Source organism: Escherichia sp. R1, from assembly GCF_003000935.1.
GTDB classification, from domain to species: Bacteria; Pseudomonadota; Gammaproteobacteria; order Enterobacterales; family Enterobacteriaceae; genus Escherichia; species Escherichia coli.
In genome coordinates, this window is the sequence record NZ_PSRU01000007.1 from 115,344 (window position 1) to 173,014 (window position 57,671).

Here is a 57,671-nt window from a genome sequence, read left to right on the forward strand (position 1 = left end):
TCGCGCCCTGGGTATCATCATTGGTACCGTGGTGTCCGCGGTGATTTACACCTTTGTCTGGCCTGAAAGCGAAGCGCGCACGCTGCCGCAAAAACTGGCTGGCGCGCTGGGTATGTTGAGTAAAGTAATGCGGATCCCACGCCAGCAGGAAGTCACGGCTCTGCGCACTTATCTGCAAATTCGCATAGGTCTGCATGCGGCGTTTAATGCCTGTGAAGAGATGTGCCAACGCGTGGTGCTGGAGCGTCAACTGGACAGCGAAGAACGCGCATTACTGATTGAACGTTCGCAAACGGTTATTCGTCAGGGCCGCGATATTCTTCACGCCTGGGATGCCACCTGGAACTCGGCGCAGGCGCTGGATAACGCACTACAGCCGGACAGAGCAGGTCAGTTTGCCGACGCCCTGGAGAAATACGCCGCCGGTCTGGCAACCGCACTCAGCCGTTCTCCTCAAATAACGCTTGAAGAAACACCCGCCTCGCAGGCCATCCTGCCGACCTTATTAAAACAGGAGCAACACGTCTGCCAGCTTTTCGCCCGCTTGCCAGACTGGACAGCCCCGGCATTAACGCCCGCCACGGAACAGGCACAAGGAGCCACGCAATGATCAATCGTCAACTTTCACGTCTGCTGTTGTGCAGCATTCTCGGCAGCACGACGCTGATTTCCGGCTGTGCCCTGGTACGTAAGGATTCTGCGCCTCATCAACAGCTCAAACCGGAACAAATCAAACTGGCCGATGATATTCATCTTGCCAGCTCCGGCTGGCCGCAGGCGCAGTGGTGGAAACAACTCAATGACCCGCAGCTGGATGCGCTGATCCAACGGACGCTAAGTGGTTCACACACCCTCGCCGAAGCGAAACTGCGGGAAGAAAAAGCGCAGTCCCAGGCCGATTTGTTAGATGCCGGTTCACAATTACAGGTCGCAGCGTTAGGGATGCTCAACCGCCAACGCGTCTCGGCGAACGGCTTTTTAAGCCCTTATGCGATGGATGCGTCAGCACTGGGTATGGACGGGCCGTACTATACGGAAGCCACAGTCGGTTTGTTTGCCGGACTGGATCTCGATTTGTGGGGTGTGCATCGCTCAGCGGTTGCTGCCGCCATTGGCGCGCATAATGCCGCGCTGGCAGAAACCGCAGCAGTAGAGCTATCGCTGACCACGGGCGTAGCGCAGCTTTATTACAGTATGCAGGCCAGCTATCAGATGCTCGATCTGTTAGAACAAACTCGCGATGTGATTGATTACGCGGTGAAAGCGCACCAGAGTAAAGTGGCGCACGGTCTGGAAGCGCAAGTGCCTTTCCACGGCGCGCGGGCACAGATTCTGGCGGTCGATAAACAAATTGCTGCCGTCAAAGGGCAAATCACTGAAACGCGAGAATCTCTGCGTGCATTGATTGGCGCGGGAGCCAGCGATATGCCGGAGATCAAACCGGTGGCATTACCACGAGTACAGACCGGCATTCCGGCAACGCTCTCTTATGAGTTGCTCGCCAGACGCCCGGATCTGCAAGCCATGCGCTGGTATGTTCAGGCGTCATTAGATCAGGTGGATTCCGCGCGGGCGCTGTTCTACCCGAGCTTTGATATCAAAGCGTTTTTCGGTCTGGACTCCATCCACCTGGATACCTTATTCAAAAAAACCAGTCGCCAGTTCAACTTCATCCCGGGTCTGAAATTGCCGCTGTTTGACGGTGGACGGTTGAATGCCAATCTCGAAGGCACTCGCGCCGCCAGCAACATGATGATTGAACGTTACAACCAGTCAGTACTGAACGCGGTGCGTGACGTTGCCGTCAACGGCACACGTCTGCAAACGCTCAACGACGAGCGAGAGATGCAGGCTGAACGCGTAGAAGCAACGCGCTTCACCCAGCGCGCAGCCGAGGCCGCCTATCAGCGCGGCTTAACCAGCCGCTTACAGGCCACCGAAGCCCGGTTGCCAGTGCTTGCCGAGGAGATGTCATTACTGATGCTGGACAGCCGCCGGGTGATCCAAAGCATTCAGTTGATGAAATCGCTGGGCGGCGGGTATCAGACGGCTCCCGTCGTCGAGAAAAAATAAAATGTCTACCGCGTGATGGCTGTCACGCGGTATTTCGTTTCGTCACGTCAAAACTGACGACAGCCTGTTTTTCGTCAGAGTTTTGAATAAATAGTGCCCGTAATATCAGGGAATGACCCCAAATAAAATGTGGCATAAAAGATGCATACTGTAGTCGAGAGCGCGTATGCGTGATTTGATTAACTGGAGCGAGACCGATGAAAAAAGTCGTCACGGTTTGCCCCTATTGCGCATCAGGTTGCAAAATCAACCTGGTCGTCGATAACGGCAAAATCGTCCGGGCGGAGGCAGCGCAGGGGAAAACCAACCAGGGTACCCTGTGTCTGAAGGGTTATTATGGCTGGGACTTCATTAACGATACCCAGATCCTGACCCCGCGCCTGAAAACCCCCATGATCCGTCGCCAGCGTGGCGGCAAACTCGAACCTGTTTCCTGGGATGAGGCACTGAATTACGTTGCCGAGCGCCTGAGCGCCATCAAAGAGAAGTACGGTCCGGATGCCATCCAGACGACCGGCTCCTCGCGCGGTACGGGTAACGAAACCAACTATGTAATGCAAAAATTTGCGCGCGCCGTTATTGGTACCAATAACGTTGACTGCTGCGCTCGTGTCTGACACGGCCCATCGGTTGCAGGTCTGCACCAATCGGTCGGTAATGGCGCAATGAGCAATGCTATTAACGAAATTGATAATACCGATTTAGTGTTCGTTTTCGGGTATAACCCGGCGGATTCCCACCCAATCGTGGCGAATCACGTAATTAACGCTAAACGTAACGGGGCGAAAATTATCGTCTGCGATCCGCGCAAAATTGAAACCGCGCGCATTGCTGACATGCACATTGCATTGAAAAACGGCTCGAACATCGCGCTGTTGAATGCGATGGGCCATGTCATTATTGAAGAAAATCTGTACGACAAAGCGTTCGTCGCTTCCCGTACAGAAGGCTTTGAAGAGTATCGTAAAATCGTTGAAGGCTACACGCCGGAGTCGGTTGAAGATATCACCGGCGTCAGCGCCAGTGAGATTCGTCAGGCGGCGCGGATGTATGCCCAGGCAGAAAGCGCCGCCATCCTGTGGGGCATGGGGGTAACCCAGTTCTATCAGGGCGTGGAAACCGTGCGTTCTCTGACCAGCCTCGCGATGCTGACCGGTAACCTCGGTAAGCCACATGCGGGTGTAAACCCGGTTCGTGGTCAGAACAACGTGCAGGGTGCCTGCGATATGGGCGCGCTGCCGGATACGTATCCGGGCTATCAGTACGTGAAAGATCCGGCTAACCGCGAGAAATTCGCCAAAGCCTGGGGCGTGGAAAGCCTGCCTGCTCATACCGGCTATCGCATCAGCGAGCTGCCGCACCGCGTGGCGCATGGTGAAGTGAGAGCGGCGTACATTATGGGCGAAGATCCGCTGCAAACTGACGCGGAACTGTCGGCAGTACGTAAAGCCTTTGAAGATCTGGAACTGGTTATCGTTCAGGACATCTTTATGACCAAAACCGCGTCGGCGGCGGATGTCATTTTACCGTCAACGTCGTGGGGCGAGCATGAAGGCGTGTTTACTGCGGCTGACCGTGGCTTCCAGCGTTTCTTCAAGGCGGTTGAGCCGAAGTGGGATCTGAAAACGGACTGGCAAATCATCAGTGAAATTGCCACTCGTATGGGTTATCCGATGCACTACAACAACACCCAGGAGATCTGGGACGAGTTGCGTCATCTGTGCCCGGATTTCTACGGTGCGACTTACGAGAAAATGGGCGAACTGGGCTTCATTCAGTGGCCTTGCCGCGATACTTCAGATGCCGATCAAGGAACTTCTTATCTGTTTAAAGAGAAGTTTGATACCCCGAACGGTCTGGCGCAGTTCTTCACCTGCGACTGGGTAGCGCCAATCGACAAACTCACCGACGAGTACCCGATGGTACTGTCAACGGTGCGTGAAGTTGGTCACTACTCTTGCCGTTCGATGACCGGTAACTGTGCGGCACTGGCGGCGCTGGCTGATGAACCTGGCTACGCACAAATCAATACCGAAGACGCCAAACGTCTGGGTATTGAAGATGAGGCATTGGTTTGGGTGCACTCGCGTAAAGGCAAAATTATCACCCGTGCGCAGGTCAGCGATCGTCCGAACAAAGGGGCGATTTACATGACCTACCAGTGGTGGATTGGTGCCTGTAACGAGCTGGTGACCGAAAACTTAAGCCCGATTACGAAAACGCCGGAATACAAATACTGCGCCGTGCGCGTCGAGCCGATCGCCGATCAGCGCGCCGCCGAGCAGTACGTGATTGACGAGTACAACAAGTTGAAAACTCGCCTGCGCGAAGCGGCACTGGCGTAATACCGCGTAAACTCACGTTAAAAGCGGCGATATTACCCAACGCCTTTGTATCAATCCGGAAACGACTCTCTGTTTCCGGATTTTTTTATACATACCTGCGCAGTCAAACCAGCCCATCCTGGTTATTAGCGACGTCTTCTCGGTTGTTCTTCTATTCCAGTCACGATTGCAAATGAGAATTATCTTTACTCAATTCTCATCGCGGCCTAACGTAATAATACTTTACATTTGATAAACAAAATTTCGGTAAGGTGAGAAATCATCGACCGTTTAACTCGTTCTATTAACGGGATATTCTGGCGCGATTAATGCAGCGAAACCCCGTCTGATAGCATATTAATAACCTCAAAGTAATTTCAGGGATTGGGAAGCATATGATTAAAAAACTATTACCTTTACTGGTTTTAAGCACAATTTCCGCCACAACCGTTGCCGCTACACCGCCTAATACGTTGGTTGTAGCCCAGGGGCTGGATGATATTGTGAGTCTGGACCCGGCAGAAGCTAATGAACTCTCAAGTATTCAGACTGTACCAAGTCTGTATCAACGCGTAGTACAACCGGACCGTAATGATCCGACGAAAATCACTCCGATTCTGGCGGAAAGTTGGCAGGCTGACCCCGCAGCCAAAACGCTAACCATAAAACTGAAAAGCGATGCGAAATTTGCCTCTGGTAATCCGGTACGCCCGGAAGATGTGATTTACTCTTATGTCCGGGCTGTCACACTGAATAAATCCGGTGCGTTTATTCTCAATGTGCTGGGATGGCAGCCGGAAAATATCGCCAGCCAGTTAAAGAAAATCGATGACCATACCGTCCAGGTACAATGGAGTGCCGACGTCAGCCCGGCGCTGGCACTGAATATTCTCTCCACACCAATCGCCTCAATTGTTGACGAGAAGCTGGTTGCGCCAAACGCCAAAAATAACGACTTTGGTAATGAATGGCTGAAGATGCATTCCGCTGGCAGCGGCGCGTTTAAAATGCGTACTTACCAACCGCATCAGGCCATCGTGATGGAAGCCAACGCCAGCTCACCAACCGGCGCCCCGAAACTGAAAAGCGTCATCATCAAAAATGTTCCCGATCCGGCAACACGTCGCCTGCTGATCCAACAAGGTGATGCGGATATGGCTCGTGACCTGGGAGCCGATCAAATCGATGCATTACAGGGTAAACCTGGCGTAAAAGTGATGAGCATTGCCTCCGCCGAACAGAACTACCTGGCCTTCAATACCGGAAACAAGGATAACCCGCTGATGAGTAATCCTGCGTTCTGGGAGGCCGCTCGCTGGTTGGTCGATTACGACGGCATCACCAAAAATCTCTTAAAAGGACAATATTTTACCCATCAAAGTTTCCTGCCCGTGGGCTTTCCTGGAGCACTGGAAGAAACACCGTTTACCTTTAATCCAGCCAAAGCAAAAGAGATCCTCGCTAAAGCCGGAATCAAAGACCCGCACTTCACGCTTGATGTCGAAAATAAACCGCCATTTATTACCATCGCGCAGTCAATTCAGGCCAGCTTTGCTCAGGGCGGTGTAAAAGTTGATTTGCTGCCAGCCGCAGGGAGTCAGGTCTACTCTCGCGTTCGCGCCCACCAGCATCAGGGGGCCATTCGTATGTGGTTGCCTGATTATTTTGACGCACATTCCAACGCCAGCTCTTTCGCCTATAACGATGGCAAATCCAGCACCGTTGCCGGGTTAAACGGCTGGAAAATCCCGGAACTGAACAAAGAAACGCTGGCGGCCATCGCTGAACCTGATAGCACTAAACGTCTTGATTTGTATAAGAAAATGCAACAAGAACTACAACGTAGTTCCCCGTATGTCTTTATTGATCAAGGCAAAACGCAAATTGTCATGCGTGATAATGTGCAGGGGTATCAACAAGGGTTGAATGCCGATATGGTCTGGTTTGATCAGGTAACCAAATAACCCTGTATGCAACTCGCGTCCAGCCATGTTACCGGGCGCGGTACCAGGGCTGGCCTGTATTGCAGGCCAGCCGCTGATTTATCACTGTATGGAAAGATCATGTCTGTCGTTTTTTCCACTCGCGCGAGATGGCGAGGCAAGCGCCCTCTGCTCGCGCTGTTGCAAGGGCTGTTTACCGTTGCTCTGACGCTACTCGGCCTGCTGCTGATTACCTTTGCGCTTTCGGCTCTCTCACCGGTCGATCGCGTACTACAAATCGTTGGCGATCACGCCAGCCAGTCCACCTATGATCAGGTACGCCACCAGTTAGGATTGGATCAGCCGTTAGCCGTCCAGTTCTGGCATTACCTGATGAATCTGGCACACGGCGATCTGGGCATCGCCAGCTCCACCGGGCAACCAGTACTCCAGGACTTGCTATCAGCATTCCCGGCGACCATTGAACTGGCAACGTTGGCGCTTATTGTCGGTGCTGTTGTCGGCGTCATTGCGGGTGTACTTTGCGCCCGTTATGTCGGTTCTCCGCTGGATTTCACCGTGCGAACATTAACTCTACTGGGAAATTCCGTCCCTGTTTTTTGGCTTGGTCTGCTGATGCTGGCGCTGTTCTACGCCAGACTGCAATGGAGTGCCGGGCCGGGCAGGCTGGATGATATTTATCAATTCACCATAGAACCCCGTAGCGGATTTGCGCTGATTGATACGTGGCTTTCTGGCGATCGCGAGGCATTTACCAATGCAATCAACCATTTGATACTTCCGGTTTTATTACTGGCGTACTTCTCGCTCGCCAGTATTACGCGCCTGACTCGTTCCGCCTGTCTTGGCGAAATGAATAAAGAATATATTCTGCTGGCGCGCGCCAAAGGAGCCAGCGAGATGACAATTTTGCTACGTCATGTTTTACCCAACATTCGCGGCACCTTGCTCACTGTTATCGCCCTCGCCTATACATCAATGCTGGAAGGCGCGGTACTGACAGAAACCGTCTTTTCATGGCCAGGTATTGGGCGCTACCTCACTACAGCGCTCTTCGCGGGTGATACCACAGCAATCATGGGAGGAACGCTGCTGATTGGCGTCTGCTTTGTGTTGATAAATAACTTAACCGACCTGCTGGTCCGGCTGACCGATCCGAGGTTACGCTGATGCCGATGTTTCTCTTTTTACGCCGTTTACGCCATTCACCCGCCGCGTTTTGCGGGTTGATAATTATCCTGTTATTGATGCTAATTGCGCTCTTCGCGCCGTGGCTGGCACCTCACGATCCTAACTGGCAGGATGCGGCGGCGCGGTTACAAGCACCGAGTCGTCAGCACTGGCTCGGCACTGACAGTTACGGGCGAGACCTACTTTCACGTTTAATCTACGGCAGCCGTCCGGCACTGGGGCTGGTGGCATTGGTGACAATCATTACACTCCCGGTCGGTCTGCTGATTGGCATTTTAGCCGGGTACTACGGCGGCTGGCTGGAACGCGTGCTGATGCGTTTTACTGACGTAGTAATGTCAATGCCGCGTTTAATTCTGGCTTTTGCTTTTGTTGCCATGCTGGGGCCGGGGCTGGTTAACGGCGCACTGGCGCTGGCATTAACCACCTGGCCTGCTTATGCGCGTCAGGCACGGAGTGAGATCCAACGTCTGCGACACAGTGATTATCTTGCCGCCGCAGAAATGATGGGCATCCGCGGCAGGCGTCTGCTGGCTGGTCATATTTTGCCATTGTGCCTGCCATCTGCCATTGTCCGTCTGGCGCTGGATTTAGCGGGTATCATTCTGGCGGCTGCTGGCCTGGGTTTTCTTGGGCTTGGTGCTCGCCCGCCAATGGCGGAATGGGGAGCCATGACCGCCGACGGTATGCAGGTCATTTTTGATCAATGGTGGATTGCCGCCGCTCCCGGCGCAATTATCTTAATTGCCAGTCTGGCCTTTAATCTGCTGGGTGATGGCTTGCGCGATGTTCTGGAGCCTCAACATGACTGACTCACGTCTTAGTATCAACAATCTCTGCGTCGATTATCCGGAGTCCCGGGTCGTCAACAATGTCAGTTTTACATTAGGCAATGAACGTCTGGCGCTGGTCGGTGAGTCGGGTTCAGGTAAGTCCATGACCGCCCGCGCCCTGATGGGGCTGGTGCGTAAACCGGGTGTAGTAACCGCGGACACACTTAACATTCTGGGGCGTGATGCACTCACCCTTAACGCGCGTGGATGGCAACAGTTGCGCGGTAACGATATCGCGATGGTATTGCAAGATCCGCGTTACGCGCTTAATCCAGTAAAGACAGTAAAAGCGCAACTGGAAGAGGCGCTTACGCTCCATCAACGTCTGAACCGCCGCGAGAAAGAAGAGAAAATAAACACCGCAATTCAGGCTGTCGGCCTCAATACGCGAGTACTGCAAAGCTATCCTCGTGAACTTTCTGGCGGCATGGGGCAGCGAGTGATGATTGCAATTGCGCTCATCAACGATCCCCGGGTATTGATTGCCGATGAGCCAACATCAGCACTGGATGTGCGCCTGCGTAATCAGATTCTGGAACTGCTGGTTACCCAGTGTGAACAACGTCAGATGGCAATGTTGCTGATCAGTCACGACCTGCCATTAGTTGCCCAATTTTGCCATCGGGTGCTGGTGATGTATCAGGGAAATAAGGTGGATGAAATGCACGCTGCTGCGCTACCTACAGCAACGCATCCTTACACGCGCACACTGTGGACTTGCCGCCCAAATGCACAAACTTACGGGCAGATGCTGCCGACGCTGGACAGGACGGCAATGACGCCGGAGAAATACCATGACGATTGTTGAAATTAATCACTTACAGGTGACTTTTGCTGAGAAAACCGCAGTTTCTGCCGCCAGTTTTTCGGTTAATGCCGGAGAGACATTTAGTTTAATTGGCGAATCAGGCTGCGGAAAATCCACGATTTTGCGCGTAATTGCTGGATTACAGCGCGACTGGCACGGTCAGGTGTCACTGTTTGGGCACACCATCAAACCAGGAATGCGTTTTCAGGGCGATCTCCGCCGCAATGTGCAAATGGTGTTTCAGGATCCCTATGCCTCGTTGCATCCCAATCATACTCTGTGGCGAACGCTGGCTGAACCACTCAAAATTCGTGGCGAAAGAGAAATAGAAAAACGCGTCCAGACTGCACTGGAACAGGTTGGCTTGCCTTTCGACGCCGCTCGTCGCTACCCACACCAGCTTTCCGGTGGTCAACGGCAACGTGTGGTTATTGCTCGCGCCCTGTTGTTACGACCACAACTTCTTCTGCTGGATGAACCCACCTCGGCGTTGGATATGTCGGTACAAGCGGAAATCCTTAATTTGTTGAATCAACTTAAGCTGGAACACCAAATGACATATCTGCTGGTCAGTCACGATGCCGATGTCATCGCGCATATGTCTGATCGAGCGGCATTGATGTCCGAGGGAAAAATTCAGCGATTTTTTGATCGCGACGCCATGGAAAAGGGGGAACATCGGATGGATTAAAAAACCTGACATTGCATTAATTCATTCTGCTTTCAGGTCTTTTTACAGTTGTTTTTTTGTCCACCCGAACACTTTATACTGTCTCTCCCCTACCAAACTTCATTATCAAAATGAAAAAAATTATCACTTTGATGTTGTTTTTGACATTCTTTGCCCACGCGAACGACTCCGAGCCTGGCAGCCAGTATTTAAAGGCAGCAGAGGCCGGAGACCGACGCGCACAATATTTTCTTGCCGACAGCTGGTTTAGCTCCGGCGATTTGAGCAAAGCCGAATATTGGGCACAGAAAGCCGCCGACAGCGGTGATGCCGATGCCTGCGCGCTGTTGGCGCAGATCAAAATCACCAATCCGGTCAGTCTGGACTATCCACAAGCAAAAGTGCTTGCCGAGAAAGCAGCGCAAGCGGGCAGTAAAGAAGGTGAAGTAACGCTGGCGCATATTCTGGTAAATACGCAAGCGGGTAAACCGGATTATCCAAAGGCGATTTCGCTGTTAGAAAACGCCTCGGAAGATCTGGAGAACGACTCTGCCGTCGATGCCCAAATGCTGCTTGGTTTGATTTACGCCAACGGCGTGGGCATTAAGGCCGACGATGACAAAGCAACCTGGTATTTCAAACGTAGCTCCGCGATTTCCCGAACCGGTTATTCCGAATACTGGGCGGGAATGATGTTCTTAAACGGTGAAGAGGGTTTTATCGAGAAGAACAAACAAAAGGCGCTGCACTGGTTGAACCTGAGCTGTATGGAAGGGTTTGATACCGGGTGTGAAGAGTTTGAAAAATTAACCAACGGTTAAGGTAGGCGCAGCAAACGTCGCATCAGGCGTTGATGTCGGATGCGGCGTAAACGCCTTATCCGACCTACAAAATCACGCTACATCAGGCTATTGCGCTGTCTGACGTAGGCCTGATAAGACGCGTTAAGCGTCGCATCAGGCGTTGATGTCGGATGTGGCGTAAACGCCTTATCCGACCTACAAAAACCACGCTACATCAGGCTATTGCGCTGTCTGACGTAGGCCTGATAAGACACGTCAGCATCGCATCAGACATTGATGTCGGATGCGGCGTAAACGCCTTATCCGACCTACAAAATCACGCTACATCAGGCTATTGCGCTGTCTGACGTAGGCCTGATAAGACGCGGCAAGCGTCGCATCAGGCGTTGATGTCGGATGCGGCGTAAACGCCTTATCCGACCTACAAAATCACGCTACATCAGGCTATTACGCTGTCTGGCGTAGGCCTGATAAGACGCGGCAAGCGTCGCATCAGGCGTTGATGTCGGATGCGGCGTAAACGCCTTATCCGACCTACAAAAACCACGCTACATCAGGCTATTGCGCTGTCTGGCGTAGGCCTGATAAGACGCGGCAAGCGTCGCATCAGGCGTTGATGTCGGATGCGGCGTAAACGCCTTATCCGACCTACAAAAATCACGCTACATCAGGCTATTACTCAGTCAGGCATCCACACATTGCCGGGTGGATATCCCCCCGGCAATCTTCAATTACTGATCCGCAGTTTTATCAAATTTGCCCAGTACTTCACGCTCATAAGCCAGCGCTTTCTTACGGTCAAATTTGTGTTCCCATTTGGCAATCACCAGCACCGCCAGCGCATTACCCACCACGTTCAGCGCAGTACGCGCCATGTCGAGGATACGGTCAACACCGGCAATAAACGCCAGACCTTCCAGCGGGATCCCTACGCTGCCCAGCGTTGCCAGCAACACCACAAACGACACGCCCGGCACGCCAGCAATCCCTTTCGAGGTCACCATCAGCGTCAGCACCAGAATGATTTCCTGCCAGATGGAGAGGTCAATGCCATACAGCTGAGCGATGAAAATAGCGGCAATACTTTGATACAGCGTCGAACCATCAAGGTTAAAAGAGTAACCGGTCGGCACCACGAAACTGGTGATCGACGCCGGTGCTCCGTAGGCTTCCATCTTCTCAATAATTCGCGGCAGCACGCTTTCAGAGCTGGCAGTGGAGTACGCCAGAATCAGCTCATCTTTCAGAATACGAATCAGGATCCAGACGCTTAACCCGCACAGGCGCGCCACAATTCCCAGTACGACCAGCGCGAAGAACAGAATGGCAAAATGCACCAGCAGCACCAGTTTCGCCAGTGGCCACAGAGAAGAGAAACCAAAGTTAGCCACCGTCACCGCAATCAGCGCAAACACACCCACCGGCGCATAACGCATCACCATGTGAGTCACTTTAAACATGGTTTCAGAGATGGAGCGGAAAACGGTCACCAGCGGTTCACGATGCGTCGCGGGCAGGGATGAAAGCCCCAGACCAAACAGCACCGAGAAGAAGATGATCGGCAGCATTTCGCCTTTCGCCATCGACGCCACGATGTTCGTCGGCACCAGCGACAAAATCGTGCCCATAATGCCGTGGGAACTGCTTTGTACCGCTTCCGTAGTGCTCTGATATTTCGAGATATCGACGGTCGCCAGCTGCGACATATCCACCCCGGCACCGGGCTGGAAGACGTTCGCCAGAGTGATCCCCAAAATGATGGCGACGGTGGTGATCACCTCGAAGTAGATAATGGTTTTCGCACCAATACGCCCGAGCTGTTTGGCATCACCAACACCCGCGATACCCACTACCAGTGTGGAGATCACAATCGGCACAACAATCATTTTGATCAGATGGATGAAGATATCACCCGCCGGAGAGAGCAAATTGACAACCAGCCAGTCGCGGCTGTCGCTATGGTAGTGCAGGTAGCTTCCCAGGAGAATGCCCAGCACCATAGCAAACAGAATCTGCCAGGCCAGGCTGAATTTTATATTTTTCATCAGAATAACTTCCTCAATGGAGCGCCGTTCCCCGTTCAGAAACGCGAGAACGTGACATACTGCCAGGGCATGAATTGTGTTGCGTTGGTTTGTAGATTTTTTTAACGCTTATGATCAGTATCATTTGCGCGGTATGTTGCGCAACCCTTTAACAACAGAGCTTTTCGCTGCATTAATGCATAATAACGCGAGTTTATGGCAGGATTAATGAATAACCATTTGTTATAGAAGGATTTTTATTTGTTTAATCTGCAATAATACTGATTGGTGATTATTTTTGATTATATGTTCATTCGATTATTTTTTATGCAGCTCAATAACATAATCTTCATCACCAGATGATTAATCTGATCTCCGCTGCAACAATTTCGCCATATTAATCGACTCGACCAGCTGTGTCCGGTTGATCCGGGGTGAGTTGAGATCCATCACTTTTTGCCATAGTTCGATGGCTTGCGCGTAATTCGCCTGCATAAACGCATCGGAAGCCAGCAGCATCAGAGCGGTGATTTCGTTAGAGTCCAGCGCGAGGGCTTTGTCGATCATTGCGCGAGTCTGGACGGTCATATGTTGGCTGGCCTGGTAATAAAGCACCGTCGCCAGCGCCGCATACAGTTCAGCGTTCTCACCACGTAGTTGCAACGCCTGACGGTACGCCAGCAGCGAATTGCTGTAATCGTTTTGCCACAGATAATACTCGCCCAGTAACGCCCACTGTTTGCTGTTTTGTGGATTAGCACGGATTTTATCCTGCAATGCCTGAAGCTGCGCTTCCGGGGTTTGCTGGCTGGCAAACTGATGCAGCGGATCGCGCTGACGCTGATACTCCGCACGTACCGCCTGCCATTTTGGACTTAACAGATAACTGCCGACACAGAGAAATACCATCAAAATCGTGAGTGTTGTCAGCATTTTCACCGGTATTTGGGGCTGTTTCATCGCTTCGCCCTCACTCGCCAGAGGATCAGTGCCATCAGCAGTAACAACACTACTGGCAGCGCCCACAACACCAGCGTCTGACCCGTTAACGGTGGGTTATAGCGAACAAAATCTCCGTAGCGTTCGGTCATCCAGCCAATGATTTCGACTTCACTTTTCCCCTCTTCCACCATGGTGTAAACCTGATGGCGCATACTGACTGCCACCGGCGCATTGGATTCCAGTAAGTTCTGATTCTGGCACTGCGGACAACGTAACTGGCTGGCAATATTTAACGCCTGTTGCTGTTGTTGCGGATTGGCGAATTGCCAGGTGTCTACAACCTGAGCGCGCGCAAAACAGGTAAATAACAGCAGTAGCGTGAGAAGCCCTTTATTCATCGCGCTTCCTTCCCCGCCATCCGCTTAACAATGCGCCCGAAATCATCAACAATCCTCCCCCCCAGATCCAGCGCACACCGCTTTGTACATACAAACGAAAAGCGTAACGATCCGCTCCGGTTTTCTCGCCCATGACCGCATACCAGTCATGGATGCCATTCCAGCGAATTGACGGTTCCATCATTTGCTGACGACGTGCTTCGTAAAAACGCCGCTCCGGCGTTAATTCACCAATGCGTTGCTGATGGTCAAACAGTGCCACTATCGCTTTTTCGCTGGTGTAATTGCCTTTGGCTTGCAGATCGAGGCGCTCAAAACGGAAGGTGTATCCTGCCAGCGTCACCTGCTGACCCGGCTGTAAATTCAGGCTGATCTCCTGACGGCTGACGCTGGAAACCACAATCCCCGCGGCAAATAACAGCACGCCCGCATGCGCCAGCAGCGCCGGAAGCTGAGCACGTTTGCCAGAGACAAACGTCGCCAGCACAATCACCACCAGCATCAACAGAGCAAACGGTAACGTCGCGCGGTTAAAATACGGCGCGCCAACGGAGAGGCGTCCCCAGCCCAGCAGGCCGTAAATCATCGGATAAAGCGTTCCCACCAGCACGATCAGTAGCACTGCGCAAAACAGCAACAGCGTAGCGAGGATTAACATTTCCCGCGATAACCCCGAAAAACGCACCGCCGGGCCACCGTCCCGCGCTCGCCAGCCATACAGAGCCAGAGACGCAAGGCTAATCAGTGCAAACAGGCTGAACAACGGCACGGCGCGGACGTTATCCAGCGCGAACGCATGAACCGAAACCAGAATGCCAGAACGGACAATTAAGGTGCCCAGCAGCGACAGCATCAGAGTTACTATCGCCAGCAACAGCGACCAGTGGCGGAAAATCCCCCGCTGGCGTGTCAAAGACAAACTGTGTAGCAACGCAGTAGATGAAAGCCAGGGTAATAACGACGCGTTTTCAACCGGATCCCAAAACCACCAACCGCCCCAGCCCAGTTCGCAATAAGCCCACCAGGAACCGAGAATGATCCCTGCGGTTAATGCGCTCCAGCCAGGTAGTGCCCAACGCCAGCAAATTCGGGCGCAGGTACCATCAAACTCGCCGCGCAGTAAACTCGCCAGCGCCACGCTCGCCGCCACCATCAAACCGCCGTAGCCGAGATAAAGCAGCGGTGGATGAAAGATAAGACCGGGATGTTGCAGCATTGGGTTGAGATCGCGCCCTTCTATTGCGGGCGGAAATATCCTCACAAAAGGATCGGACCATCCGACAACAAACAGCAGCAGTGCGGCAAGTATCAGCGATAAAACCGTTAACGTGAGCGGAAATAGCGGATCGGTTTGCTGTCGATAATGCCAGGCAAACAGCACGCTCCAGGCGGAAAGCAGCAGCACCCAAAGCAGCAGCGAACCTTCATGACCGCCCCACACCGCCGCCAGTTTGAGTTCCCACGACAGCAGGCTATAGCTATGTTGGGCGACATAAATGACCGAGAAATCGCTGATGAGAAAACAATACGTCAGTACGCCAAAGGCGAGCAGCAGGAGCGCGAACTGCGCCAGAATGCCGATGCAAGTGAGTCGCATCATGGCAGGCCAGCGCAACCGCACTCCCGCGAAGGCCGTCAACGGGGTCAACACGTTGACCCCGAGACTTAACAACAACGCCAGAAAACCGACTTCAGGAAGGAATACGTCCAGAAACCACCTCTTTTCTGGCTTACGCCACCGTCAACTGCCCGGCGTAGAGAATGAAAAAGCGCAGCATCAACACGCCGACCAGGCTGGCCCCACATGCCGCCAGCACGGCAGGAATGCCGGAACTGCGATTGACCCACGGTTTGAGCAACATTGGCACAATCAGCCCCAGCCCGGCGACACCAAGCCAGAACCACCACGTCCAGAAACCGCCGCCCAATGCCGCCACCAGCGCACGCACTTTACCGTCATCGCCCAGCGCCAGACCGACAAAAAACGCCACCAGCAGGAAGATTTCACCCCATACCACGGGGATTTCCATACGGTGTACAAAGTGCGCTTCCGTGGAATGCGGGTTACTGCGTTGGCGTATCGCCATGGCGATCAGCGCCACCGCCGCACCAGACGAGATGCCGGAGAAGAGGAACAGCACCGGCAGGATCGGGTTATTGAGGAACGGATACGATTTCAGCGCCGACAGCAGAAAGCCGGTATAAGCCCCCAACAACACCGCCAGCACCAGCATCAATGTTTCCAGTCCGCGATGAACGGGCGTCAGCAGGCTCAGAACCTTTTGCACGATCCCCAGCTTCGGCAACCAGCGTTGTTGCAGGGCAAGCAAATCATGTTCAAAGATTTTCGCCAGCCACAGCACCAGCACCACCATGTAAAGCTGAAACAGCATCACCCCCATCGACATCACCGAGGTAAAACTGTAGTGGAACATCAGCTTCCAGAAGGTCCACGGTCTTGTCAGGTGGAAGACGAGGATCAACAGACCGAGGATCACCGCGCCAGGCCCGACAATCAGCGTGGTGCGCAACAACGTACTGTCTGCACCGCCCGCCTGCGGGTAGACACGACGTAACAGCACGGCCAGCGTCACCAGACCGGCAGAAATACCAATCAAAAACAGGTAGATGGCAATCGGCCAGTCCCACACCAGCGATTCAAAATGAAATGCGGAAGTCTGCGTCATTGGCTCACCTCCCCGTATTTAAACGGTACGCGGTACAGCTTCGGTTTGGTTCCCAGCGCCAGCTTGTAGCGGTAAGTGGGCTTCTGGCGCAGCAGTTGCGAAATCTCACTGCTGGGATCGTCCAGATTGCCAAACGTCAGCGCCTTCGTCGGGCAAGCCTCAACGCACGCGGGCAGCTTACCGGCCTGCAAATGGGTCTTACGGCAGAAATCGCATTTGTCCGCCGTCTTCGTGACCGGATGGATAAAGCGCACGCGGTACGGACAGGCGGCGATGCAGTACTGACAACCGACGCAGAGATCCGGATTAACATCGACAATCCCACTGGCAGCGTCGCGAAAAGACGCACCGGTCGGGCAAACGTCAACGCACGGCGCATGATCGCAGTGCTGGCAAGACTTACGGAAGAAGCGATATTTCACATCAGGAAATTCGCCCTGCGGCTCGCTACGAATAATCGTCAGGCGCGAGACGCCTTCCGGCACCTTGTTCACTTCCCGACAAGCATCCATACAGGCGGTACAGCCGATGCATAACGACTCGTCATGCACCATGCCGTAACGCACCCCATTGATATTCAACGTTTTCGCCACCACGCGTCCTGCGGTGCCGCTGACGGCTGCCAGCACGCCGACGCCGGTGAGAAACTGGCGACGAGACCAGGTCATGGCTGCTCCTTAAGCAACGGAACAGACGCCGGGTTAAAGTTCGGATTGGTGCGCTGATCGCTGTGGCAATCGACGCAAATCTTAATCCGTCCTTTGTCACTTAACGTCTGCATCGTATCTTGCTGTGGATGCAGGGAATGGCAGCTGGCGCACGCCACTTTGGTTACGTGGACATCGTGCGGCCAGAACGCTTTTTGCAACTGTTCCGGCAGATGGCAGGACATACAGACGCTGTTCTGCTCTCCAACCTTGTACATCGGCTCGTTAAAGCGCATCACATCCTTCACCCCTTCGCGGTGTTGCGGTGATGGCTGACCGTGGCAGTTGGTGCAGGTGACCGGCAGTTTGTTATTCGGGTTGATAACAGAAGCATGTTTGCCATGCATACCTTCGGTATCTGGCTTATGACAGTCCAGACAGGCGGCATCCGGGTTACGCTGCTGGGTAACTTCGTAGCGATCATCAGATGCCTGCGCCGCAGGGGTAGCGGTAATTCCGTTCAGGCTCCACAACAGGCCCGACGCCAGCACCCCGGCAGTTAATAACGAACGTAATACGCTCATATTCACTCCATTGTGTTTTCCGCCCCTTGCGAGGCGGAACGGGGTTATTGGCTTAACAGACCGTTTTTACGTGCCTGCTCTTCCCACTGCGGGATCACCGTTTTGATGAAGTCCTGCTTCTCGGCCTTGATTTGCTCCATGTTCAGGCCAATGGCCTGCTGGGCTTTCTCTTTGGTCGAGATATCCGGGATCTGGATTTCATGGGTTATGCCTTTGGTCGCCAGCAGGCGCGCCAGTTTGGTGCGTGCATCCGCCGCTTTATCCATCGCCGTACCGAGCATCCTCAGACCTTCTTCCGGTGCGTGCATATGAATGCCGTGGGAAGCGATCGCCAAATCCCAACGCCACTGGGCATGACGGATATCGTCCTGAATCGGCTTCATTTCGGCTTCCGTTGCGCCTGCATCCAGCGCCGCTTTCGCTTCGAAGTGAGCGTGAACCAGTTGATCTTCAACCTTGATTTTCAGGTCGTTAATCGACTGCTTACGTTCCGCGACCACTTTTTGCAAGGCAGCTTTGTCCTGGGTATGGCAGTTCGCACAAGTCTGGGCGAAGTTATCAAACGGATTACCAATTTTATGGTCGGTGTAGAGTTTGCCTTCGGCGTTCTGCACTTTTGGCATATGGCAATCGATACAGGTCACGTTGTTTTTGCCGTGAATGCCCGCTGTCCAGGTTTCATATTCCGGGTGCTGCGCTTTCAGCATTGGCGTTTTCGACAGGGAGTTAGTCCAGTCAGAGAAGGCAATTTTGTCGTAATACTGCTCCATATTTTCGACTTTCATGCCGTCATCCCACGGGAATTTAACCGCTTTGTTTTTGCCGTCGAAGTAATACTCCACATGGCACTGACCGCAAACCATCGATTGCTGGTCGAAACGTCCGGCTTTCTCGAAAGGTTTACCAATGGCTTCCATCGCGCGAGCCGCATACGGACGGGAAAGGGTTAACTCCGGTTTGCCTTTGGCGAACTCTGGTGAGGCGGTGTTATGGCAATCGGCACAACCTAAGTTGTTGACGATTTCCGGGCCGCCGCGCGCCCATTTTCCGTGGAAGTAGCCATCTTCGCCGTCTTTCTGGATCAGACGCGCCACATCCGGGCTTTTACAACTCCAGCACGCCATCGGTAGCGGACCATCTTCAGCGTTTTTCGGCGCACCGGTACGCAGGGTTTCACGCACATCGGTCACAGCAAAGGCATGTCCACGCGGCTTGTTGTAATCGCGCGAGAAGGGATACCCTGCCCACAGGATCACCAGCCGTGGATCTTCCGCCAGGGCGTCAACACGCTCTGACTGTTCCGAGGTAGCTTTCCAGGAGAGATATTGATCGGGATGCTGCGGGGCAAAGGTTTCATTCTTCGCTTCCACAGTTACAGGTGTTGCGGGAGCAGCCGTTTGTTCAGCGTGAACAGAAGTGAAAAAGAAAAAAGGAATCAATAAGCTGAAGATACGGCGTGCGTTTATTTTTATCCTTGTCATAGGGCTTCATCCGAATTGCGCCATTGTTGCAATGGCGGTTTTTATTGTTTTTCACGACAGTAACCGCACCTACACTGTCATGACATTGCTCGTCCCTATGTGTAACAAATAACCACACTATGAATGTTGTCTTTAATCAATTGTAAGTGCATGTAAAATACCACTTTAGAGTTAGTCAGTATCTTCCTCTTTTTCAACAGCATGCATAACTGCATGTTCCTCAAAGAATTAATCAACTTTTGTTGCTGACCTTCAAAAATTACCCTGCCGTTTATTTGCACAATTCTACTTTTGCGTGATCTGTCGCCCAAATACTAAACAAAACTGCCAATACCCCTACATTTAACGCTTATGCCACATATTATTAACATCTTACAAGGAGAACAAAAGCATGAGTCAAATTCACAAACACACCATTCCTGCCAACATCGCAGACCGTTGCCTGATAAACCCTCAGCAGTACGAGGCGATGTATCAACAATCTATTAACGCACCAGATACCTTCTGGGGCGAACAGGGAAAAATTCTCGACTGGATCACACCGTACCAGAAGGTGAAAAACACCTCCTTTGCCCCCGGTAATGTGTCCATTAAATGGTACGAGGACGGCACGCTGAATCTGGCGGCAAACTGCCTTGACCGCCATCTGCAAGAAAACGGCGATCGTACCGCCATCATCTGGGAAGGCGACGACGCCAGCCAGAGCAAACATATTAGCTATAAAGAGCTGCACCGCGACGTCTGCCGCTTCGCCAATACCCTGCTCGAACTGGGCATTAAAAAAGGTGACGTAGTTGCGATTTATATGCCGATGGTACCGGAAGCCGCGGTCGCGATGCTGGCCTGTGCCCGCATTGGCGCGGTACATTCGGTGATTTTCGGCGGCTTCTCGCCGGAAGCCGTTGCCGGACGCATTATCGACTCCAGTTCACGACTGGTGATCACTTCCGACGAAGGTGTGCGTGCCGGACGTAGTATTCCGCTGAAGAAAAACGTTGATGACGCGCTGAAAAACCCGAACGTCACCAGCGTAGAGCATGTGGTGGTACTGAAGCGTACTGGCGGAAAAATTGACTGGCAGGAAGGGCGCGACCTGTGGTGGCACGACCTGGTTGAGCAAGCCAGCGCTCAGCACCAGGCGGAAGAGATGAACGCCGAAGATCCGCTGTTTATTCTCTATACCTCCGGTTCTACCGGTAAGCCAAAAGGCGTGCTGCACACTACCGGCGGTTATCTGGTGTACGCGGCGCTGACCTTTAAATATGTCTTTGATTATCATCCGGGCGACATCTACTGGTGCACCGCCGATGTGGGCTGGGTTACCGGACACAGTTATTTGCTGTATGGCCCGCTGGCCTGCGGCGCGACCACGCTGATGTTTGAAGGCGTACCGAACTGGCCGACGCCTGCCCGTATGGCGCAGGTGGTGGACAAGCATCAGGTCAATATTCTCTATACCGCGCCCACGGCGATTCGCGCGCTGATGGCGGAAGGCGATAAAGCGATCGAAGGCACCGACCGTTCGTCGCTGCGCATTCTCGGTTCCGTGGGCGAGCCAATTAACCCGGAAGCGTGGGAGTGGTACTGGAAAAAAATCGGCAACGAGAAATGCCCGGTGGTCGACACCTGGTGGCAGACAGAAACTGGCGGTTTCATGATCACCCCGCTGCCTGGCGCTACCGAGCTAAAAGCCGGTTCGGCAACACGTCCGTTCTTCGGCGTGCAACCGGCGCTGGTCGATAACGAAGGTCACCCGCTGGAAGGGGCCACCGAAGGCAGCCTGGTGATTACTGACTCCTGGCCGGGTCAGGCGCGTACGCTGTTTGGCGATCACGAACGTTTTGAGCAGACCTATTTCTCCACCTTCAAAAATATGTATTTCAGCGGCGACGGCGCGCGTCGCGATGAAGATGGCTATTACTGGATCACCGGGCGCGTGGACGACGTGCTGAACGTCTCCGGTCACCGCCTGGGGACGGCAGAGATTGAGTCGGCGCTGGTGGCGCATCCGAAAATTGCCGAAGCCGCTGTGGTCGGTATTCCGCACAATATTAAAGGTCAGGCGATCTACGCCTACGTCACGCTTAATCACGGGGAGGAACCGTCACCAGAACTGTACGCAGAAGTCCGCAACTGGGTGCGTAAAGAGATTGGCCCGCTGGCGACGCCAGACGTGCTGCACTGGACCGACTCCCTGCCTAAAACCCGCTCCGGCAAAATTATGCGCCGTATTCTGCGCAAAATTGCGGCGGGCGATACCAGCAACCTGGGCGATACCTCGACGCTTGCCGATCCTGGCGTAGTCGAGAAGCTGCTTGAAGAGAAGCAGGCCATCGCGATGCCATCGTAACCCACAATTGCCGGATGCGAGTCGGTAACGGTTTGTAGGCCTGATAAGACGCGACAGCGGCGCATCAGGCGCTGGTTGCCGGATGCGGCGTGAACGCCTTATCCGGCCTACATTCGGCAACGGCTGTAGGCCTGATAAGACGCGACAGCGTCGCATCAGGCATTGATTGCCGGATGCGGCGTATAACGCCTTATCCGGCCTACATTCGGCAACGGCTGTAGGCCTAATAAGACGCGACAGCGTCGCATCAGGCATTGATTGCCGGATGCGGCGTGAATGCCTTATCCGGCCTACATTCGGCAAGGGTTACCCAAGCGTTAACCTTCTCCCATAAGGGAGCGGGAATTAAAACAATCCCTACATTACCTCTGGAGAATCTGTGATGAATGGTACGATTTATCAGCGGATAGAAGACAATGCGCATTTCAGGGAGTTAGTCGAAAAACGGCAACGGTTTGCCACCATCCTGTCGATTATTATGCTGGCAGTTTATATCGGCTTTATTTTACTGATCGCCTTCGCGCCCGGCTGGCTGGGCACCCCGCTGAATCCGAACACCAGCGTCACACGCGGTATTCCAGTCGGTGTCGGGGTAATTGTGATCTCCTTTGTCCTCACTGGTATCTACATCTGGCGGGCGAACGGCGAATTCGACCGTCTTAATAACGAAGTCCTGCATGAGGTACAAGCATCATGAAAAGAGTTCTGACGGCGCTTGCCGCCACACTCCCTTTCGCAGCTAACGCCGCGGATGCTATTAGCGGGGCCGTAGAGCGTCAGCCAACGAACTGGCAGGCTATTATTATGTTCCTGATTTTCGTTGTGTTTACGCTCGGCATTACCTACTGGGCGTCAAAACGCGTACGTTCGCGTAATGACTACTACACCGCAGGCGGCAATATCACCGGTTTTCAGAACGGGCTGGCGATTGCCGGGGACTATATGTCCGCCGCCTCATTCTTGGGGATCTCCGCGCTGGTGTTTACCTCCGGCTATGACGGCTTAATTTATTCGCTGGGCTTCCTGGTGGGCTGGCCGATCATTCTGTTCCTGATTGCCGAACGTCTGCGTAACCTCGGTCGCTACACCTTTGCCGATGTGGCCTCTTACCGTCTGAAACAAGGGCCGATTCGTATTCTTTCGGCCTGTGGTTCTCTGGTGGTGGTGGCGCTTTACCTTATCGCCCAGATGGTGGGCGCAGGTAAACTGATCGAGCTGCTGTTTGGCCTTAACTATCACATTGCGGTAGTGCTGGTCGGCGTGCTGATGATGATGTACGTCCTGTTCGGCGGCATGCTGGCGACCACCTGGGTACAAATTATTAAAGCCGTGCTGTTGCTGTTCGGTGCCAGCTTTATGGCCTTTATGGTGATGAAACACGTCGGCTTTAGCTTCAACAATCTGTTCAGCGAAGCGATGGCGGTACACCCGAAAGGTGTCGACATCATGAAGCCGGGCGGGCTGGTGAAAGATCCTATCTCCGCGCTCTCTTTGGGGCTAGGACTGATGTTTGGTACGGCGGGCTTGCCGCATATTCTGATGCGCTTCTTTACGGTCAGCGATGCCCGCGAAGCACGTAAGAGCGTGTTCTACGCCACCGGATTTATGGGCTACTTCTACATCCTGACCTTTATTATCGGCTTTGGCGCGATCATGCTGGTCGGTGCGAATCCGGAATATAAAGACGCGGCGGGCCATCTGATTGGTGGTAACAACATGGCAGCAGTTCACCTGGCCAATGCGGTGGGCGGCAACCTGTTCCTCGGCTTTATTTCAGCGGTTGCTTTCGCCACCATTCTTGCGGTGGTTGCGGGTCTGACGCTGGCGGGCGCATCGGCGGTGTCTCACGACCTGTACGCTAACGTCTTCAAAAAAGGTGCGACCGAACGTGAAGAGCTGCGGGTATCGAAAATCACCGTACTGATCCTCGGTGTGATTGCCATTATCCTCGGCGTGCTGTTTGAGAATCAGAACATCGCCTTTATGGTGGGGCTGGCGTTTGCCATCGCGGCGAGCTGTAACTTCCCGATCATTCTGCTTTCCATGTACTGGTCGAAACTGACTACCCGTGGCGCAATGCTGGGCGGCTGGTTAGGACTGATTACTGCGGTGGTGCTGATGATCCTCGGCCCGACTATTTGGGTACAGATCCTCGGTCACGAAAAAGCCATCTTCCCGTATGAATACCCGGCGCTGTTCTCTATCAGCGTGGCATTCCTCGGTATCTGGTTCTTCTCAGCAACGGATAATTCAGCGGAAGGTGCGCGCGAGCGTGAACTGTTCCGTGCGCAGTTTATCCGCTCCCAGACTGGCTTTGGCGTTGAGCAAGGCCGCGCGCATTAATCTCTCCCCTTCCCCGGTCGCTTGATCGGGGAATTTCTTCAGAACATCATCCTGGCCACCAGCGGCGAAACCAATACCATCAATACACCTGAAAGCATCATGACCAGGCTTGCAACTACGCCTTCTTGTTGACCCAGTTCATACGACCGCGCAGTCCCGGCACCATGAGATGCCGCGCCGAATCCAGCACCTTTCGCCATCCCTTCGCGAATAGAGAGACGTAAAAACAACATGTCGCCAATCGCCATGCCAAACACACCGGTGACCACCACAAACAGCGCCACCAGATCAGGCTGTCCGCCGAGCGACTGGCTCGCTGCCAAAGCAAATGGCGTAGTGACCGAACGCACCGCCAGGCTACGCTGGATCTCATCTGGCAGGGTAAACAATCGCGCCAGCCACACTGAGCTGGTCACTGCCACCACCGTTGCCGTCAGTACGCCTGCCGTCAACGACATCCAGTGACGCTTAATGATCGCCCGATTGTCATACACTGGTACCGCAAAGGCGATGGTGGCCGGACCTAATAGCCATAGTAACCAGTGCGCTTCGCCAATATAGTTTTGCCAGGAAATATTGCCAAAAACCAGCAGCATAACCAGTAGCGTAGGCGTCAGCACCAGAGGCATCAATGGCAATTTACGAAAGCGGCGATAAAGGCGTTTGTTAAGAAAATAGATAACTAGCGTAATTGCCAGACAGAGCATACTTAGCTGAAAATTAGCCACGGTTTAACCTGCGCATTTCATAGCGATAGACTTTTTCCACTACCCAGGCAGTCGTGCCCAGCACCATCACCGTACTCAGCGCGATCACAGCAAAAATACGCCAGCCATCCACCAGTAATAGTTGTGCATAGTTCACCACAGCCACCACGGCAGGGACAAAAAACAGCAACATTTCGGCCAATAGCCAACGCGCCCCGGCTCGAACCCATTGCAGAGGAAGAATGCGACAAACAATCAGCGCCAGCATCAGGATCATCCCCACCAGGTTGGCAGGCAGCGGCAAATGCAGCCAGGAGACGAGATACTGCGCAAAAATAAATAAACCTGCATACAGCACAACCTGAAAAAATACCTGGATAGATTGCACTACGGCAGGGGTAATGCGGCGAAGCGCCACGGGCATGAGAGGATATCCTGAAAATAAAACAGAATGGTAAGTATAGAGAGCGCTCGCCCCTGACTGAAATGAATTAAAATCATTGCAGGTATAGTCAAAGGGAATAGTTATGGATATCAGAACGCTGCGTTATTTTGTCGAAGTCGTGCGCCAGCAAAGCTTCACCCGCGCAGCGGAGAAGTTGTTTGTCACCCAACCAACTATCAGCAAGATGCTGAAGAATCTCGAAGATGAGCTGAACTGTATATTGTTGATCCGCGATGGTCGTCGGCTGCTTCTCACTGATACTGGTCGCGTCGTATTTGAGCGCGGGCTGGCTTTACTGGCTGAGTTTCGGCAACTGGAAGCTGAGCTTAGCGATATCAATCAGCTTAAAACCGGCGTTTTGCGGCTGGGAATCCCGCCGATGGTTGGGATGTTGATGGCCGGGCCGATTGGCCTTTTTCGCCAGCGTTACCCCGGCGTAGAATTGAAAATTTCGGAGTTTGGTGGTCTGACGGTACAACAAGCGGTGATGAACGGTGAACTGGATATGGCACTGACAGCCCTGCCAGTAGAAGAAAGCGGCCTGACAACGTTATCGCTGTTTAGTCATCCACTATGTGTACTGACGCCACATTCAGGTAAATGGCTTGAATGTGATGCCGTCTCACCGGAGACATTGGCGGAACATCCTCTACTTATCTATAACGAAGATTTTGCCTTAAGTAAGCAATTGATGAAGTTATTCGATGAACATGGCGTTAAGCCGAGAATTGCAGTTCGCAGCGGGCAATGGGATTTTCTCGCCGCGATGGTTCAGGCCGGTGTCGGAATAGCCATATTGCCGGAACCCATTTGCCAGCGATTAGATAAAAACACCTTAAAATGGCTACCGCTGGAAAGCGAACTAAGCTGGAAATTAGGAATGATTTGGCGTGAGGGCGTTTACCTTTCCCACTCTGCCCACGCGTGGCTGAGCTGTTGTGAAGGATACTGGTTAACGCCAGAGTAAGTCGGGTTGGCGGGCTCGCCCGCCAACCATGCAGATTACTGATTTTCCTCAATCAGCAACGCTTCAAGCAAATCGAGATCGTGCAGTAATTTTTGCAGCGTTTCGTTACTGATCTCCCGCGTGGCGCGCAGGTGGTACAGTTCAGCACGTTCAGAACGCAATGCCGCCAGACGGAAGCGACGCTCCAGGTTCTCTTCCAGGATTGAACTTTCTACATCATTACGTCCATCGGCGCGACGACGCAGGTTACCAATGACGCGAGAACTAACCTCTGTGAGCAGCTGGTTATCGATATTCTCTTCGGTATCCGCCGCCAAACGCTCCTCCATTTTCTGGATCGCCACAATCGCCACTTCTGCCGTTGCCGCTCGTGCAATACGTTCCTCTTTCAATTGTTGCGAATGGTCCGCGACTTCTATGTGTTGTAGCAGAATAGGCAACATCACCACGCCGACAAACAACGAGAAGAGAATGACGCCAGCCGCCAGGAACACCAGCTCATAGCGCGCCGGGAAGACGTTACCATCCGGCAAGAGCAGCGGGATAGAGAGCACACCAGCCAGAGTGATCGCCCCACGCACCCCGGCGAAAGACGCGATCAGGATTTCTCGTGTGGTCCACGAACCAAACTCCATCGGCTTCTTCTTCAGGAAGCGGTTGCTGAACTTTTTCATCGTCCACAGCCAGCCGAAACGGACCAGCATCAGCGCCGCATAAATCAGAATGATATCGGTAAACAGCATCCAGATTTCGACGTTAGGGTCGATTTCTGCCGCCATCAGCGACGTCTCCAGAATACCCGGCAGCTGCAGACCTAACAGCAGGAATACCATGCCGTTAAAGACAAATTCCAGCATCGCCCAGGTACTGTTTGCGCGCAGGCGCATTGCCAGCGGCGCACGGCGCATCACACCGGAGCGGGTGATGGTCATCCCGGCGGCAACCGCAGCGAGGATGCCGGAAACGCCAATATGTTCGGCAATCAGATAAGAAGCGAATGGCAGCAGGAACAGCAGGACGATCTGCGTCGCGGGTTCATCACCGCCCCAGCGGCTGAGGAATCGCAGCGAGCGACCGTACAGCCAGCTCACCACAAAACCGGCGAGAATACCGCCAATGGCTACTTTCATAAATTCGACCGTCGCACCGCCGACGGTGAAGATCATCGTCCCCATCGCCACTGCTACGGCAAACTTCAACGACACCAGGCCGGAGGCGTCATTCATCAACGCTTCGCCCTGCAAAATGCCCATGATTTTTTTCGGGATGCGCCCTTCGCCAACAATCCCCGAGAGCGCCACAGCATCGGTCGGAGAAAGCACCGCCGCCAGCGCAAAGGCGGGGATCAGCGGAATGCCCGGCACCACCCAGTAAATAAGAAAGCCAATGCCGACCACGGTGACCACCACCAGCGCCAGCGCGAGACCGAAAATCTCTCGTCCATGTTCGAGAAATTCACGGGTCGGCGTTTTCCAGCCATCAGCGAACAGCAACGGCGGGATAAACAAGACTAAAAAGAGTTCAGGATCAAACTCCACATGCAAACCAAACGTCGGCCACGCCAGTAGCGCACCGATGGCGATTTGCATAAGCGGAAGCGGGATCTGAAAGGGCATGACACGAGTGACCACCCCGGACAGCGAGACCACGAGGGTCATTATCAGTATGGTGAAGAAGATTTCCATGCGTTCCCTGTTTGCGATGTTTTTTATGATCTGAGAAAGGCGTTATGCCTGAATTCTCATTTTTTCAGAATATCGCAAAAGCTCACACAATGTGCGGAGAAAATAAAAACGGGCAGCCATTGCCACCCGTTTTCAGAATCCTATGTAAGATTAGATAGCCCAGCCACCCGCATAGAAGGTCACCAGCGCCACGGCAATAACGACCGTACCGATGTTCAACTTGCGCCATTCGCCGGAAACCAGACGACCAATCACCAGAGTCGCGAAGCCAATCATGATGCCTGTTACGATGTTACAGGTCAGCACGATGAATACCGCCGTAACCAGACCCGCCATCGCATCAACAAAATCAGCAAAGTCGATTTTCGCCACGTTGCTCAGCATCAGCAGGCCAACGTACATCAGCGCCGGAGCCGTTGCGTACCCCGGAACGAGGTAAGAGAGCGGAGAGAGGAACAGAATCAGCAGGAACAGCACGCCAACGGTGATAGCCGTCAAACCGGTTTTACCGCCCGCCGCCGTACCCGCCGCAGACTCGATGTATACCGCTGCCGGAGCTGCACCCACGAGGCCAGAAAAAACGCTGCTCATGGAGTCGGTGGTCAGTGCTTTCCCGCCGTCGATGATCTGCCCATCTTTATCCAGCAGGTTCGCCTGACCGGCGACGGCACGGATAGTTCCGGTGGCATCAAATACTGCCGTCATCACCAGTGCCAGAACACTTGGCAGGACTACAGGATTCAGCGCACCCATAATGTCCAGGCTGCCTATCAGTGAATTGCCGTTTTCATCGCTCAATGAAGGCATGGCGAAAACGCCGGAGAAATGGACGTTAGGATCGAAGATCAAACCGACAATTGAGATACCGATAATGGTCAGCAGAATGCCACCAGGGACTTTCAGTTTTTCCAGGCCGATAATCACTGCCAGCCCCACCAACGACATCATCACCGGAAAGGTCGTGAAATCCCCCAGCGCGACGGGCAGACCATCAAGTGGGTTTTTAATCACCAGACCGACACCATTAGCAGCAATCAGCAGCAGGAACAGACCGATACCAATCCCCGTGCCGTGCGCCACACCGTGCGGCAAGTTGCGCAAAATCCAGCTACGGATACCCGTGGCAGAAATTACCGTAAACAGCACACCCATCAGGAACACGGCACCCAGCGCGACAGGTACGCTAATATGTTGCCCCAGCACCAGACTGAATGCGGTAAACGCCGTCAGAGAGATGGCGCAACCAATCGCCAACGGCAGATTAGCCCACAGACCCATCACGATAGAACCGAGTCCGGCAACCAGACAGGTTGCAACGAAAACTGCCGCAGGCGGGAAGCCCGCTTTACCCAACATGCCTGGAACGACGATAACCGAGTAGACCATCGCCAGAAACGTTGTTAACCCGGCAACCACTTCCTGACGGACAGTGCTTCCACGTTGTGAAATTTTAAACCAGGCGTCGAGTGAACCGCCGGTACGCGCTGATGGCGTAGACATAAGAAAACATCCCCTGAGAGTTTAATTTTCGTCAAGATGCGTGGCGGACAATCCCCTGCCAGCGAAACGTTATCTTCCTGCTCCAGGTTTGCGACAATTTGCTGCGTCGCAAAAAAAGCAAACGTTTAGCTCCGCGCATACAAAACGGGTGGTAAAAAAGCAAACGATTATCCGGCGATCATAGCGGCTTTTTCAACCGAAGTTTGCTGCTTTTTTCTCTTTTATTGTCTTGACGATGAAAAACCAGGCAATTGATGCGCAAACGTTATCGTCGATGCGCAAGATTGCAGCGTTATCGAGCCGTATACCGTTCAGGATTGCGATAAAAAATCGTCTGAGATGACAAAAATATTGCGGCTAAAAAGTGTACTTTTACACTGGCGAAGAAACGCCGGTAACATACAATTAAAGCATCAACACCAACCGGAACCTCCACCACGTGCTCGAATGAGGTGTGTTGACGTCGGGGGAAACCCTCCTGTGTACCAGCGGGATAGAGAGAAAGACAAAGACCGGAAAACAAACTAAAGCGCCCTTGTGGCGCTTTAGTTTTGTTCATCTTCCAGTAAGCGTGCGCCGGTACCTTCTTCTCCTAATCGGTCGCCCGGGTTACGCAACGGGCAATCACTGCGCGAAAGGCAGCCACAACCAATACATCCATCCAGTTCGTCACGCAGCGCCACTAAGGTATGAATGCGCCGATCCAACTCTTCTCGCCATTGGGACGAAAGCTGTTTCCACTCTTTCGCACTTAACGTATGCCCTTCTGGCAACACGCCAAACGCTTCACGAATGGTTGCGAGCGGAATGCCAATACGCTGAGCAATTTTGATAATTGCGACATATCGCAACACATCACGTTTATATCGCCGCTGATTGCCGCTATTACGGATACTGGTAATCAACCCTTTGCTTTCATAGAAATGCAGCGCCGATACCGCCACACCGCTGCGTTTCGCCACTTCGCCGGGGGTTAGCAGCGCTTTAATGCGGGGTAATTTCTTTTCCATAAATCGCTTTACCTCAAGTTAACTTGAGGAATTATACTCCCCAACAGATGAATTAACGAACTGAACACTGAAAAGAGGCAGATTTATGTCCCATCAGAAAATTATTCAGGATCTTATCGCATGGATTGACGAGCATATTGACCAGCCGCTTAACATTGATGTCGTCGCAAAAAAATCTGGCTATTCAAAGTGGTACTTGCAACGGATGTTCCGCACGGTGACGCATCAGACGCTTGGCGATTACATTCGCCAGCGCCGTCTGTTACTGGCCGCCGTTGAGTTGCGCACCACCGAGCGTCCGATTTTTGATATCGCAATGGACCTGGGTTATGTCTCTCAGCAGACCTTCTCCCGCGTTTTCCGTCGGCAGTTTGATCGCACTCCCAGCGATTATCGCCACCGCCTGTAGTTTTATTGCCCGCGCGTTAACTCCCGCGCGGGTAATTACCCCATCCATTGCATAAACACCTGCGGCGGCATCGCCTTCGCAAAAAACCATCCCTGGCAATAGCGCACGCCGCGTTTGCGCAGCCAGTTAACCTGCGCCTCAGTTTCGACACCTTCAGCGATCGTTTTTAACCCCAGGCTGTGCGCCAGCTCGATGATGTGTTCCGCAATCAAATGACTGGTTTTGTGGGTGGTCAGCGTCTCAACAAACGATTTATCGATTTTCAAAATATCGACATTCAATGATTTAAGGTTATGCAAGTTAGAGTAGCCAATACCAAAATCATCAATTGCCACTTCGTAACCGGCCTTGCGGAAAGCCAGAATAATCGGCGTCATTTTGTCGACATCAAGAAATGCATGTTCAGTCACTTCAAATTTAATTTGCTGCGGGCGCACCGCATGTTGCTCTGTTTTCTGATTGGTTCGCGCTATCAACCGTGAGGTATGAAAATCGGAGGCTGACAGGTTAATAGAAACATAGCGATCGGTATGTGTTGCCAGATACGCGCCCAAATCACGGAAGACATTATCAATAACATAATCAGTTACCTGTCCGATCATCCCCTCCTTTTCTGCCAGCGGAATAAACTCTGCCGGATTCATTACTTGCCCCTGCTCACCAGGCCAACGTAACAACGCTTCAGCGCCGATACATTTTTCTGTTTTGATATCGATTATTGGCTGGTAATAAAGGCAAAGTTGATTTTTTTCGAGGGCGCGTTGCAATTTGCGTTTGGGAGACAAATAGTTTTGTCGAATACGTAGCCAGAGTAATAGCAGAACAAGACTCCCCAAAATACCGGCGGGCAACGCAAAAATAAGATAATTATAAAAATGAGTTATAAGACGTTGATATGAAGTCGCAACAATGGCTGCAATTGGGCGTTTTGTCGAATAAACTGTCGCATATAAATAGCCATTTCGTTGTACGGTTAAATCATTCAAATGAATCAGCGGAGAAAACGTTGCTGCCGAGGCCTCGTTGCTTAACGAGAAAAAGGTTTTCGTCACCGTATCATACACTCCCCATTGCAATGTCGGATCATCAGACATCACTTCACTCCAGAAGAGAGGGTTGATAACCGCCACATAATTTCCCCGCTGCATGTAGGTCATTTTATAGCCAGAGAAAAAAGGCGTATCACGGTAATAATAGATAGAAACGTTAGGTTCGCGCTTATAATCGGCCGGTGCAATCGTATAGCCATTTACAGACGCTATCAGCGATGAGCATAAAAAATGGTTATCACGAGCATAAATCAATTCATTAATATAAAGATAGCCACGAATAATATTCAACATTCGCTTTTGATGGGCTGGAGTGCAAACTTGCCCCTGATAGCGTTCAGCTGCATCGCTCACTAAATCTGCCTGACGAATGACCAGCTCAGATTTATCCAACGCCAGCTGAGCAAAAGTTCGGAGCTGATTATTCACTTCTGATTTTGCCCAAAAGAAGGCAATCCATAGCGACAGAATGATGGGAAAGAGAACTAAAAAGATAATGCCCGGAAACGCCAGTAATTGGTGTCGTGCACGATGACTCATTGCTATCAATTCCCTGCCTGTTTATACCCGGTTATTGCAAGGTGAAACCCTGGCTACCGACGTCTTTAGATAAATCTTACGGTATAAATAGCACTTTTGCCTGATATAAAATTGAGACCTTTTTAATCGTCACCAGGATGACGATAATTCATTGATCTTAAAAATTAATCACCTTCAGGAATGCATAGGCGGCGGGAAGATATACCCTTAATGCCGCTGAAAAAACACATAATCTGTACGGCAATAAAAGTCACGGCCTAATCTGGCTAACAAACAACCAATTGTGATATAGTTCACAAAATTCATGAAACAAACAGAGTGTTTCATTTTTGTGTTCTGCAAGCCCCGCGATAGCCAGAGTGTATCACGCCTCCCGTGAACAACGCCGCGCTGTCCAGGGCATCAGCTCTTTTCCGAGGAATTGTTTGATGGCTACCCTCACCACTGGCGTGGTTCTTCTTCGCTGGCAACTTCTTAGTGCCGTAATGATGTTTCTGGCTAGCACGCTCAACATCCGTTTTCGTCGGGCTGATTATGTCGGGCTTGCAGTGATCAGCAGCGGTCTGGGCGTAGTTTCCGCCTGCTGGTTCGCAATGGGGTTGCTTGGCATCACAATGGCGGATATCACCGCCATCTGGCACAACATCGAGTCGGTGATGATAGAAGAGATGAATCAGACACCGCCACAATGGCCAATGATTTTGACTTGATATGTAGAAGCCTCCATAACGGAGGCTTCTTTTTTATGGCTGGCAGATGCTTTAATCATCCACCTTAAAACAATATAACCTATTGTTTTAATGACAAATCAGAACGGAATATCGTCATCAAAGTCCATCGGCGGCTCGTTAGACGGCGCTGCCGGAGCGGACTGCTGCGGGCGAGACTGCGCGCCGCCGCTGAACTGATTGCCACCCTGCGGCTGCTGAGGCTGACCCCAACCGCCCTGCGGCTGACCACCACCGATATTGCCACCTGCAGGAGCGCCACCACCCTGACGACCACCCAACATCTGCATGGTGCCGCCAACGTTCACCACGACTTCTGTGGTATAGCGATCCTGACCGGATTGATCGGTCCATTTGCGGGTACGCAGCTGGCCTTCGATATAAACCTGAGAACCTTTACGCAGATATTCGCTGGCCACTTCTGCCAGTTTGCCGAACAGCACAACGCGGTGCCATTCAGTCTGCTCTTTCATCTCGCCGGTCGCTTTATCACGCCAGGATTCGGAAGTAGCCAGCGTAATGTTGGCAACTGCGCCACCATTTGGCATGTAGCGTACTTCCGGGTCCTGACCCAGATTACCAACGAGAATAACCTTGTTTACGCCTCTGCTGGCCATGTTCGTGTCTCCTGAAAAAAAATCGTTCTGAATAAGTGTAAACGCGCGATTGTACCATTACCAATAGCGCTTTTACTATGTTGTGACCTCGGTTCCGGGAAACAAACCTGGCCAGACATTGTTACACAACACTCCGGGTAATGCATTCCAATACTGTATATTCATTCAGGTCAATTTGTGTCATAATTAACCGTTTGTGATCGCCGGTAGCACCATGCCACCGGGCAAAAAAGCGTTTAATCCGGGAAAGGTGAATGGATAAGATCGAAGTTCGGGGCGCCCGCACCCATAATCTCAAAAACATCAACCTCGTTATCCCCCGCGACAAGCTTATTGTCGTGACCGGGCTTTCGGGTTCTGGCAAATCCTCGCTCGCTTTCGACACCTTATATGCCGAAGGGCAGCGCCGTTACGTTGAATCCCTTTCCGCCTACGCGCGGCAGTTTCTGTCACTGATGGAGAAGCCGGACGTCGACCATATTGAAGGGCTTTCTCCTGCCATCTCAATTGAGCAGAAATCGACGTCTCATAACCCGCGCTCTACGGTGGGGACAATCACCGAAATCCACGACTATTTGCGTCTGCTGTACGCTCGCGTTGGTGAGCCACGCTGCCCGGACCACGATGTACCGCTGGCGGCGCAAACCGTCAGTCAGATGGTGGATAACGTGTTGTCCCAGCCGGAAGGCAAGCGTCTGATGCTGCTCGCGCCAATCATTAAAGAGCGCAAAGGCGAACACACCAAAACGCTGGAGAACCTGGCAAGCCAAGGTTACATCCGTGCTCGTATTGATGGCGAAGTCTGCGATCTTTCCGATCCGCCGAAACTGGAATTGCAAAAGAAACATACCATTGAAGTGGTGGTTGATCGCTTCAAAGTGCGTGACGATCTTACCCAACGTCTTGCCGAGTCGTTTGAAACCGCGCTGGAGCTTTCCGGTGGTACCGCGGTAGTGGCGGATATGGACGACCCGAAAGCGGAAGAGCTGCTGTTCTCCGCCAACTTTGCCTGCCCGATTTGCGGTTACAGTATGCGCGAGCTGGAACCTCGCCTGTTTTCATTTAACAACCCGGCGGGAGCCTGCCCGACCTGTGACGGTCTTGGCGTACAGCAATATTTCGATCCTGACCGCGTGATCCAGAATCCGGAATTGTCGCTGGCTGGCGGTGCGATCCGTGGCTGGGATCGCCGCAACTTCTATTATTTCCAGATGCTGAAATCGCTGGCAGATCACTATAAGTTCGACGTCGAAGCGCCGTGGGGCAGCCTGAGCACGAACGTGCATAAAGTGGTGTTGTACGGTTCTGGCAAAGAAAATATTGAATTCAAATACATGAACGATCGTGGCGATACCTCCATTCGTCGTCATCCGTTCGAAGGCGTGCTGCACAATATGGAGCGCCGTTATAAAGAGACGGAATCCAGTGCGGTACGTGAAGAATTAGCCAAGTTTATCAGCAATCGTCCGTGCGCCAGCTGCGAAGGAACCCGTCTGCGTCGGGAAGCACGCCACGTGTATGTCGAGAATACGCCGCTGCCCGCCATCTCCGACATGAGCATCGGTCATGCGATGGAATTCTTCAACAATCTCAAACTCGCAGGTCAGCGGGCGAAGATTGCAGAAAAAATCCTTAAAGAGATCGGCGATCGTCTGAAATTCCTCGTTAACGTCGGCCTGAATTACCTGACACTTTCCCGCTCGGCAGAGACACTTTCCGGCGGTGAAGCCCAGCGTATTCGTCTGGCGAGCCAGATTGGTGCAGGCCTGGTTGGCGTGATGTACGTGCTGGATGAGCCGTCTATCGGCCTGCACCAGCGCGATAACGAGCGCCTGTTGGGTACGCTTATCCATCTGCGCGATCTCGGTAATACCGTGATTGTGGTGGAGCACGACGAAGACGCGATTCGCGCCGCTGATCATGTGATCGATATCGGTCCGGGTGCGGGTGTTCACGGCGGTGAAGTGGTCGCGGAAGGTCCACTGGAAGCGATTATGGCGGTGCCTGAGTCGTTGACCGGGCAGTACATGAGCGGTAAACGCAAGATTGAGGTGCCGAAGAAGCGCGTTCCGGCAAATCCGGAAAAAGTGCTGAAGCTGACAGGCGCACGCGGCAACAACCTGAAAGACGTGACGCTGACGCTGCCGGTGGGTCTGTTTACTTGCATCACAGGGGTTTCAGGTTCCGGTAAATCGACGCTGATTAACGACACACTGTTCCCGATTGCCCAACGCCAGTTGAATGGTGCGACCATCGCCGAACCGGCACCGTATCGCGATATTCAGGGACTGGAGCATTTCGATAAAGTGATCGATATCGACCAAAGCCCAATTGGTCGTACTCCGCGTTCTAACCCGGCGACCTATACCGGCGTGTTTACACCTGTGCGCGAACTGTTTGCGGGCGTACCGGAATCCCGTGCGCGCGGCTATACGCCAGGACGTTTCAGCTTTAACGTCCGTGGCGGACGCTGCGAGGCCTGTCAGGGCGACGGCGTGATCAAAGTGGAGATGCACTTCCTGCCGGACATTTACGTACCGTGCGACCAGTGCAAAGGCAAACGCTATAACCGTGAAACGCTGGAGATTAAGTACAAAGGCAAAACCATCCACGAAGTGCTGGATATGACCATCGAAGAGGCGCGTGAGTTCTTTGATGCGGTGCCAGCTCTGGCGCGTAAGCTGCAAACGCTGATGGATGTTGGCCTGACGTACATTCGCCTCGGGCAGTCCGCAACCACACTTTCTGGTGGTGAAGCCCAGCGCGTGAAGCTGGCGCGTGAGCTGTCAAAACGCGGCACCGGGCATACGCTGTATATTCTCGACGAGCCGACCACCGGTCTGCACTTCGCCGATATTCAGCAACTGCTCGACGTACTGCATAAACTGCGCGATCAGGGCAATACCATTGTGGTAATTGAGCACAATCTCGACGTGATCAAAACCGCTGACTGGATTGTCGACCTGGGACCGGAAGGCGGCAGTGGGGGCGGCGAAATCCTCGTCTCCGGTACGCCAGAAACCGTCGCAGAGTGCGAAGCTTCGCATACGGCGCGCTTCCTCAAGCCGATGCTGTAATCGTTAAGGCCGCTTTCAGAGCGGCCTCAGATTATTGACAAAGTGCGCTTTGTTCTTGCCGGATGCGGCATGAACGCCTTATCCGGCCTACAAAAACATGCAATTTCAATATATTGCAGAGATTACGTAGGCCTGATAAAGCGTAGCGCATCAGGCAATTTTGCGTTTGTCATCATTCTCAGGCCGCTTTCTGAACGGTCTTTTCCTTTCAGAGTTGCACCAGCAATTTACGTTTTTCTTCCGGCAGCAAATTCACCGCCTGCTGATAAGACGCATCCACCAGATAATAGATTTGCGAATCCGGCAGCGAACCGTCGAGATACACGGTGCTCCAGTGCGCTTTATTCAGATGGCGGCTTGGACGCACATCGCTGTGCTGCTGACGTAGCAGCTCCGCCAGCTCCGGGCTGGTTTTCAGCGAAACAGCTGGGCGATTTTCTACTTCTTTCACCATCGCAAACAGCACATCTTCCACTTTGATCTGCGTCGCTTTCCAGTCGTTATGCACGCTCTGTTCTGCGCCTGGTTTTGCCATGCAATATTGTAGCAACTCCGAAATGGTCATTTTTTACTCCCCTTGAAGTGTCGCGATGATGCGACGCGATCCGCCGTGGATGCGATGTTCCCCCAGCCAGATGCCTTGCCAGGTACCGGTCTGAATACGCCCTTTATGCACCGGCAATACAAGCGATGTTCCCAGCATTGAGGATTTGATATGAGAAGGCATATCGTCTGCTCCCTCATAGTCATGCTCATAATTTCCGTTATCGGGAACGGCGCGGAGGAAAAAACGCTCCATGTCGTGGCGTACGGTGGGATCGCAGTTCTCATTAAGTGTCAGAGAGGCGGAGGTATGTTGCAGCAACAGATGCAGTAAGCCGATGTTAACGCGCGGCATATCAGCCAGCTGATTCAGAATTTCATCCGTTACCAGATGAAACCCACGAGATTTGGCGCTAAGCGTGAGCGTCTTTTGATACCACATGTGCTGCTCCTTGATAAAACTCTCTTAATCAGTTTGCAGCAAGACAGCGAAAGGATAAAGGTGTGATTAAAAAAACAGCATTCGGGAGAGTATTACGCTCTCCCGCTCTGTCAGTATTCTGAATTGACGATCACCTCTTCACCAAACGCACCCGCTTGTGGCAAGGGTTTGTAGGTAGAGTTGGAGGCGCGCAGAATGCGGATACCACGAGCGCCGACATCGCGTGCGGCGGTAATATCGTTATCGGAATCACCATAAAAAATTCGGATATTTTTATCCTGCAGCCATTGCGATTTTGTATTTTGCCCTGGTTTATCGCCCGCAAAGATCACCGGATTCATGTTGGTGGCAGGAATATGAAAATTATCCGCCAGCGTTTTTGAAACCGTTTCTGTTTTGGTCGGGCTACGACCAGTCACAAAGAAGATCGCGTCACCGCGGCGTACATGCATATCAATCAGCTGGCGAGCGACCTCTTTTGGAATGCTGAATTCATCCCAGCCATTGTTCATTTTTTCCCAGAACACAGGATTTTTCAGATAATCTTCGCTTTCTGGCGAGAAGGTTTTTTTGCCGCGCCAGAAACCCGGACTGGAAAAAAGTACCGTATCATCGATATCAAACCCCACCGCCATTGGCGGACGTCCTGCGAGGCTATTTTCAATTTGTGCAACCGAAACCCAATGAATTGGCGCCTGTTCAGCGAGTTTGGCTACGTTAGTACCCGGATTAAGCGGTGAAGGAGATGAGGCCAGGGCAACAGCGGAACTGTTTAGAGCGAACAATAAGCAAACGGCACTCAATGCCTGTGTGATCTTGCGCATATTTTTCCCTAAATAGTCAGTAAGTTGAAACTTATTATTGTGCGTTTGTTGAAAAAACCATCTGACCATAACGCCAACCGCGGGGGAAAGGAAGGATTATCTGCGGATTTGTCACATAAAAAGAGCATGATCACATTTGGAATACCTGTGCGATAAACCACACATTGCCACGGTTATTCTGCTTACACATTCACACAATGGCACTCTTTTGGTTCTCGCAAACATTGTTCAGGGAATATACTGATGATAAATATAAATGCATTCAATGGATGATGAATGAAAATATCGTGGAATTATATATTTAAGAACAAATGGCGATTTCACATTACAAGCATTTCACTTTTTCTTATCATGCTCGCGGTTTCAATCGCTTTTTTGCACTTGCGTTTTAATACCTTGTCCGGTACCGATAAAATGCGGCTTGAAATGTATAAGTCCACATTATATTCCACCATCGAGCAATTTTATGTTTTACCCTATATGCTCTCAACAGACCATATCATCCGTCAGGCGGTAATTACGCCTGACGATATGACGTCCAGCGAACTCAATCAACGAATTGCACATTTCAATACTCAACTCAAAACCGCAGCAATATTTATTCTGGATACCCAAGGTAAGGCCATCGCTTCTAGCAACTGGCAGGACCCCGGCAGCTATGTAGGGCAAAATTATAGCTATCGCCCCTATTATAAACACGCCATGTCTGGCTTAAATGGACGCTTTTACGGTATTGGTAGCACTACGAATACACCGGGATTCTTCCTCTCTACAAGTATAAAAGATAAAGGAAAAATTGTCGGTGTTGTAGTAGTAAAAATAAGTCTTAATGAAATTGAAAAAGCATGGGCCGAAGGTCCTGAAAATATTATCGTGAATGATGAACATGGGATTATATTTTTAAGTTCAAAATCGCCATGGCGAATGCGAACACTGCAACCGTTACCTGTTCAGGCAAAACAAAAACTACAATCTACCCGCCAATATAGTCTCGACAATCTTTTACCGGCGGATTATTATCCCTGTTATACCGTGAGCAATTTTACTTTCCTGAAAGATAAAAAAGAACAACTCTGTTTATTCCCGCAATATTATACGCAACAAATAGCCATTCCAGAATTTAACTGGAAAATGACAATTATGGTCCCCTTAGATAACCTGTACTGGTCATGGGCTATTTTGTTAGTCATTACACTAATTATTTACCTGCTGTTTTTGTTATTTATTAAATACTGGAGAATGCGATCTCATGCACAACAATTATTAACACTTGCGAATGAAACATTAGAAAAACAGGTTAAAGAGCGTACATCTGCCCTGGAATTGATCAATCAAAAATTAATACAGGAGATAAAAGAGCGCAGTCAAGCTGAACAAGTATTACAAATTACGCGTAGTGAACTGGCAGAGTCCAGCAAACTGGCGGCGCTTGGACAGATGGCAACCGAAATTGCCCATGAACAAAATCAACCGTTAGCCGCCATTCACGCACTTACTGATAACGCGCGTACTATGCTAAAAAAAGAGATGTATCCGCAGGTTGAACAGAATCTGAAACATATTATTTCAGTGATTGAGCGGATGACGCAGCTCATTTCCGAACTTAAAGCATTTGCCTCGCGCCATCGCGTACCTAAAGGTTCTGCCGATGTCATCAAAGTGATGTATAGCGCCGTGGCGTTACTTAATCACAGCATGGAGAAAAATAACATTGAGCGACGAATAAAAGCCCCATCCATGCCGTTATTTGTCAATTGCGATGAGCTCGGTCTTGAACAGATATTCAGTAATTTAATTAGCAACGCCTTAGATTCTATGGAAGGTAGCTCTTACAAACGACTGGATATCGCCATTCGCCAGGCAAATAACAAAGTTATTATTACCATTAAAGACAGCGGTGGCGGTTTTGCACCTGAAGTTGTCGATCGCATATTTGAACCATTTTTTACCACTAAACGTAGAGGAATGGGGTTGGGACTGGCAATAGTCAGCGAAATTGTCCGAAATTCGAACGGCGCACTCCACGCCAGTAATCATCCTGAAGGCGGCGCAGTAATGACATTAACCTGGCCTGAATGGGGAGAAGAACATGAATAATAAATCCAGTGAAATTACTATAGTTTATATTGAGGATAGTGACGATGTACGTTTTGCCTGTGAACAAACGCTCACGCTGGCTGGTTATCGTGTTATTTCCTGTTGCGATGCAGAACACAGTATTCCCCTTATTCAAAGTCAGGCCAACATTATTATACTGACCGATGTCAGGTTACCTGGAATATCAGGACTAGAGCTCCTCAGTTACATCAACGAAATGGATAGCAAAATTCCGGTTATTTTAATTACCGGACACGGTGACGTGGAAATGGCGGTGGATGCCATGCGTAATGGTGCATTCGATTTCATTGAGAAACCAAGTAGCTCAGATAAATTATTGAGTATTATTGCCAGAGCGGTAGAAAAACGGCGATTGGTTTTAGAAAATCAGCAATTACTGGCGAATCTGCAACAGGAAAATGGCCCGGTGCTGATTGGTCGTAGTCCGCAGATGCAACAACTGCGTAAAATGATCCTTAATGTCGCAGATACCGGTGCCGATGTCCTTATTTATGGTGAAACAGGTTGTGGTAAAGAAGTCGTCGCCAGAATGCTGCATCACTGGAGTACCCGCCGTCAGGGGCAGTTTGTTGCCTTAAACTGTGCAGGCTTACCAGAAACGTTGTTTGAAAGCGAAATATTTGGTCATGAGGCGGGCGCATTTACCGGTGCGGTTAAAAAGCGTATTGGAAAAATTGAACATGCAAATGGTGGTACGTTATTTCTCGATGAAATAGAGGGAATGCCATCAGGAATGCAGGTAAAACTGCTACGTGTATTGCAGGAAAGAACCATTGAACGATTAGGTGCCAATCAATTAATTCCGGTGAATTGCCGTGTTATTGCAGCGACCAAGGAAGATTTACTGCGTCGCAGCGAAGAACATCTGTTTCGTCTCGATCTCTATTATCGTCTGAATGTGGTTAGCCTGAATATTCCACCTCTACGCCAGCGACGAGAAGATATCCCTGAACTGTTTTACTGGTTCGCCAGTCAGGCGGCACAAAAATATAATCGTCCTCTGCCTGATATTTCTCCCATGTTACTGGCCTGGTTGCAGTCACAAAGTTGGCCTGGCAATGTACGTGAACTTAAACACAATGCAGAGCGTTTTGTTCTCGGTTTACTGACCCACCACCAGCCAGTGCCAATGACTCAGCAAGAAGAGAGTGGTCTTACCGCCTGCATTGATGCTTTCGAGAAAAAGTTAATCGAAGATATGCTGCGACAAACGGAAGGCCAGGTCAGTTTGACAGCGCGGCTATTACAGCTGCCGCGCAAGACTTTATATGACAAACTCAACAAACATCAGATTCAACCGCAAGTTTATCGACCAGAATCATCCAGCTAATGCTGATTCCTGAGGATGTAACCCCAAATCGATACCTTTGCGGGCGTAATGTTCAACTACCCAGGACCAGAATGATACCGGGATCGTAATCATCTTCGCATTGCGTTCCCGGTTGGCAGCTTCTGGCATACCGGGGTAAATCACCGGATTGCCGCCAGGTTGAGGCTGCGTAGCTAACAGATAATCCGCAAAGAACTGCCCTTTCTCCCCTGCCAGATCGGTGAATTGATCAGGATCGATAATCAACGCAAAAAGATGATTATGCGCAGATCCATCCGTCTGATGATCTTCGGCGATCGTGTCACCACCAGATAAGATCCCCGCCATCATTTCAATCATCAGTGCCAGGCCAAATCCTTTATGCTCACCAAATGGCAGTAACGCCCCTGGAGGATTGCTGAATAACACCCCAGGATCATTGCTTGGATTCCCCTGTGCATCAATCAATTGTCCCGGCGCGGCCTGCTTCCCGGTGGACGACATTACCCGTGCTTTATTTAGCGCCATGCTACTGGTGGCAAAATCAACCAGAATCGGCGGACGCCCATCACTGAACGGCCAGGCAAAGCAGAAAGGGTTAGTGGTCATACGCGGTTCCGCACCGCCCCACGGGGCGACCAGTGCAGGACGCCCGGTGACGTTACTCATGGCCAGCATCGCCAGGCCTTGATCAGCAACCATTTGCCCGTAATGCCCCATACGCCCTAAATGATGCGCATGGCACAACGTTAACAGGCAAAAACCGCGGTGTTTTGCTTGTTCGATGGCAGCATTTACCGCCACTTTTCCGGCGTGTTGACCAAAGCCATTGTGGGCATGAAAACGTTGTAAATTACCTTCACTTGTTAAGCATTCCGGGCGGGCATTCGCGGTTACATCGCCACGAGCGATATTTTCCAGATATTTCGGTAGCAGCGTGACGCCGTGGCTGGCAAAGCCATAACGTTCCGCTTCAATCATATGTTCCGCCACATCCTGAGCGATATCGGCATCACAGCCATTAAGTTCCAGCAGCCCGGCAGCTAACCAACGCACTTTTTCAACAGTAATTTGTAATGACATCGTTGGTTTCCTCACATTAGACCTAAAATTTTCCACCAGGTGGCGGCAAACAGTAGCAACAACAGGTAGCCGATTACCGTCAGGTACAGTCCCACACGGGTAAACTGGCGTGGCGTGAAGGTATCCGTACCCATACACACCATATTTTGTGGCGCGTTAATCGGCAGGATGAAGCCAAAACTGACACTGAAGGCGAGCAGAATGGTCATGCCGACCGGGTTAACGCCGAGTTCTGGCGGCAGACTGCTTAACAGGCTAATCAGGATGGGCAGCAATGCGGCAGTTAGCGCAGTGGCACTGGCAAACCCCAGGTGAATAATTATCAAGAAAGCGGCGAGAATCGCGAAGATGGCTAATGATGGCAAGCCATCGAGACCAAAACCTTTCACCACATAGTTCGCCATCCATGAAGCTGCCTGCGTATCAAGCAGCGTGGACCCCAGGCTGATACCAATACCAAACATAAGCAACGTGCCCCACTGCACACGTTTTTCGACCTCTTTCCAGCTCATTACACCGATGCCTGGCAGCAACATAATCGCCAGTCCGGCAAGGGTGACAGAGGTGGTATCAATACTGTGTAATTTTCCGCCAGTAGACCAAAAGAGCAGTAACAATAGCGAAATACCGATCAAACGTTTTTCTTTACCAGTGGTTGGCCCTAACTCTGCAAGTGCTTTTTTAATGGCCTCGCTCCCCCCTTCAACAGCTTCCGTTTCTGGCGGCAACAATTTACGTGCGAGGAAATAGAGGATCGCCGACATGGTGAGGCTCCAGGGCGCGCCCGCTAACAGCCAGTCAAGCCAGCTGACAGAATGCCCGGCGCCGAAAGTTTTATTGATAAAACCGATAGAAAGCAGGTTTTGCGCCGCCGAAGTTTGAATACCAACGTTCCAGATACTGGTCGCCTGGGCGATAACAATCATCATTGACGCCGCTAAACGTGAATGTTTATCCACCTTAAATGCCGCAATGACCCCCATCATAATCGGCACCACGCAAGCCGTACGGGCAGTGGCACTGGGTACGACCAGGCTCAGGACGATGGTCACCACAATGGCACCGATAATAATGCTGCGGCTGCTGGCACCTATTTTCGACATAGTAAACAGCGCAATGCGTTTATCCAGCCCGGTAATGGTCATTGCCGCCGCGATAAACATTGCTGCTGCCACCAGCGCCAGAGCAGAATTAGAAAAACCCGACAGAGTCATTTTCAGCGCTTTCGCGGTGCCAAGGATCGTGTCCGGGTGATTCATATCCGGGGCAAAACCAACCATAAAGATAATCAGTGCGGAAATAACAATTGCACTGGCGGTGTAATCCATCGCTTCGCTGATCCAGACAATAATGGCAAACACCAGAATGGCGATCATATTTTGTCCAGCGACGGGCAAGGTATCGCCCAGAGGCAGAAGAGTAATAATAATTCCGGCAATGATCGCCAACCACAGGCCGGGATTAGGGATAATTCGACGCTTTTGTGGTGCGCCATGTGATATTGATGACATATTCACCTCATTGTGAAAAATAAAAAACCTGCCTGGCTATTGCAGGAGCTATGCCATCTTTAATTTTTTAATAATGCTTTGTTATTTAATGATTTTATTATTTATTCTTTTTATTTTGTGCGCGGTTTTCCGCACAGTAAATAAAAGGTGATTCTCTTACCACACAGATAAAAAAAGGGAGCGATATGCTCCCTTGATATTCATTTATGGATTACTTAATAACATTCCATAACGTTTCGCCAAGCAACGCCGGGTTTCTTGTCCATGCCATGCCTGCTTTATCGAACGCACGGAATTTATCCTCTGCACTGCCGCTACCGCCAGAAATAATGGCTCCGGCGTGCCCCATGCGTTTTCCTTTTGGTGCAGTAACACCGGCAATATAACCTACGACCGGTTTATTCATTTCATGGCGAATAAATTCCGCGGCCCGTTCTTCCGCATTACCACCAATTTCACCGATCATAATTACCGCGTCTGTTTGCGGATCATTTTCGAATAAACGCAGCGCATCAATAAAGTTAGTCCCCGGAACCGGATCGCCGCCAATACCAATACAGGTGGATTGCCCAAGTCCCAGCGCCGTGGTTTGCGCTACAGCTTCGTAGGTTAATGTACCGGAGCGGGAAACAATCCCAATACGCCCTGGGCGGTGGATTTCACCAGGCATAATCCCGATTTTGCACTCCCCCGGCGTGATAACTCCTGGGCAGTTTGGCCCAATCAGCCGCACATCCGGGTGGCAGTCAAGCAGCCGACGAACTTTCACCATATCCAGTGTCGGTACACCTTCAGTGATCACCACAACCAATTTGACGCCAGCTTCAATAGCCTCAACAACAGAATCCAGCACAAACGGTGCAGGCACATAAATCACGCTGGCATCAGCCTCAGTTTGTCGCATCGCTTCTTTCATTGAATCAAAAACCGGGCGATCCAGATGCCGTTGCCCGCCCTTACCTGGCGTCACTCCACCCACAATCTGCGTGCCATACGCAATAGCCTGCTCTGTATGAAATGTGCCGTTTTTGCCGGTAATGCCCTGCACCAGTACCCGCGTGTGTTTGTTGATCAAAACGCTCATCTTAACCTCCTGTTAATTCAGTAACGCAATGATGCGTTTAGCGGCATCATCCAGAGAATTGACGGCTTCCACCGTCAGGCCACTTTCTGCCAGTAACCGCTGCCCTTCGGCAGCGTTATTACCGGAGAGACGCACCACGACAGGCAGGGTGATACGGGCCTCATTCAGAGCATGAATAATGGCTCTGGCGATCATGTCGCAACGGACAATCCCACCAAAAATATTAACCAGAATGGCTTTCACTTTGCTGTCGGAAACAATCAGCCGAAAGGCTTCACTGACGCGCTCCTGGGTTGCGCCACCGCCAACATCCAGGAAGTTTGCGGGTTGTTCACCGTATAGCTTGATGATGTCCATGGTTGCCATAGCCAGCCCTGCACCATTGACCATGCAGCCGATATTTCCGTCCAGCGAGACATAATTAAGATCAAGCTTCGCTGCCTGGCTTTCGCGTGGATCTTCCTGGGTTTCATCACGTAGCACCTGGAGTTCCGGGTGACGATACAGCGCGTTATCATCCAGCGATACTTTCGCGTCTGCACACATAAATTCGCCCGTTTCCCGCAACACCAGAGGGTTAATTTCCAGCAGGGCGAAATCCAGTTCGTTAAAGGCTTTCCACGCCTGATTAACCAGGCGACTAAAGGTAGCAAATAGCCCGTGTTCCAGTTGCAGAACAGCAAACATTTCGCGGATATGGCAAGGCTGCACGCCTGTCAGTGGATCAATGCTGACACTGCTGATTTTCTCCGGTGTCTCATGGGCGACTTTTTCAATTTCCACACCACCTTCCGGGCTGACAATAAACGTGACCCGCTGGCTTTCACGATCCACCACCATGCCAAAATAGAGTTCCTGGCGTACCGGATAGATGTTTTCGCACAGCAAAATACTGCTAACATACTGCCCTTCTGGCCCGGTCTGATAAGTCACCAGTTGCGATCCCAACATTTGCTGTACAAAAGCCTGTGCTTCCGGCAGCTGCTTAAGCACTTTTACGCCGCCAGCTTTACCGCGCCCACCAGCATGTACCTGCGCTTTAAGTACCGCGCCTTTACTCGGGCAAGCAATATGTTGCCAGGCATCTGCCAGTTGCGAAATCTGTTGGATGGCTATCTCTTTTGGACACGGCATCCCCATGCCAGCCAGTAACGATTTGGCCTGATACTCATGTAAATTCATATATTCCCTCAGTGGTATGTGTTATCCGTGTAATGCTTTATTATTCAAGGCCATTGCTGCTTCGTGGATGACTTCGCTTAAGGTCGGATGCGCATGGATCGCACAGGCAATATCCTCGCCAGAGGCGCTAAAAGTCATCGCCAGCGCAATTTCATTGATCAGCTCCGATGCCTGCGGGCCAACAATCGCTCCGCCAAGTACGCGGTCAGTGTGTTTATCGCTGTATAACGTGCAACGCCCACCTTCCTGGCCTAATGCTAAGGCGCGACCGTTACCGGCAAACAGAGAATTTCCTTTGTTAAAGACTCTGCCAGCGGCTTTCAGTGAGGCCTCGTTTTCCCCTACCCACGCAACTTCCGGTTGGGTGTAAATCACCGAAGGGATCAGCGCAAAATTAATCGGCTCTACCGCCAGTCCGGCAATTTGATCCGCAACCACCACACCTTCAGCCATCGCTTTATGCGCCAGCATCGGCCCTCGCACGACATCACCAATTGCCCACAGCCCGGCTTTCCCGGTACGGCATAAGTTATCGACGGCAATACCGCCACGGTTGTCGGCTTCAAGACCGAGTTGCACGAGATCGACACCAGAAAGTCGCGGTACACGTCCAATGGCAAGAATTAATTTATCGAAGCGGCTTTCTTCTCGCTTCTCACCCTGCCGCCAGCGCACATGCACACCGTCATCCCGTTGTTCAATAGCCTCAATCTCTACTGCCAGTTGCATTTTCATCCCACTGGCAATCATTGCTTTACGGACTTCGTTCGACAGGCGAGCTTCCAGTGCAGGCAAGAACGTTGGCGCCATCTCCAGCAACGTGACGTCTGAACCGACCCGATTCCACACAGACCCCAGTTCAAGGCCAATCACGCCAGCGCCGATCACACCGAGACGCGGCGGCACAGCGGTTAACGCTAGGGCGCCGCGATTATCGAGAATTTGCTGATTATCAATGGTAACGCCAGGCAGTTGACGCGGCTGAGAACCTGTTGCAATCACCACATTACGGGCGCGGATTTGTTGATCGTTTACACGTAATTGCCAAATCTCATCCCGAGCATGTTCTAACGTTGCGAGGCCGCACAGGTACTTCACTTTATTTTTCTTAAACAGCAAGCCGATGCCCATTGTCAGGCGGCTTACTATGGCGTCTTTACGTTGAATCATCGCAGCTGCATTGAAAGATACGCCGTCAACATTAACGCCATGAATGCTCGCCTCATGCTGCACTTGCGCGTACAGTTCGGAAGATTGCAGCAACGATTTTGACGGAATACAGCCGACATTGAGACACGTACCGCCCGGCGAAGGTTCGCCCTGTGCATTAACACCATCATCAATACATACTACGGAAAGCCCATTCTGCGCAGCCCGCAGTGCCGCTACGTAACCACCTGGCCCACCCCCCATAACTGCCACATCAAAAATTGTACTCATCGGCGCCCTCCTTAAAGATCCAGCAACAGTTGTTCCGGTGATTCCAGTAGCTCACGTATTGCCACCAATGTCTGCACGGCTTCCTGACCATCGATAATGCGATGGTCATAGCTGAGAGCAAGGTACATCATGGGACGAATAACAACCTGGCCGTTTTCTGCGACCGGGCGCGGCGTGATGGCATGCATCCCAAGAATGGCCGACTGCGGCGGGTTAATGATTGGCGTTGACATCATCGAACCAAAAGTACCGCCGTTGGTGATAGAGAACGTGCCGCCCTGTAACGCCTCCAGCGGCAATTTGCCATTGCGTGCCTGTGTGGCGTATTCGGCAATTTGCCGTTCAATTTCCACCAAAGAGAGTGATTGCGCATTGCGTAACACAGGCACTACCAGGCCGCGGTTGCTGCTCACTGCAATGCCGATATCGCAATAATCACGCCAGATAATCTCGTTGCCATCAACGCTGGCATTCACTACAGGGAAGCGCTCCAGCGCCCGGGTAACGGCCTTCACAAAGAAGGACATAAAGCCCAGCTTCACGCCGTGCTTCTCGGCAAAACGATCTTTCCAGCGGGCGCGTAAGTCCATCACGCTCTGCATGTTTACTTCGTTGAATGTGGTAAGAATGGCGTTATTTTGTTGGGAAGCCAGCAGACGCTCAGCAATCCGCTGACGTAAGCGCGACATCGGCTCACGACGTTCCTGACGAGCACCCGGTGTCAAGGGTTTAGCTGGCGCGATCTCCGCCACCCGTTCAGGCTGAATGACTGGTGCAGGAGTAACGCGCTGTACATCCTCTTTCAGGATACGTCCATTTCTCCCGCTCCCCGCAACGTCAGCAAGTTCGACACCACTACGCTGTGCCTCCAGCCGTGCGGAAGGCATCGCCAGGGTTTCGGTGACTGGTGTGACGGTTTCTTCTATGACAGCTTGCGGCTTAAGATGCGCCAACAGTTGCGCGGACGTGACCGTGCTACCTTCGCTGACGATAATATTGCTTAACACGCCATCGTGCGGGGCCGGTATTTCCAGAATGACTTTATCGGTTTCCAGCTCGGCAATCACATCATCGCGTTTTACGTGCTCGCCTTCTTGTTTACACCAGGTTGTCAGCGTGCCTTCCGTGACAGATTCCGGTAATACAGGGACAGTAATTTCGATCATAAAATGTTCTCCTTATTATTTTTGTGCGCCTTTCATGGCTGAATATCTGCAAACGCAGCAGCAAGAAATTCGTCGATTTGTTGTTTATGTACACGCCCATACCCTGTCGCCGGAGCTGCCGCTGCCGGGCGGCCTGCATACTGCCAGTAAGGAGTGTTAATTTTCAGTGCCGCCAGCTCATGACGAATCTGCCGCCACGCGCCCTGGTTTTCTGGCTCTTCCTGCAACCAAATCCATTCGCAGCAGTTCGGCCAACTCGCCAGAACATCATTCAGTTCTGCGACCGGGAACGGGTAGAGTTGCTCCAGGCGAACAATCGCTACCTCATCTTCACACTCACGCTGCTTACGGGCTTCCAGTACGTCGTAATAGACCTGGCCGCTACACAAAATAACACGCTTAACTTTCTGGGACTGATGCAATTGCGGATCGGTGACTACCGGTTTATAAGCGCCATCAGTGAATTCAGAAAGCTCGCTCATAGCGCCTTTAAACCGAAGTAAACGCTTACTCATCATTATCACTAACGGTTTGCGCATTGGGCGTAATGCCTGACCGCGCAACAAATGGAACATTTGTGCTGACTCACTGGGCATCACCACCTGCATGTTGTTTTCTGCGCACAGTTGCAGCCAGCGCTCAGGACGCGCAGAAGAGTGCTCCGGCCCTTGTCCGTCATAGCCATGCGGCAGAAGAATGGTTAAACCGCTATAGCGATCCCACTTGGTTTCGCCAGACGAGATAAACTGGTCAATAGCAACCTGAGCGCCGTTGGCAAAGTCACCAAACTGTGCTTCCCAAATAACCAGTTGCTGAGGCGCAGACGTTGAATAGCCATATTCAAAGGCTAAGAGCGCTTCTTCATTAAGCACCGAATCATAAACATCGAAAGATGCCTGACCAGCGCGGATATGCTGTAACGGCAGATAACGACGGGCTTCAGTTTGATGATGTACCACTGCATGGCGATGACTGAACGTGCCACGCCCTGAGTCTTCACCAGAAAGACGCACACCAACACCCGCATCCACAAGCGATGCATAGGCCAGCATTTCAGCCATTCCCCAGTCTATTGGCTGAGTACCTGCGGCCATATCCTGGCGTAACGTCAGTTGCCGTTTAATGGTAGGATGTGCGACCACATCGGGTGGCAGTGTAGAAATGATTTCACCATACGCTGCCAGCTTTTGCCGAGGCAATGCCGTAGATACCGGGGCGCTCCAGTGAGGGTTGGTCAACCCATACCAGTTAGCGCTAAAAGAGTGAATTGCAGGTTTGAGAGGCTGCGGTTCACGTTTCTGGCAGCTATCCAGCCAGTCGCGATAGCGTGCCGTCATCTCATCTTGTTGCGCCTGAGTTAACAGGCCGCGGCGGGCAAGAGATTCACCATAACGGGCGAGCGTACCAGGGTGAGCATCCACTGCCTGATACATTTGTGGCTGGGTAAGACGTGGCTCATCGCTTTCGTTGTGTCCGTGCTTACGGAAGCAGCAAATATCGATGATGATGTCGCGCCGGAAGGTGTCTCGCCATTCGCACGCCAGTTCCATTACCTGGCAAACAGCGTCAACGTCATCGCCATTAACGTGGATAATTGGGGCCGCTACCATTTTGGCAATATCGGTGCAGTACCGTGAAGAACGCATATCCTGCAAGCGGGAAGTGGTGAAGCCAATCTGATTGTTAATCACCAGATGTAGCGTACCGCCAGTGCCGTAGCCCTGAGTCTGCGATAAGTTAAACGTGGTTTGGTTGACGCCGAGGCCGCCCAACGCGGAATCCCCATGAATAAGTACGCCCACCACTTTTGCCTGACCATCCTCACCACGGCGTTCCTGCCTGGCTCGCACCTGGCCCAGCACCACCGGATTCACGATCTCCAGATGTGAGGGGTTATACGCCAGCGCCACATGCAGCGAACCGGCAGGTGTTTCCAGATTGCTGGAATACCCCATGTGGTATTTCACATCGCCTGAACCACTGCCGATCGTCTGCTTGCCTTCAAACTCAGCAAAAAGCTGTGCCGGGTCTTTATTCAACAGATTAACCAGAACATTAAGTCTTCCCCGGTGCGCCATGCCAATGACCATTTCCTCCACACCTTGCGCACGCAGGCATTTTGTCAGCGTATCGAGCGCCGGGATTGCACTTTCGCCCCCTTCCAGAGAAAACCGTTTCTGCCCAACATAACGGGTATGCAGATAACGCTCTAACGTCTCTGCCGCCATCAGTTTTTCAAAACGAGCAATACAGGTTTGTACATCTGCTTGTGGCGCATTGCTGCTCTCAATCCGTGATAACAACCAGTTGATTTCTTCACGATTTTCCAGATGAGCAAGTTCATAAGCCTGGCTACCCGCCCAGGCTTGCTCTAGCAGGTTAAGCAGTTGCTTAAGTGGCATTTGCGTGGTGTGTGCGCCAAAGGTGACGCTAAACTCCTGCAACAAGTCTTCTTCGCTTAATCCCCAAAAACCAGGCAGGAGGGAGGGAACGTCAGCTGGGGGATTCAAACCAAGTGGATCAAGCTTTGCGCGCAGATGCCCCTGCGTGCGCCAGGCATTGATCAGTTGTATTATCGCAGCCTGTTTTTTTAAGGTCGCACCGCTGACGTTGTTATCACCGGATACGCTTTGGACAGTCAGTTCAGGTGAAAGAAAAAAACGCCGCCAGTCTTCCGGGAGTTGTTCCGGCGTACGCAACCAGGTCTGGTAGTAATCTTCAAGCCAGGTCGCGTTATCTCCACTAAGCAGCGTGCCGGGCGAGGTCATGTTCTCCATGTTTTTCTCCTGATGGTCATAGACAGCCGCATTACTGCACAATCCGTACCAACAGTTAAAAACACTAATTTTCAAAAACTTATAGAAAATAGATGATGTAAAAGTGGGCGAAAAAAGGGACAGAATAGTAGGGGATGGCTGGAGTCAGGAACAGGCGGAGAGATCCGCCTGTTGATTAAAATCACATCACCGCAGCAAACGCCTTTGCCACGCGATGCACATTTTGCGCGTTAAGCCCGGCGACACACATGCGACCGCTGGCGATGAGATAGACCCCAAACTCTTCACGTAGTCGGTCAACCTGAGCGGAACTTAAACCGGTATAACTGAACATGCCGCGCTGATTAAGCAGATAATCGAAATTGCGCTCTGGCATCTCTGTGCTCAATACCTTCACCAGTTCCTGACGCATTGCCAGAATGCGAGTTCGCATCTCTTCTACTTCCGCCAGCCAGCTGGCTTTCAATGCCTCGTCATTCAGCACCGCAGCCACCACCTGCGCACCAAAATTCGGCGGGCTGGAGTAGTTGCGGCGAACGGTTGCTTTCAATTGCCCCAGTACGCGGCCTGCGGCTTCGGCATCTTCACACAGAACAGAAAGTCCGCCGACACGCTCGCCGTAAAGGGAGAAAATTTTCGAGAACGAATTGCTCACCAGAGCGGGTAATCCAGCGCTGGCAATGGCGCGAATGGCGTAGGCATCCTCTTCCATACCGGCACCAAATCCTTGATAGGCAATATCGAGGAATGGAATAAGCTCGCGGGCTTTGAGAATTTCAATCACGGAATCCCACTGGTCATTAGTGAGATCGGCACCCGTTGGGTTGTGGCAACATGGATGCAGCAACACAATACTGCGGGCAGGTAATGTTTTCAGCGTCGCCAACAGGTCATTAAAGCGCACGCCGTTAGTCGCTTCGTCATACCAGGGGTAAGTACTTACTTCGAATCCAGCCCCGGCGAATATTGCTACGTGGTTTTCCCAGGTAGGATCGCTGACCCAGACGCCTGATTCCGGGAAGTAGCGTTTCAGGAAATCTGCGCCCACTTTCAATGCCCCTGAGCCGCCAAGGGTTTGAATGGTTGCTACGCGCTGTTGTTGCAGTACCGGATGGTCCGCACCAAACAGCAGCGGCGCAATGGCATGGCGATAGCTGTTAAGCCCTTCCATCGGTAAATAAAGCGAAGCACCATGAGGCTGCGCATTCAGGCGCGCTTCCGCATCCGCTACGGCTTTCAGTTGTGGAATAATTCCGTCTTCGTTGTAGTACAGACCGATACTTAAATTCACTTTGTCGCTGCGAGGGTCTTCTTTAAAACGCTCCATAAGCGTAAGAATCGGGTCGCCAGCGTAGGCGTCAACTTTTTGAAACACGCGATGGTTCTCCAGGTTTACGGGCAGGTGGTTAAAACACAATAAACCGGAAGAAGGCGAAGATCGAGAGGATGTTCAGGGGCGAATGGCAATTAGCAACAGAGTGAGACTCATGACAAACGTACATCCGCCAGATGCACGACCTTTATAAGAGCATGAAAGAATATCAACTTATTGAATTGGTACGATTTTATTGGCCGGATAAGGCATTCACGCCGCATCCGGCACAGACAATCAAATATTAAAGAACGATTAATCCACGTATTTCATCGCGACTCTTGAGGTCAGGCGCGTGATAAGTTCGTAAGCACTTACTTTCGTCATTTCAGCGATACGTTCTACGGGCAAACCTTCGCCCCATAAAATGACCGGGTCCCCGGCTTTATCCTGCGCCTGTGGACCTAAGTCTACGCAGATCATATCCATCGCCACGCGCCCGACAATCGGCACTTCGCGACCGTTCACCAGCACTGGCGTACCGGACGGCGCGGCGCGCGGATAACCATCGCCATAGCCCATCGCGACTACGCCAAGACGAGTATCACGTTCGCTTACCCAGGTTCCACCATAACCGACAGGCTCTCCGGCTTTATGCTCACGCACGGCAATCAGGCTGGAGGTTAGCGACATCACTGGCTGACAGCCAAAATCGGCACCGGTGGAGCGATCTTCCAGCGGAGATACGCCGTAAAGAATGATGCCCGGGCGCACCCAGTCAAAATGCGACTGTGGCCAGAGTAAAATGCCACCCGACGCGGCAATGGAACGTTGACCAGGTTTGCCTTCGCAAAAGGTATTAAAGATAGCGAGTTGCTTCTCGGTTGCGCCGCATTTTGGTTCATCCGCGCGCGCAAAATGGCTGACGATATTCACCGGCTGACGAACGTTTTTGCACTGGGTCAGACGATGATAAAACGCCTCAGCCTGTTCCGGCCTTACGCCCAGACGGTGCATACCGGTATCGAGTTTCATCCAGACGGTAACCGGCTCGTCCAGGCTAGCCTCTTCCAGCGCAGCCAGCTGTTCTTCGTTATGCACGGCGGTATGAAAATGTTGCGCAGAAATCGTCGGTAGATCTCTGGCATCAAAAAAGCCTTCGAGTAAAAGTACAGGTTTGGTGATTCCCCCCGCACGCAGTCGCAGAGCTTCTTCGAGACGGGCTACGCCAAAGGCGTCAGCATCGGGGAGCGTTCGCGCGGTCTCAAGAAGACCGTGACCATAAGCGTTCGCTTTCACCACCGCAACCATTTTACTGGCAGGCGCCAGTTCACGAAGACGTTGCAGGTTGTGTCGCAGAGCGCGGCGGTTAATCACAACAGTTGCCGCTTGCATTTGTGTTCCTTGATAAGTGTTTGCTTTAATTACCTAATTCATAAAATAATTATTATTCGTCGTCGTACTGCGGCCCCGCATAGTTGTCGAAGCGCGACCATTGACCGTTAAAGGTCAGGCGTACCGTCCCGATTGGGCCGTTACGTTGTTTACCGATAATAATTTCCGCGATGCCTTTTAAATCACTGTTTTCGTGATACACCTCATCACGATAGATAAACATGATCAAGTCCGCATCCTGCTCGATAGAGCCAGATTCACGCAGGTCGGAGTTGACCGGGCGTTTGTCGGCACGTTGTTCCAGAGAACGGTTCAACTGGGACAGCGCCACCACCGGCACGTTCAGTTCTTTCGCCAGTGCTTTCAGCGAGCGGGAGATTTCTGCAATTTCCAGCGTACGGTTATCGGAAAGCGCCGGTACGCGCATCAGTTGCAGGTAGTCGATCATGATAAGCCCGATGCCGCCGTGTTCACGGGCAATACGGCGCGCGCGGGAACGGACTTCCGTTGGCGTCAGGCCGGAGGAATCATCGATATAGATATTACGTTTTTCGAGCAAAATACCCATGGTGCCGGAAATACGTGCCCAGTCTTCATCATCGAGCTGCCCGGTACGGATTTTAGTCTGGTCAACGCGCGACAGCGACGCCAAAGAACGCATCATAATCTGTTCTGATGGCATCTCCAGCGAGAAGATAAGTACTGGTTTATCCTGCAACATCGCCGCGTTTTCGACGAGGTTCATCGCAAATGTTGTTTTACCCATCGACGGACGCGCGGCGACGATGATCAAATCCGACGGCTGCAAGCCAGCGGTTTTTTTGTTGAGATCGTCATAACCGGTGTTTACCCCGGTAACGCCATCGTGTGGCTGCTGAAACAACTGCTCAATACGCGCCACCGTGGCGTCGAGCACATCGGCGATGTTCTTCGGCCCTTCGTCTTTGTTTGCACGACTTTCGGCAATTTTAAAGACGCGGGATTCAGCCAGGTCCAGCAGATCTTCGCTGGTACGCCCCTGCGGATCAAAACCGGCTTCGGCAATCTCATTCGCAACCGAAATCATCTCGCGAACAACGGCACGTTCACGCACGATGTCAGCATAAGCACTGATGTTCGCCGCACTTGGCGTATTTTTTGACAGCTCCGCCAGATAAGCGAAACCACCGACGCTATCAAGTTGCCCCTGGCGTTCCAGCGATTCCGCAAGGGTAATCAGATCGATAGGACTACCGCTTTCCTGCAAACGCGCCATTTCAGTAAAGATATGACGGTGTGGGCGGGTGTAAAAGTCGTCTGCCACCACACGCTCGGCTACATCGTCCCAGCGTTCGTTATCCAGCATTAAACCGCCCAACACCGACTGCTCCGCTTCGATCGAGTGCGGAGGCACTTTCAGCCCGGCAACTTGTGGATCGCGTTCGCGGGGTTCAGCCTGCTGTTTGTTGAAGGGTTTATTTCCTGCCATAGTGAATGGAGTTACCGAGATAAAGAATGGGTCGAAACTTTACCATATGAAGCAGACCCTGACGATACGTTCTGGAGGACACATGGCAATACGAATTGAATTTCACAAGCACGGTGGCCCGGAAGTACTTCAAGCCGTAGAGTTCACTCCTGCCGATCCGGCGGAGAATGAAATCCAGGTCGAAAATAAAGCCATCGGCATCAATTTTATCGACACGTATATCCGCAGCGGCCTTTACCCGCCACCATCGCTACCCAGCGGATTAGGCACCGAAGCGGCAGGCATCGTGAGTAAAGTCGGCAGTGGTGTAAAGCATATTAAGGCAGGCGATCGCGTAGTCTATGCACAATCGGCATTAGGCGCTTACAGCTCTGTGCATAACATTAATGCAGATAAAGCGGCGATTCTGCCTGCGGCAATTTCTTTTGAGCAAGCTGCGGCATCCTTCCTGAAAGGCTTAACGGTTTATTATCTGCTGCGCAAAACCTATGAAATTAAACCCGATGAGCAGTTCCTGTTCCACGCAGCGGCTGGCGGCGTTGGCTTGATTGCCTGCCAGTGGGCAAAAGCCCTGGGCGCGAAACTTATCGGCACCGTAGGAACCGCGCAAAAAGCGCAGAGTGCGCTAAAAGCGGGCGCGTGGCAGGTTATTAACTATCGTGAAGAGAATCTGGTCGAGCGATTGAAAGAGATCACCGGTGGTAAGAAAGTGCGTGTGGTGTACGATTCAGTGGGCAGAGACACCTGGGAACGGTCGCTGGATTGCCTGCAACGCCGCGGCTTAATGGTGAGTTTTGGCAACTCATCAGGTGCGGTTACCGGTGTGAACTTAGGCATTCTCAATCAGAAAGGCTCGTTGTATGTAACACGCCCTTCCCTGCAAGGCTATATCACCACGCGGGAGGAATTAACCGAGGCCAGTAATGAACTGTTCTCTTTGATTGCCAGCGGTGTGATTAAGGTCGATGTCGCCGAGCAGCAGAAATATCCGCTTAAGGATGCACAGCGTGCGCATGAGATTCTGGAAAGCCGGGCGACGCAAGGTTCCAGCCTATTGATTCCATAAAAGAAATAGGGCTTCCACCTGGGAAGCCCTTTCTTTTTATAATTCGGCTGTATGTAGGGTACAGCTCGATGAATTTGTTTGACGCGCAATAGTGACAGATTTGATTATCAATTCCT

The 57,671-nt window shown here is 51.9% G+C and carries 47 protein-coding genes (1 of these 47 only partly in view); 19 read left to right on the forward strand and 28 right to left on the reverse strand.

Features of this window, described 5'->3' with window-relative positions:
* From mdtO to yjcO, 9 genes are all read left to right on the forward strand, one after another.
* Positions 1-610: the end of a multidrug efflux transporter permease subunit MdtO gene (gene mdtO, locus C4F37_RS10740; RefSeq protein WP_001556737.1), read on the forward strand. The gene continues 1,442 nt to the left of window position 1, outside the view; only the last 610 of its 2,052 coding nucleotides appear in the window; the start codon falls outside the window, past its left edge; the stop codon is at positions 608-610.
* Positions 607-2,073, forward strand: coding sequence for a multidrug efflux transporter outer membrane subunit MdtP (gene mdtP / locus C4F37_RS10745; RefSeq protein ID WP_001540447.1), 1,467 nt, complete (start codon positions 607-609; stop codon positions 2,071-2,073). Before mdtO ends, mdtP begins: the two co-directional genes overlap by 4 nt.
* 197 nt (positions 2,074-2,270) lie before the next feature.
* Positions 2,271-4,418 (forward strand): formate dehydrogenase H subunit alpha, selenocysteine-containing, encoded by a 2,148-nt coding sequence (locus tag C4F37_RS10750; protein WP_011076734.1) that lies wholly within the window; start codon positions 2,271-2,273, stop codon positions 4,416-4,418.
* A gap of 374 nt (positions 4,419-4,792) precedes the next feature.
* Positions 4,793-6,361 (forward strand): ABC transporter substrate-binding protein, encoded by a 1,569-nt coding sequence (locus C4F37_RS10755; protein WP_000592283.1) that lies wholly within the window; start codon positions 4,793-4,795, stop codon positions 6,359-6,361.
* A gap of 99 nt (positions 6,362-6,460) precedes the next feature.
* Entirely contained in the window at positions 6,461-7,510 is a 1,050-nt protein-coding gene (locus tag C4F37_RS10760) for an ABC transporter permease (protein WP_001296651.1), read from the forward strand.
* Positions 7,510-8,343, forward strand: a complete 834-nt coding sequence (locus tag C4F37_RS10765) for an ABC transporter permease (RefSeq protein WP_001540443.1) — start codon at positions 7,510-7,512, stop codon at positions 8,341-8,343. Before C4F37_RS10760 ends, C4F37_RS10765 begins: the two co-directional genes overlap by 1 nt.
* Entirely contained in the window at positions 8,336-9,172 is an 837-nt protein-coding gene (locus C4F37_RS10770; protein WP_000132446.1) for an ABC transporter ATP-binding protein, read from the forward strand. The genes C4F37_RS10765 and C4F37_RS10770 overlap by 8 nt, the downstream gene beginning before the upstream one ends.
* Positions 9,159-9,863, forward strand: coding sequence for an ABC transporter ATP-binding protein (locus C4F37_RS10775; protein ID WP_000156927.1), 705 nt, complete (start codon positions 9,159-9,161; stop codon positions 9,861-9,863). Before C4F37_RS10770 ends, C4F37_RS10775 begins: the two co-directional genes overlap by 14 nt.
* Positions 9,864-9,973: 110 nt before the next feature.
* Entirely contained in the window at positions 9,974-10,663 is a 690-nt protein-coding gene (gene yjcO, locus C4F37_RS10780; RefSeq protein ID WP_001296650.1) for a Sel1 family TPR-like repeat protein YjcO, read from the forward strand.
* Between the two features lie 713 nt (positions 10,664-11,376).
* On the opposite strand, the gene gltP is transcribed toward yjcO, so the two are convergent.
* The 8 genes from gltP to nrfA all read right to left on the reverse strand — a co-directional run bounded on the left by gltP (position 11,377) and on the right by nrfA (position 19,408).
* Positions 11,377-12,690, reverse strand: coding sequence for a glutamate/aspartate:proton symporter GltP (gene gltP / locus C4F37_RS10785; RefSeq protein WP_000789589.1), 1,314 nt, complete (start codon positions 12,688-12,690; stop codon positions 11,377-11,379).
* Positions 12,691-13,032: 342 nt separating this feature from the next.
* Positions 13,033-13,629 carry a heme lyase NrfEFG subunit NrfG gene (gene nrfG, locus C4F37_RS10795; protein WP_001540441.1) on the reverse strand — a complete coding sequence of 199 codons (597 nt, stop codon included), beginning with the start codon at positions 13,627-13,629 and terminating at the stop codon, positions 13,033-13,035.
* A complete protein-coding gene (gene nrfF / locus C4F37_RS10800) occupies positions 13,626-14,009 on the reverse strand; it encodes a heme lyase NrfEFG subunit NrfF (RefSeq protein WP_001540440.1) in 384 nt (127 codons plus the stop codon). The genes nrfG and nrfF overlap by 4 nt, the downstream gene beginning before the upstream one ends.
* Entirely contained in the window at positions 14,002-15,720 is a 1,719-nt protein-coding gene (locus C4F37_RS10805) for a heme lyase CcmF/NrfE family subunit (RefSeq protein WP_071590032.1), read from the reverse strand. The genes nrfF and C4F37_RS10805 overlap by 8 nt, the downstream gene beginning before the upstream one ends.
* A 19-nt stretch (positions 15,721-15,739) precedes the next feature.
* A complete protein-coding gene (nrfD, locus tag C4F37_RS10810) occupies positions 15,740-16,696 on the reverse strand; it encodes a cytochrome c nitrite reductase subunit NrfD (RefSeq protein ID WP_000195192.1) in 957 nt (318 codons plus the stop codon).
* A complete protein-coding gene (gene nrfC, locus C4F37_RS10815) occupies positions 16,693-17,364 on the reverse strand; it encodes a cytochrome c nitrite reductase Fe-S protein (protein WP_000220273.1) in 672 nt (223 codons plus the stop codon). Before nrfC ends, nrfD begins: the two co-directional genes overlap by 4 nt.
* Positions 17,361-17,927, reverse strand: coding sequence for a cytochrome c nitrite reductase pentaheme subunit (gene nrfB, locus C4F37_RS10820; protein ID WP_001295391.1), 567 nt, complete (start codon positions 17,925-17,927; stop codon positions 17,361-17,363). Before nrfB ends, nrfC begins: the two co-directional genes overlap by 4 nt.
* 44 nt (positions 17,928-17,971) lie before the next feature.
* Positions 17,972-19,408, reverse strand: a complete 1,437-nt coding sequence (nrfA, locus tag C4F37_RS10825; RefSeq protein WP_000196879.1) for an ammonia-forming nitrite reductase cytochrome c552 subunit — start codon at positions 19,406-19,408, stop codon at positions 17,972-17,974.
* Between the two features lie 391 nt (positions 19,409-19,799).
* Between nrfA and acs the strand changes: the two genes are divergently transcribed.
* The 3 genes from acs to actP all read left to right on the forward strand — a co-directional run bounded on the left by acs (position 19,800) and on the right by actP (position 24,101).
* Positions 19,800-21,758, forward strand: coding sequence for an acetate--CoA ligase (gene acs, locus C4F37_RS10840; RefSeq protein WP_000078222.1), 1,959 nt, complete (start codon positions 19,800-19,802; stop codon positions 21,756-21,758).
* Between the two features lie 382 nt (positions 21,759-22,140).
* On the forward strand, positions 22,141-22,455 hold the full coding sequence (locus C4F37_RS10845) for a DUF485 domain-containing protein (RefSeq protein WP_001296646.1): 315 nt from the start codon (positions 22,141-22,143) through the stop codon (positions 22,453-22,455).
* Entirely contained in the window at positions 22,452-24,101 is a 1,650-nt protein-coding gene (gene actP, locus C4F37_RS10850) for a cation/acetate symporter ActP (RefSeq protein WP_000832548.1), read from the forward strand. The genes C4F37_RS10845 and actP overlap by 4 nt, the downstream gene beginning before the upstream one ends.
* Before the next feature lie 38 nt (positions 24,102-24,139).
* Here the strand turns inward: actP and C4F37_RS10855 are convergent, their stop codons facing one another.
* Positions 24,140-24,829 carry an LrgB family protein gene (locus C4F37_RS10855; RefSeq protein ID WP_001540436.1) on the reverse strand — a complete coding sequence of 230 codons (690 nt, stop codon included), beginning with the start codon at positions 24,827-24,829 and terminating at the stop codon, positions 24,140-24,142.
* Positions 24,822-25,232: a CidA/LrgA family protein gene (locus C4F37_RS10860; protein ID WP_001143718.1), complete on the reverse strand. Its 411-nt coding sequence runs from the start codon at positions 25,230-25,232 to the stop codon at positions 24,822-24,824. The genes C4F37_RS10855 and C4F37_RS10860 overlap by 8 nt, the downstream gene beginning before the upstream one ends.
* A gap of 103 nt (positions 25,233-25,335) precedes the next feature.
* Here C4F37_RS10860 and C4F37_RS10865 point away from each other — a divergent pair, with 103 nt between their 5' ends.
* On the forward strand, positions 25,336-26,220 hold the full coding sequence (locus C4F37_RS10865) for a LysR family transcriptional regulator (protein ID WP_000354953.1): 885 nt from the start codon (positions 25,336-25,338) through the stop codon (positions 26,218-26,220).
* Between the two features lie 35 nt (positions 26,221-26,255).
* On the opposite strand, the gene C4F37_RS10870 is transcribed toward C4F37_RS10865, so the two are convergent.
* The 3 genes from C4F37_RS10870 to soxR form a co-directional block, all read right to left on the reverse strand.
* A complete protein-coding gene (locus C4F37_RS10870) occupies positions 26,256-27,905 on the reverse strand; it encodes a Na+/H+ antiporter (protein ID WP_000402206.1) in 1,650 nt (549 codons plus the stop codon).
* Positions 27,906-28,055: 150 nt separating this feature from the next.
* Complete coding sequence (ghxP, locus tag C4F37_RS10875) at positions 28,056-29,405, reverse strand: guanine/hypoxanthine transporter GhxP (RefSeq protein ID WP_000106892.1); 1,350 nt, start codon at positions 29,403-29,405, stop codon at positions 28,056-28,058.
* A 545-nt stretch (positions 29,406-29,950) separates the two neighbouring features.
* Positions 29,951-30,415 (reverse strand): redox-sensitive transcriptional activator SoxR, encoded by a 465-nt coding sequence (soxR, locus tag C4F37_RS10895; RefSeq protein ID WP_000412431.1) that lies wholly within the window; start codon positions 30,413-30,415, stop codon positions 29,951-29,953.
* Between the two features lie 85 nt (positions 30,416-30,500).
* Between soxR and soxS the strand changes: the two genes are divergently transcribed.
* On the forward strand, positions 30,501-30,824 hold the full coding sequence (soxS, locus tag C4F37_RS10900) for a superoxide response transcriptional regulator SoxS (protein WP_000019358.1): 324 nt from the start codon (positions 30,501-30,503) through the stop codon (positions 30,822-30,824).
* A gap of 35 nt (positions 30,825-30,859) precedes the next feature.
* Here soxS and pdeC read toward each other — a convergent pair whose 3' ends face one another.
* Complete coding sequence (gene pdeC / locus C4F37_RS10905) at positions 30,860-32,413, reverse strand: c-di-GMP phosphodiesterase PdeC (RefSeq protein WP_001540433.1); 1,554 nt, start codon at positions 32,411-32,413, stop codon at positions 30,860-30,862.
* Between the two features lie 428 nt (positions 32,414-32,841).
* Between pdeC and C4F37_RS10915 the strand changes: the two genes are divergently transcribed.
* A complete protein-coding gene (locus tag C4F37_RS10915; protein ID WP_001296643.1) occupies positions 32,842-33,123 on the forward strand; it encodes a YjcB family protein in 282 nt (93 codons plus the stop codon).
* Between the two features lie 98 nt (positions 33,124-33,221).
* On the opposite strand, the gene ssb1 is transcribed toward C4F37_RS10915, so the two are convergent.
* Positions 33,222-33,758, reverse strand: a complete 537-nt coding sequence (gene ssb1 / locus C4F37_RS10920) for a single-stranded DNA-binding protein SSB1 (protein ID WP_000168305.1) — start codon at positions 33,756-33,758, stop codon at positions 33,222-33,224.
* A gap of 254 nt (positions 33,759-34,012) precedes the next feature.
* On the opposite strand from ssb1, the gene uvrA reads away from it, so the two are divergent.
* On the forward strand, positions 34,013-36,835 hold the full coding sequence (gene uvrA / locus C4F37_RS10925; RefSeq protein ID WP_001774120.1) for an excinuclease ABC subunit UvrA: 2,823 nt from the start codon (positions 34,013-34,015) through the stop codon (positions 36,833-36,835).
* Between the two features lie 208 nt (positions 36,836-37,043).
* On the opposite strand, the gene C4F37_RS10930 is transcribed toward uvrA, so the two are convergent.
* From C4F37_RS10930 to aphA, 3 genes are all read right to left on the reverse strand, one after another.
* Positions 37,044-37,400: an MmcQ/YjbR family DNA-binding protein gene (locus C4F37_RS10930; protein WP_000155657.1), complete on the reverse strand. Its 357-nt coding sequence runs from the start codon at positions 37,398-37,400 to the stop codon at positions 37,044-37,046.
* A gap of 3 nt (positions 37,401-37,403) precedes the next feature.
* Complete coding sequence (locus C4F37_RS10935) at positions 37,404-37,820, reverse strand: secondary thiamine-phosphate synthase enzyme YjbQ (protein WP_000270369.1); 417 nt, start codon at positions 37,818-37,820, stop codon at positions 37,404-37,406.
* Positions 37,821-37,930: 110 nt separating this feature from the next.
* The gene (gene aphA, locus C4F37_RS10940; RefSeq protein ID WP_001226933.1) at positions 37,931-38,644 is read right to left on the reverse strand and encodes an acid phosphatase AphA; all 714 of its coding nucleotides are present in this window, start codon (positions 38,642-38,644) and stop codon (positions 37,931-37,933) included.
* 276 nt (positions 38,645-38,920) lie between these two features.
* On the opposite strand from aphA, the gene C4F37_RS10945 reads away from it, so the two are divergent.
* Together C4F37_RS10945 and C4F37_RS10950 are read left to right on the forward strand one after the other, a co-directional pair.
* Positions 38,921-40,741 (forward strand): ATP-binding protein, encoded by a 1,821-nt coding sequence (locus C4F37_RS10945; RefSeq protein ID WP_001540429.1) that lies wholly within the window; start codon positions 38,921-38,923, stop codon positions 40,739-40,741.
* Positions 40,734-42,092, forward strand: a complete 1,359-nt coding sequence (locus tag C4F37_RS10950; protein ID WP_001060859.1) for a sigma-54-dependent transcriptional regulator — start codon at positions 40,734-40,736, stop codon at positions 42,090-42,092. Before C4F37_RS10945 ends, C4F37_RS10950 begins: the two co-directional genes overlap by 8 nt.
* Here the strand turns inward: C4F37_RS10950 and C4F37_RS10955 are convergent.
* From C4F37_RS10955 to dnaB, 10 genes are all read right to left on the reverse strand, one after another.
* On the reverse strand, positions 42,081-43,154 hold the full coding sequence (locus C4F37_RS10955; protein ID WP_001298283.1) for an Ldh family oxidoreductase: 1,074 nt from the start codon (positions 43,152-43,154) through the stop codon (positions 42,081-42,083). The genes C4F37_RS10950 and C4F37_RS10955 overlap by 12 nt on opposite strands.
* 11 nt (positions 43,155-43,165) lie before the next feature.
* A complete protein-coding gene (locus tag C4F37_RS10960) occupies positions 43,166-44,665 on the reverse strand; it encodes a DASS family sodium-coupled anion symporter (protein ID WP_001298277.1) in 1,500 nt (499 codons plus the stop codon).
* Positions 44,666-44,876: 211 nt separating this feature from the next.
* Positions 44,877-45,749: a succinate--CoA ligase subunit alpha gene (gene sucD, locus C4F37_RS10965; protein WP_000114648.1), complete on the reverse strand. Its 873-nt coding sequence runs from the start codon at positions 45,747-45,749 to the stop codon at positions 44,877-44,879.
* 12 nt (positions 45,750-45,761) lie between these two features.
* Positions 45,762-46,931, reverse strand: coding sequence for an ADP-forming succinate--CoA ligase subunit beta (gene sucC, locus C4F37_RS10970; protein ID WP_001048629.1), 1,170 nt, complete (start codon positions 46,929-46,931; stop codon positions 45,762-45,764).
* A 21-nt stretch (positions 46,932-46,952) separates the two neighbouring features.
* On the reverse strand, positions 46,953-48,371 hold the full coding sequence (gene lpdA / locus C4F37_RS10975; RefSeq protein ID WP_000103920.1) for a dihydrolipoyl dehydrogenase: 1,419 nt from the start codon (positions 48,369-48,371) through the stop codon (positions 46,953-46,955).
* Positions 48,372-48,382: 11 nt separating this feature from the next.
* Positions 48,383-49,537, reverse strand: a complete 1,155-nt coding sequence (gene odhB / locus C4F37_RS10980) for a 2-oxoglutarate dehydrogenase complex dihydrolipoyllysine-residue succinyltransferase (RefSeq protein ID WP_000570229.1) — start codon at positions 49,535-49,537, stop codon at positions 48,383-48,385.
* Positions 49,538-49,569: 32 nt separating this feature from the next.
* Entirely contained in the window at positions 49,570-52,314 is a 2,745-nt protein-coding gene (locus tag C4F37_RS10985) for a 2-oxoglutarate dehydrogenase E1 component (protein ID WP_001540427.1), read from the reverse strand.
* A gap of 181 nt (positions 52,315-52,495) precedes the next feature.
* On the reverse strand, positions 52,496-53,689 hold the full coding sequence (gene tyrB, locus C4F37_RS10990) for an aromatic amino acid transaminase (RefSeq protein ID WP_001540426.1): 1,194 nt from the start codon (positions 53,687-53,689) through the stop codon (positions 52,496-52,498).
* Between the two features lie 252 nt (positions 53,690-53,941).
* Positions 53,942-55,021 (reverse strand): alanine racemase, encoded by a 1,080-nt coding sequence (gene alr / locus C4F37_RS10995; RefSeq protein WP_001147328.1) that lies wholly within the window; start codon positions 55,019-55,021, stop codon positions 53,942-53,944.
* A gap of 52 nt (positions 55,022-55,073) precedes the next feature.
* Positions 55,074-56,489, reverse strand: a complete 1,416-nt coding sequence (gene dnaB, locus C4F37_RS11000) for a replicative DNA helicase (protein WP_000918363.1) — start codon at positions 56,487-56,489, stop codon at positions 55,074-55,076.
* Between the two features lie 82 nt (positions 56,490-56,571).
* On the opposite strand from dnaB, the gene C4F37_RS11005 reads away from it, so the two are divergent.
* Positions 56,572-57,555 (forward strand): quinone oxidoreductase, encoded by a 984-nt coding sequence (locus C4F37_RS11005; RefSeq protein WP_001540425.1) that lies wholly within the window; start codon positions 56,572-56,574, stop codon positions 57,553-57,555.
* Positions 57,556-57,671: the final 116 nt, after the last annotated feature.

Excerpts from the sequence above, each read along its gene's own strand:
- C4F37_RS10765 (WP_001540443.1), top strand. The coding sequence starts at position 7,510 with ATGCCGATGTTTCTCTTTTTACGCCGTTTACGCCATTCACCCGCCGCG.
- C4F37_RS10755 (WP_000592283.1), top strand. The coding sequence starts at position 4,793 with ATGATTAAAAAACTATTACCTTTACTGGTTTTAAGCACAATTTCCGCC.
- C4F37_RS10960 (WP_001298277.1), bottom strand. The coding sequence starts at position 44,665 with ATGTCATCAATATCACATGGCGCACCACAAAAGCGTCGAATTATCCCT.
- dnaB (WP_000918363.1), bottom strand. The coding sequence starts at position 56,489 with ATGGCAGGAAATAAACCCTTCAACAAACAGCAGGCTGAACCCCGCGAA.
- C4F37_RS10955 (WP_001298283.1), bottom strand. The coding sequence starts at position 43,154 with ATGTCATTACAAATTACTGTTGAAAAAGTGCGTTGGTTAGCTGCCGGG.
- C4F37_RS10760 (WP_001296651.1), top strand. The coding sequence starts at position 6,461 with ATGTCTGTCGTTTTTTCCACTCGCGCGAGATGGCGAGGCAAGCGCCCT.
- alr (WP_001147328.1), bottom strand. The coding sequence starts at position 55,021 with ATGCAAGCGGCAACTGTTGTGATTAACCGCCGCGCTCTGCGACACAAC.
- C4F37_RS11005 (WP_001540425.1), top strand. The coding sequence starts at position 56,572 with ATGGCAATACGAATTGAATTTCACAAGCACGGTGGCCCGGAAGTACTT.
- C4F37_RS10950 (WP_001060859.1), top strand. The coding sequence starts at position 40,734 with ATGAATAATAAATCCAGTGAAATTACTATAGTTTATATTGAGGATAGT.
- aphA (WP_001226933.1), bottom strand. The coding sequence starts at position 38,644 with ATGCGCAAGATCACACAGGCATTGAGTGCCGTTTGCTTATTGTTCGCT.
- C4F37_RS10870 (WP_000402206.1), bottom strand. The coding sequence starts at position 27,905 with ATGGAAATCTTCTTCACCATACTGATAATGACCCTCGTGGTCTCGCTG.
- pdeC (WP_001540433.1), bottom strand. The coding sequence starts at position 32,413 with ATGAGTCATCGTGCACGACACCAATTACTGGCGTTTCCGGGCATTATC.
- yjcO (WP_001296650.1), top strand. The coding sequence starts at position 9,974 with ATGAAAAAAATTATCACTTTGATGTTGTTTTTGACATTCTTTGCCCAC.
- nrfC (WP_000220273.1), bottom strand. The coding sequence starts at position 17,364 with ATGACCTGGTCTCGTCGCCAGTTTCTCACCGGCGTCGGCGTGCTGGCA.
- gltP (WP_000789589.1), bottom strand. The coding sequence starts at position 12,690 with ATGAAAAATATAAAATTCAGCCTGGCCTGGCAGATTCTGTTTGCTATG.
- C4F37_RS10860 (WP_001143718.1), bottom strand. The coding sequence starts at position 25,232 with ATGCCCGTGGCGCTTCGCCGCATTACCCCTGCCGTAGTGCAATCTATC.
- lpdA (WP_000103920.1), bottom strand. The coding sequence starts at position 48,371 with ATGAGTACAATTTTTGATGTGGCAGTTATGGGGGGTGGGCCAGGTGGT.
- nrfF (WP_001540440.1), bottom strand. The coding sequence starts at position 14,009 with ATGAATAAAGGGCTTCTCACGCTACTGCTGTTATTTACCTGTTTTGCG.
- C4F37_RS10930 (WP_000155657.1), bottom strand. The coding sequence starts at position 37,400 with ATGACCATTTCGGAGTTGCTACAATATTGCATGGCAAAACCAGGCGCA.
- nrfB (WP_001295391.1), bottom strand. The coding sequence starts at position 17,927 with ATGAGCGTATTACGTTCGTTATTAACTGCCGGGGTGCTGGCGTCGGGC.
- uvrA (WP_001774120.1), top strand. The coding sequence starts at position 34,013 with ATGGATAAGATCGAAGTTCGGGGCGCCCGCACCCATAATCTCAAAAAC.
- soxS (WP_000019358.1), top strand. The coding sequence starts at position 30,501 with ATGTCCCATCAGAAAATTATTCAGGATCTTATCGCATGGATTGACGAG.
- acs (WP_000078222.1), top strand. The coding sequence starts at position 19,800 with ATGAGTCAAATTCACAAACACACCATTCCTGCCAACATCGCAGACCGT.
- nrfA (WP_000196879.1), bottom strand. The coding sequence starts at position 19,408 with ATGACAAGGATAAAAATAAACGCACGCCGTATCTTCAGCTTATTGATT.
- nrfD (WP_000195192.1), bottom strand. The coding sequence starts at position 16,696 with ATGACGCAGACTTCCGCATTTCATTTTGAATCGCTGGTGTGGGACTGG.
- mdtP (WP_001540447.1), top strand. The coding sequence starts at position 607 with ATGATCAATCGTCAACTTTCACGTCTGCTGTTGTGCAGCATTCTCGGC.
- odhB (WP_000570229.1), bottom strand. The coding sequence starts at position 49,537 with ATGATCGAAATTACTGTCCCTGTATTACCGGAATCTGTCACGGAAGGC.
- C4F37_RS10775 (WP_000156927.1), top strand. The coding sequence starts at position 9,159 with ATGACGATTGTTGAAATTAATCACTTACAGGTGACTTTTGCTGAGAAA.
- ghxP (WP_000106892.1), bottom strand. The coding sequence starts at position 29,405 with ATGTCTACGCCATCAGCGCGTACCGGCGGTTCACTCGACGCCTGGTTT.
- ssb1 (WP_000168305.1), bottom strand. The coding sequence starts at position 33,758 with ATGGCCAGCAGAGGCGTAAACAAGGTTATTCTCGTTGGTAATCTGGGT.
- C4F37_RS10935 (WP_000270369.1), bottom strand. The coding sequence starts at position 37,820 with ATGTGGTATCAAAAGACGCTCACGCTTAGCGCCAAATCTCGTGGGTTT.
- sucC (WP_001048629.1), bottom strand. The coding sequence starts at position 46,931 with ATGAATTTACATGAGTATCAGGCCAAATCGTTACTGGCTGGCATGGGG.
- C4F37_RS10915 (WP_001296643.1), top strand. The coding sequence starts at position 32,842 with ATGGCTACCCTCACCACTGGCGTGGTTCTTCTTCGCTGGCAACTTCTT.
- C4F37_RS10985 (WP_001540427.1), bottom strand. The coding sequence starts at position 52,314 with ATGGAGAACATGACCTCGCCCGGCACGCTGCTTAGTGGAGATAACGCG.
- C4F37_RS10770 (WP_000132446.1), top strand. The coding sequence starts at position 8,336 with ATGACTGACTCACGTCTTAGTATCAACAATCTCTGCGTCGATTATCCG.
- C4F37_RS10945 (WP_001540429.1), top strand. The coding sequence starts at position 38,921 with ATGAAAATATCGTGGAATTATATATTTAAGAACAAATGGCGATTTCAC.
- actP (WP_000832548.1), top strand. The coding sequence starts at position 22,452 with ATGAAAAGAGTTCTGACGGCGCTTGCCGCCACACTCCCTTTCGCAGCT.
- C4F37_RS10865 (WP_000354953.1), top strand. The coding sequence starts at position 25,336 with ATGGATATCAGAACGCTGCGTTATTTTGTCGAAGTCGTGCGCCAGCAA.
- soxR (WP_000412431.1), bottom strand. The coding sequence starts at position 30,415 with ATGGAAAAGAAATTACCCCGCATTAAAGCGCTGCTAACCCCCGGCGAA.
- nrfG (WP_001540441.1), bottom strand. The coding sequence starts at position 13,629 with ATGAAACAGCCCCAAATACCGGTGAAAATGCTGACAACACTCACGATT.
- C4F37_RS10845 (WP_001296646.1), top strand. The coding sequence starts at position 22,141 with ATGAATGGTACGATTTATCAGCGGATAGAAGACAATGCGCATTTCAGG.
- sucD (WP_000114648.1), bottom strand. The coding sequence starts at position 45,749 with ATGAGCGTTTTGATCAACAAACACACGCGGGTACTGGTGCAGGGCATT.